This is a genomic window from Streptomyces sp. NPDC079020 (assembly GCF_044542225.1).
Taxonomy (GTDB): domain Bacteria; phylum Actinomycetota; class Actinomycetes; order Streptomycetales; family Streptomycetaceae; genus Streptomyces.
Genome location: NZ_JBITUB010000001.1, coordinates 512248 through 567755, shown reverse-complemented (window position 1 = coordinate 567755; position 55508 = coordinate 512248). Strand labels below are relative to the sequence as shown.

54 protein-coding genes, 1 other RNA gene and 1 pseudogene (2 of these 56 only partly in view) are annotated in these 55508 nt (G+C 71.5%); 26 read left to right on the top strand and 30 right to left on the bottom strand.

Annotation, left to right across the window (positions count from 1 at the left end; genetic code table 11):
* Positions 1-14 carry the end of a lipid-transfer protein gene (locus ACIGJO_RS02575; RefSeq protein ID WP_399951716.1) on the top strand. Its footprint begins 1183 nt before the window's first position, so only the last 14 of its 1197 coding nucleotides appear in the window; the start codon falls outside the window, past its left edge; the stop codon is at positions 12-14.
* Between the two features lie 35 nt (positions 15-49).
* Positions 50-1495 carry an MFS transporter gene (locus tag ACIGJO_RS02570; RefSeq protein WP_399950918.1) on the top strand — a complete coding sequence of 482 codons (1446 nt, stop codon included), beginning with the start codon at positions 50-52 and terminating at the stop codon, positions 1493-1495.
* A 28-nt stretch (positions 1496-1523) separates the two neighbouring features.
* Here ACIGJO_RS02570 and ACIGJO_RS02565 read toward each other — a convergent pair whose 3' ends face one another.
* Both ACIGJO_RS02565 and ACIGJO_RS02560 read right to left on the bottom strand, forming a co-directional pair.
* Positions 1524-2246 (bottom strand): ABC transporter permease, encoded by a 723-nt coding sequence (locus ACIGJO_RS02565; RefSeq protein WP_399950915.1) that lies wholly within the window; start codon positions 2244-2246, stop codon positions 1524-1526.
* Positions 2246-3202: an ABC transporter ATP-binding protein gene (locus ACIGJO_RS02560; RefSeq protein WP_399951713.1), complete on the bottom strand. Its 957-nt coding sequence runs from the start codon at positions 3200-3202 to the stop codon at positions 2246-2248. The genes ACIGJO_RS02565 and ACIGJO_RS02560 overlap by 1 nt, the downstream gene beginning before the upstream one ends.
* A gap of 380 nt (positions 3203-3582) precedes the next feature.
* On the opposite strand from ACIGJO_RS02560, the gene ACIGJO_RS02555 reads away from it, so the two are divergent.
* The 3 genes from ACIGJO_RS02555 (at position 3583) to ACIGJO_RS02545 (ending at position 6596) form a co-directional block, all read left to right on the top strand.
* On the top strand, positions 3583-4437 hold the full coding sequence (locus ACIGJO_RS02555; RefSeq protein WP_399950912.1) for a MaoC/PaaZ C-terminal domain-containing protein: 855 nt from the start codon (positions 3583-3585) through the stop codon (positions 4435-4437).
* 27 nt (positions 4438-4464) lie between these two features.
* Positions 4465-5541, top strand: coding sequence for a Zn-dependent alcohol dehydrogenase (locus tag ACIGJO_RS02550; RefSeq protein ID WP_399950909.1), 1077 nt, complete (start codon positions 4465-4467; stop codon positions 5539-5541).
* Between the two features lie 113 nt (positions 5542-5654).
* Positions 5655-6596 (top strand): 3-oxoacyl-ACP reductase, encoded by a 942-nt coding sequence (locus ACIGJO_RS02545; RefSeq protein WP_399950906.1) that lies wholly within the window; start codon positions 5655-5657, stop codon positions 6594-6596.
* Between the two features lie 305 nt (positions 6597-6901).
* On the opposite strand, the gene ACIGJO_RS02540 is transcribed toward ACIGJO_RS02545, so the two are convergent.
* Positions 6902-8362: a hypothetical protein gene (locus ACIGJO_RS02540; RefSeq protein WP_399950903.1), complete on the bottom strand. Its 1461-nt coding sequence runs from the start codon at positions 8360-8362 to the stop codon at positions 6902-6904.
* 196 nt (positions 8363-8558) lie between these two features.
* Here ACIGJO_RS02540 and ACIGJO_RS02535 point away from each other — a divergent pair, with 196 nt between their 5' ends.
* The 4 genes from ACIGJO_RS02535 (at position 8559) to ACIGJO_RS02520 (ending at position 12593) form a co-directional block, all read left to right on the top strand.
* Positions 8559-9602 (top strand): ABC transporter substrate-binding protein, encoded by a 1044-nt coding sequence (locus tag ACIGJO_RS02535; RefSeq protein WP_399950900.1) that lies wholly within the window; start codon positions 8559-8561, stop codon positions 9600-9602.
* 104 nt (positions 9603-9706) lie between these two features.
* A complete protein-coding gene (locus ACIGJO_RS02530; RefSeq protein ID WP_399950897.1) occupies positions 9707-10543 on the top strand; it encodes a Nif3-like dinuclear metal center hexameric protein in 837 nt (278 codons plus the stop codon).
* Entirely contained in the window at positions 10540-11283 is a 744-nt protein-coding gene (locus ACIGJO_RS02525; RefSeq protein ID WP_399951710.1) for a zinc ribbon domain-containing protein, read from the top strand. Before ACIGJO_RS02530 ends, ACIGJO_RS02525 begins: the two co-directional genes overlap by 4 nt.
* On the top strand, positions 11283-12593 hold the full coding sequence (locus ACIGJO_RS02520) for a bifunctional RNase H/acid phosphatase (protein WP_399950894.1): 1311 nt from the start codon (positions 11283-11285) through the stop codon (positions 12591-12593). Before ACIGJO_RS02525 ends, ACIGJO_RS02520 begins: the two co-directional genes overlap by 1 nt.
* 21 nt (positions 12594-12614) lie before the next feature.
* Here the strand turns inward: ACIGJO_RS02520 and eda are convergent, their stop codons facing one another.
* Together eda and yaaA are read right to left on the bottom strand one after the other, a co-directional pair.
* Positions 12615-13271 (bottom strand): bifunctional 4-hydroxy-2-oxoglutarate aldolase/2-dehydro-3-deoxy-phosphogluconate aldolase, encoded by a 657-nt coding sequence (gene eda / locus ACIGJO_RS02515; RefSeq protein WP_399950891.1) that lies wholly within the window; start codon positions 13269-13271, stop codon positions 12615-12617.
* A gap of 75 nt (positions 13272-13346) precedes the next feature.
* Positions 13347-14147 carry a peroxide stress protein YaaA gene (gene yaaA / locus ACIGJO_RS02510; RefSeq protein ID WP_399950888.1) on the bottom strand — a complete coding sequence of 267 codons (801 nt, stop codon included), beginning with the start codon at positions 14145-14147 and terminating at the stop codon, positions 13347-13349.
* A 220-nt stretch (positions 14148-14367) separates the two neighbouring features.
* Between yaaA and ACIGJO_RS02505 the strand changes: the two genes are divergently transcribed.
* The 5 genes from ACIGJO_RS02505 (at position 14368) to ACIGJO_RS02485 (ending at position 19260) form a co-directional block, all read left to right on the top strand.
* Positions 14368-15810 (top strand): RNB domain-containing ribonuclease, encoded by a 1443-nt coding sequence (locus ACIGJO_RS02505; RefSeq protein WP_399950885.1) that lies wholly within the window; start codon positions 14368-14370, stop codon positions 15808-15810.
* A 343-nt stretch (positions 15811-16153) separates the two neighbouring features.
* Positions 16154-16615 carry a DUF4260 family protein gene (locus ACIGJO_RS02500; protein ID WP_399950882.1) on the top strand — a complete coding sequence of 154 codons (462 nt, stop codon included), beginning with the start codon at positions 16154-16156 and terminating at the stop codon, positions 16613-16615.
* On the top strand, positions 16608-17138 hold the full coding sequence (locus ACIGJO_RS02495; RefSeq protein WP_399950879.1) for a TetR/AcrR family transcriptional regulator: 531 nt from the start codon (positions 16608-16610) through the stop codon (positions 17136-17138). The genes ACIGJO_RS02500 and ACIGJO_RS02495 overlap by 8 nt, the downstream gene beginning before the upstream one ends.
* 66 nt (positions 17139-17204) lie before the next feature.
* Positions 17205-17606, top strand: an RNA gene (gene rnpB / locus ACIGJO_RS02490) — RNase P RNA component class A.
* A gap of 319 nt (positions 17607-17925) precedes the next feature.
* Positions 17926-19260 carry a hypothetical protein gene (locus ACIGJO_RS02485; protein WP_399950876.1) on the top strand — a complete coding sequence of 445 codons (1335 nt, stop codon included), beginning with the start codon at positions 17926-17928 and terminating at the stop codon, positions 19258-19260.
* A gap of 31 nt (positions 19261-19291) precedes the next feature.
* On the opposite strand, the gene ACIGJO_RS02480 is transcribed toward ACIGJO_RS02485, so the two are convergent.
* From ACIGJO_RS02480 to ACIGJO_RS02445, 8 genes and pseudogenes are all read right to left on the bottom strand, one after another.
* Positions 19292-20056: an aldo/keto reductase gene (locus ACIGJO_RS02480; protein ID WP_399950873.1), complete on the bottom strand. Its 765-nt coding sequence runs from the start codon at positions 20054-20056 to the stop codon at positions 19292-19294.
* The gene (locus tag ACIGJO_RS02475; RefSeq protein WP_399950870.1) at positions 20053-20634 is read right to left on the bottom strand and encodes an AAA family ATPase; all 582 of its coding nucleotides are present in this window, start codon (positions 20632-20634) and stop codon (positions 20053-20055) included. Before ACIGJO_RS02475 ends, ACIGJO_RS02480 begins: the two co-directional genes overlap by 4 nt.
* Positions 20628-21236, bottom strand: coding sequence for an exonuclease domain-containing protein (locus tag ACIGJO_RS02470; protein WP_399950867.1), 609 nt, complete (start codon positions 21234-21236; stop codon positions 20628-20630). Before ACIGJO_RS02470 ends, ACIGJO_RS02475 begins: the two co-directional genes overlap by 7 nt.
* A complete protein-coding gene (locus tag ACIGJO_RS02465; protein WP_399951707.1) occupies positions 21214-22446 on the bottom strand; it encodes a radical SAM protein in 1233 nt (410 codons plus the stop codon). The genes ACIGJO_RS02470 and ACIGJO_RS02465 overlap by 23 nt, the downstream gene beginning before the upstream one ends.
* A 143-nt stretch (positions 22447-22589) precedes the next feature.
* Positions 22590-22799 carry a hypothetical protein gene (locus tag ACIGJO_RS02460; protein WP_399950864.1) on the bottom strand — a complete coding sequence of 70 codons (210 nt, stop codon included), beginning with the start codon at positions 22797-22799 and terminating at the stop codon, positions 22590-22592.
* Positions 22796-23322 (bottom strand): annotated as a pseudogene (locus tag ACIGJO_RS02455) (DUF6302 family protein). The gene ACIGJO_RS02460 and the pseudogene ACIGJO_RS02455 overlap by 4 nt, the downstream one beginning before the upstream one ends.
* On the bottom strand, positions 23294-23713 hold the full coding sequence (locus ACIGJO_RS02450) for a DUF6415 family natural product biosynthesis protein (protein ID WP_399950862.1): 420 nt from the start codon (positions 23711-23713) through the stop codon (positions 23294-23296). Before ACIGJO_RS02450 ends, ACIGJO_RS02455 begins: the two are co-directional and overlap by 29 nt.
* Positions 23710-24087, bottom strand: a complete 378-nt coding sequence (locus ACIGJO_RS02445) for an ATP-binding protein (RefSeq protein WP_399951704.1) — start codon at positions 24085-24087, stop codon at positions 23710-23712. The genes ACIGJO_RS02450 and ACIGJO_RS02445 overlap by 4 nt, the downstream gene beginning before the upstream one ends.
* 352 nt (positions 24088-24439) lie before the next feature.
* On the opposite strand from ACIGJO_RS02445, the gene ACIGJO_RS02440 reads away from it, so the two are divergent.
* The gene (locus tag ACIGJO_RS02440; RefSeq protein WP_399950859.1) at positions 24440-25795 is read left to right on the top strand and encodes a hypothetical protein; all 1356 of its coding nucleotides are present in this window, start codon (positions 24440-24442) and stop codon (positions 25793-25795) included.
* Between the two features lie 3 nt (positions 25796-25798).
* Here ACIGJO_RS02440 and ACIGJO_RS02435 read toward each other — a convergent pair whose 3' ends face one another.
* Positions 25799-26830 carry an NAD-dependent epimerase/dehydratase family protein gene (locus tag ACIGJO_RS02435; protein ID WP_399950856.1) on the bottom strand — a complete coding sequence of 344 codons (1032 nt, stop codon included), beginning with the start codon at positions 26828-26830 and terminating at the stop codon, positions 25799-25801.
* A 398-nt stretch (positions 26831-27228) separates the two neighbouring features.
* Between ACIGJO_RS02435 and ACIGJO_RS02430 the strand changes: the two genes are divergently transcribed.
* Entirely contained in the window at positions 27229-28038 is an 810-nt protein-coding gene (locus ACIGJO_RS02430) for a hypothetical protein (protein ID WP_399950853.1), read from the top strand.
* Between the two features lie 191 nt (positions 28039-28229).
* Positions 28230-28580, top strand: coding sequence for a hypothetical protein (locus ACIGJO_RS02425; RefSeq protein WP_399950850.1), 351 nt, complete (start codon positions 28230-28232; stop codon positions 28578-28580).
* A gap of 143 nt (positions 28581-28723) precedes the next feature.
* Here the strand turns inward: ACIGJO_RS02425 and ACIGJO_RS02420 are convergent, their stop codons facing one another.
* Positions 28724-29686 (bottom strand): LysR family transcriptional regulator, encoded by a 963-nt coding sequence (locus ACIGJO_RS02420; protein WP_399950847.1) that lies wholly within the window; start codon positions 29684-29686, stop codon positions 28724-28726.
* A gap of 123 nt (positions 29687-29809) precedes the next feature.
* On the opposite strand from ACIGJO_RS02420, the gene ACIGJO_RS02415 reads away from it, so the two are divergent.
* On the top strand, positions 29810-31072 hold the full coding sequence (locus ACIGJO_RS02415; protein ID WP_399950844.1) for an MFS transporter: 1263 nt from the start codon (positions 29810-29812) through the stop codon (positions 31070-31072).
* Between the two features lie 75 nt (positions 31073-31147).
* On the top strand, positions 31148-31645 hold the full coding sequence (locus ACIGJO_RS02410; RefSeq protein WP_399950841.1) for a GNAT family N-acetyltransferase: 498 nt from the start codon (positions 31148-31150) through the stop codon (positions 31643-31645).
* A gap of 12 nt (positions 31646-31657) precedes the next feature.
* Here the strand turns inward: ACIGJO_RS02410 and ACIGJO_RS02405 are convergent, their stop codons facing one another.
* Positions 31658-32560 (bottom strand): glycosyltransferase family 2 protein, encoded by a 903-nt coding sequence (locus tag ACIGJO_RS02405; RefSeq protein ID WP_399950838.1) that lies wholly within the window; start codon positions 32558-32560, stop codon positions 31658-31660.
* Between the two features lie 129 nt (positions 32561-32689).
* A complete protein-coding gene (locus tag ACIGJO_RS02400; RefSeq protein WP_399950835.1) occupies positions 32690-34195 on the bottom strand; it encodes an MFS transporter in 1506 nt (501 codons plus the stop codon).
* A gap of 103 nt (positions 34196-34298) precedes the next feature.
* Between ACIGJO_RS02400 and ACIGJO_RS02395 the strand changes: the two genes are divergently transcribed.
* Both ACIGJO_RS02395 and ACIGJO_RS02390 read left to right on the top strand, forming a co-directional pair.
* Positions 34299-34925: a TetR/AcrR family transcriptional regulator gene (locus tag ACIGJO_RS02395; RefSeq protein ID WP_399950832.1), complete on the top strand. Its 627-nt coding sequence runs from the start codon at positions 34299-34301 to the stop codon at positions 34923-34925.
* Between the two features lie 58 nt (positions 34926-34983).
* The gene (locus ACIGJO_RS02390) at positions 34984-36030 is read left to right on the top strand and encodes a hypothetical protein (RefSeq protein ID WP_399950829.1); all 1047 of its coding nucleotides are present in this window, start codon (positions 34984-34986) and stop codon (positions 36028-36030) included.
* A 3-nt stretch (positions 36031-36033) separates the two neighbouring features.
* Here the strand turns inward: ACIGJO_RS02390 and ACIGJO_RS02385 are convergent, their stop codons facing one another.
* The 3 genes from ACIGJO_RS02385 to ACIGJO_RS02375 form a co-directional block, all read right to left on the bottom strand.
* Complete coding sequence (locus ACIGJO_RS02385) at positions 36034-36996, bottom strand: PhzF family phenazine biosynthesis protein (RefSeq protein ID WP_399950826.1); 963 nt, start codon at positions 36994-36996, stop codon at positions 36034-36036.
* Positions 36997-37103: 107 nt separating this feature from the next.
* Positions 37104-37571: a lamin tail domain-containing protein gene (locus ACIGJO_RS02380; protein WP_399950823.1), complete on the bottom strand. Its 468-nt coding sequence runs from the start codon at positions 37569-37571 to the stop codon at positions 37104-37106.
* Positions 37572-37714: 143 nt separating this feature from the next.
* Positions 37715-38470: an SDR family oxidoreductase gene (locus tag ACIGJO_RS02375; protein ID WP_399950821.1), complete on the bottom strand. Its 756-nt coding sequence runs from the start codon at positions 38468-38470 to the stop codon at positions 37715-37717.
* A gap of 189 nt (positions 38471-38659) precedes the next feature.
* Here ACIGJO_RS02375 and ACIGJO_RS02370 point away from each other — a divergent pair, with 189 nt between their 5' ends.
* Positions 38660-40327 carry an alkaline phosphatase D family protein gene (locus ACIGJO_RS02370; RefSeq protein ID WP_399950819.1) on the top strand — a complete coding sequence of 556 codons (1668 nt, stop codon included), beginning with the start codon at positions 38660-38662 and terminating at the stop codon, positions 40325-40327.
* Between the two features lie 63 nt (positions 40328-40390).
* On the opposite strand, the gene ACIGJO_RS02365 is transcribed toward ACIGJO_RS02370, so the two are convergent.
* Entirely contained in the window at positions 40391-41392 is a 1002-nt protein-coding gene (locus tag ACIGJO_RS02365) for a Gfo/Idh/MocA family protein (RefSeq protein ID WP_399950817.1), read from the bottom strand.
* Between the two features lie 80 nt (positions 41393-41472).
* Between ACIGJO_RS02365 and ACIGJO_RS02360 the strand changes: the two genes are divergently transcribed.
* Positions 41473-42804: a multidrug effflux MFS transporter gene (locus ACIGJO_RS02360; RefSeq protein ID WP_399950814.1), complete on the top strand. Its 1332-nt coding sequence runs from the start codon at positions 41473-41475 to the stop codon at positions 42802-42804.
* A gap of 147 nt (positions 42805-42951) precedes the next feature.
* Here ACIGJO_RS02360 and ACIGJO_RS02355 read toward each other — a convergent pair whose 3' ends face one another.
* Positions 42952-44271 carry a hypothetical protein gene (locus ACIGJO_RS02355; RefSeq protein WP_399950811.1) on the bottom strand — a complete coding sequence of 440 codons (1320 nt, stop codon included), beginning with the start codon at positions 44269-44271 and terminating at the stop codon, positions 42952-42954.
* Between the two features lie 152 nt (positions 44272-44423).
* Between ACIGJO_RS02355 and ACIGJO_RS02350 the strand changes: the two genes are divergently transcribed.
* On the top strand, positions 44424-45413 hold the full coding sequence (locus ACIGJO_RS02350) for a small ribosomal subunit Rsm22 family protein (protein ID WP_399950808.1): 990 nt from the start codon (positions 44424-44426) through the stop codon (positions 45411-45413).
* Positions 45414-45570: 157 nt separating this feature from the next.
* Here ACIGJO_RS02350 and ddaH read toward each other — a convergent pair whose 3' ends face one another.
* Entirely contained in the window at positions 45571-46431 is an 861-nt protein-coding gene (gene ddaH / locus ACIGJO_RS02345; RefSeq protein WP_399951701.1) for a dimethylargininase, read from the bottom strand.
* A gap of 160 nt (positions 46432-46591) precedes the next feature.
* On the opposite strand from ddaH, the gene ACIGJO_RS02340 reads away from it, so the two are divergent.
* Together ACIGJO_RS02340 and ACIGJO_RS02335 are read left to right on the top strand one after the other, a co-directional pair.
* Positions 46592-47224: a TetR/AcrR family transcriptional regulator gene (locus tag ACIGJO_RS02340; RefSeq protein ID WP_399950805.1), complete on the top strand. Its 633-nt coding sequence runs from the start codon at positions 46592-46594 to the stop codon at positions 47222-47224.
* A 139-nt stretch (positions 47225-47363) separates the two neighbouring features.
* Positions 47364-48110, top strand: coding sequence for a bifunctional DNA primase/polymerase (locus ACIGJO_RS02335; protein WP_399950802.1), 747 nt, complete (start codon positions 47364-47366; stop codon positions 48108-48110).
* Positions 48111-48245: 135 nt separating this feature from the next.
* Here the strand turns inward: ACIGJO_RS02335 and ACIGJO_RS02330 are convergent, their stop codons facing one another.
* From ACIGJO_RS02330 to ACIGJO_RS02300, 7 genes are all read right to left on the bottom strand, one after another.
* Positions 48246-49229 carry a hypothetical protein gene (locus ACIGJO_RS02330; protein WP_399951698.1) on the bottom strand — a complete coding sequence of 328 codons (984 nt, stop codon included), beginning with the start codon at positions 49227-49229 and terminating at the stop codon, positions 48246-48248.
* Positions 49117-50085 (bottom strand): iron uptake transporter permease EfeU, encoded by a 969-nt coding sequence (efeU, locus tag ACIGJO_RS02325; RefSeq protein ID WP_399950799.1) that lies wholly within the window; start codon positions 50083-50085, stop codon positions 49117-49119. Before efeU ends, ACIGJO_RS02330 begins: the two co-directional genes overlap by 113 nt.
* 33 nt (positions 50086-50118) lie before the next feature.
* Positions 50119-51384, bottom strand: coding sequence for an iron uptake transporter deferrochelatase/peroxidase subunit (gene efeB / locus ACIGJO_RS02320; RefSeq protein ID WP_399950796.1), 1266 nt, complete (start codon positions 51382-51384; stop codon positions 50119-50121).
* Positions 51385-51409: 25 nt separating this feature from the next.
* Positions 51410-52546 (bottom strand): iron uptake system protein EfeO, encoded by a 1137-nt coding sequence (gene efeO / locus ACIGJO_RS02315; protein WP_399950793.1) that lies wholly within the window; start codon positions 52544-52546, stop codon positions 51410-51412.
* A 190-nt stretch (positions 52547-52736) separates the two neighbouring features.
* Entirely contained in the window at positions 52737-53576 is an 840-nt protein-coding gene (locus ACIGJO_RS02310) for a heme ABC transporter ATP-binding protein (RefSeq protein WP_399950790.1), read from the bottom strand.
* Complete coding sequence (locus tag ACIGJO_RS02305) at positions 53573-54721, bottom strand: FecCD family ABC transporter permease (protein WP_399950787.1); 1149 nt, start codon at positions 54719-54721, stop codon at positions 53573-53575. Before ACIGJO_RS02305 ends, ACIGJO_RS02310 begins: the two co-directional genes overlap by 4 nt.
* Positions 54718-55508, bottom strand: the 3' portion of a protein-coding gene (locus ACIGJO_RS02300; RefSeq protein WP_399950784.1) for a hemin ABC transporter substrate-binding protein. Its footprint extends 301 nt past the window's final position; 791 of the gene's 1092 nt are visible here — the last part of the coding sequence; the start codon falls outside the window, past its right edge — the gene reads right to left on this strand; the stop codon is at positions 54718-54720. The genes ACIGJO_RS02305 and ACIGJO_RS02300 overlap by 4 nt, the downstream gene beginning before the upstream one ends.

The following is a 55508-nucleotide window of genomic DNA, read 5'->3' as shown; positions in this document are numbered from 1 at the left end:
TGCTGCGCCGCTGACACACCCGTGTACGGAGCACCGGGCGCCTGCGAGCATGACCTCCATGCCTGACGTCTCCACACCCGTACCCGCCCGCACCCCCACCCGGACAAGAACCCGCACCTGGGCCGTCGTGCTCGCGGCCTGCACCGGTCAGTTCCTCGTCGTCCTCGACGTGGCCGTCGTCAATGTGGCCCTGCCGTCGATGCGGACCGACCTGGGGCTGAGCGCCGCGGCACTCCAGTGGGTCGTCAACGCCTACTCGATCGCGTTCGCCGGATTCATGCTGCTCGGCGGCCGGGCGGCGGACATATACGGCCGCAAGAGGATGTTCCTGATAGGGCTCGGTGTGTTCACCGCGGCCTCCCTCGCGGGCGGACTGGCCCAGGAGGGCTGGCAACTCCTGGCCGCCCGCGCCGCCCAGGGGCTCGGTGCGGCCGTCCTCGCGCCCGCCACCCTCACCATCCTCACCGCCGCCGTTCCCGAGGGCCCCGCCCGTACCAAGGCGATCGGGACCTGGATGGCGGTCGGCGCGGGCGGCGGCGCGGCCGGGGGACTGATCGGCGGGGTGCTCACCGACGCCTTCTCCTGGCGCTGGGTCCTGCTGGTCAATGTGCCCATCGGCGCCGTCGTGCTGGCCGGCGCGGCGCTCTGGCTGGCCGAGGGCCGGGCGGGCGACCGGCGCCGCGTCGACCTGCCGGGCGCCGTCCTCGTCACGGCGGGACTCGCCTGCGTCGCGTACGGGATCGTGCAGACCGAGGCCGAGGGATGGGCCGCCGCGGCCACCCTCGTCCCCCTGCTCGGCGGGCTGCTGCTGCTCGCCGCCTTCGTCCTGGTGGAGGTCCTGACGGCTGCCCCGCTGGTTCCGCTGCGGGTCCTCGGCGTCCGGGCGGTGTCCTCGGCGAACGTGGCGATGTTCCTGATCGGGTCCGCCACCTTCTCCATGTGGTACTTCATGACGGTGTACGCGCAGAACGTGCTGGGCTACACGCCCTGGCTGGCCGGGGTCGCGCTGCTGCCGACCTCGGTCGCCGTCGTCATCGGCTCGAAGGCCGCTCCGCGTCTGATGGCGAGCATCGGGGCGAAGGGGCTGGCGGTGACCGGTGTCCTGGTCACCGCGGCGGGCTTCGGCTGGCAGTCGGCCATGACCGCCGACAGCCCCTACGTCACCGGGATCCTTCTCCCCGGCATCCTGATGATGGGGGGTTCGGGACTCGCCTCCACGCCGCTGGCGGCCCTCGCCACCTCGGGCGCGGCGTCCGGCGACGCGGGCCTGGTCTCCGGGCTCGTCAACACCTCCCGCACCATGGGCGGCGCGCTCGGCCTCGCCGTGCTCTCCACGGTCGCCGCCGCCCGCACCGAAGGCTCCACGGCCGCGGCCGAGGTCACCGCCGGGTACGCGACGGCCTTCCGCACGGCGGCCGCGGTGCTGCTGGCCGGGGTGGTGCTGATGCTGCTGTGGCTGCCGGGGCGGCGGGCCCGGTCCACGACGAGGCCCTGACGGGGCGCGCCGGCCGGTGCGGGGCCCGTCACACCGTTCTCGCGGACCGGCGGTACGAGACCACCGCGTATCCGCCGAAGAGCAGCAGCCATCCGGCGAGCACGGCGACGGACCCGGCGCCCGGCGCGTGTCCCGCGATGGCCGACCAGCCGAGGTCGGCGAAGCCGTGGGCGGGGGTGTACTCGCCGACGGAACGCAGCCACGCGGGGAACGCCCCGAGCGGGAACCACAGCCCGCCGATGACCGCGAAACCCATCAGGCACGCCACATTGACCACTCCGGTGCCCTGCGGAGTGAGCCGGTAGCCGTTGCCGATGCCGAGCAGGGTGAACGGCAGTGCGCCGATCCACAGCAGCAGCACCAGCGCGATCCACTGCCAGGCCGCCAGCCGCACCCCGTTGACCAGGGCGCCGGCCAGCAGGACCGCCACGATGGTCGGCAGTACGGTCACCGAACCGCTGACCGCCCGGCCCACGACGGCCCGGGTCGGGTCGAGCGGGGTGATCCGCAACTGCTGGAGCCAGCCGAGGGACTTGTCGGAGGCGATCCCGGTACCGATGGCCATGGCGGAGCCGAGTGCTCCGTACGCCGCCATGCCGACCATCGACGCGGCCTTCCAGTCGGCGTAGTCCCCGCCGTCGCCCAGGTTGGTGAAGAGCAGGTACATCATCACGGGCATTCCCGTTCCGAAGATCAGGAAGACGCTGTCGCGCAGGGTCCGGCGGATTTCGAGCACGATGTAGGGCAGCATCACACGGTCTCCTCGGAGGCGTCGGCGGGGCGGGAAGTGCCGGGAAGACGGGATCCGGCGGGCGAGGTCAGGGCCAGGAAGGCGTCCTCCAGCGTGGCCCGGGACACGCTCAGGCCGCGGACGGCACCGATCCTGGCGAGCTCCACGACGGTCGCGTCGGAGTCGTCCGTCCGCAGCAGCGCCCGCCCGCCGCGGACCTCGGCACCCACGACACCGGGCAGCAGCCCGAGGCCGTCCGCCGGGTCTCCGGCCAGGCCGAACGGGGTTCCCGCCAGGTCGAAGGAGACGAGGTTCCCGCCCGCCGAGCGGCGGATCCGGTCACCGCTGCCGTCCGCGACGATCCGGCCCCGGTCGATGACGACGATCCGGTCGGCGTTCTCGTCGGCCTCCTCCAGATAGTGCGTGGAGAACAGGACGGTGTTGCCGCGTCCGGCGAAGGACCGCATCGACTGCCAGAACGCGCGCCGCGCCTCCACGTCCAGGGCGGCGGTCGGCTCGTCCAGCACGACGAGTTCCGGATTGCCGGCCAGCGCGACGGCGAAGCGGACCCGCTGGATCTGGCCGCCGGAGAGCTTGTCGACGCGCCGGTCCGCGTACGACGTGACGCCCGCGAGAGCGAGCGCTTCCTCGGCCGGCATCGGGCGGGGGTAGGTGGAGGCGACGAAGCGGACCAGTTCGCGGACCGTCACCCGGGGGATGGGCCGCCCGTCCTGGAGCATCGCGCCCACCAGACCGGCGCGCACCGCCTCGTCGGGGGAGCGGCCCAGGAGCCGTACGGTGCCGGAGTCCGGGTCGTTCAGACCGAGCAACAGGCTGATCGTGGTCGACTTGCCCGCCCCGTTGCGGCCGAGCAGGGCCACCGTCTCACCGCGCCCGATCTCCAGGTCGATGCCGTCGACGGCCCGTACCGCCCGGTCCGCCCTGCCGAACGTCTTGACCGTCCCGGTGAAGACCACCGCGGGCCCCGTCGCCGCTGTTCCTGCCGACGGCCCCGGTGCTGTTCCCGGTGCCGTCCCTGCCGCCGTTCCGGCCGCTGTCCCCGTTGTCTTCCTCATGGCCATGACGCTACGCAGCGCACGGATTCCGCGGCAGAGCCGCGTGTACGGGCTCCGGGATGACAAATGTCATGGCCGGAAGGTGCGTCCGGGCCTGCGACGCAACTCATCTGACATGTCGTCAGCAGTCTTCACAACTCCCGGGGGCTGCGTTATACATGGGCCATCGGCTAGAACGCGTTCTAGAACGGGCGTGCCGGCCGGTCCCGCACGACCTCGGTGCGGCCGACGGTGCGGACGGTCGTGCCGAGGTCTTCCCACCATCAAGGAGCGGCTTCTCCATGCCCATTGACGCCGTAGCGGCGGTCGCCGCCGAACCCCGCCGAGCCGAGATCGGCTGGGACCACAAGGACATCCAGCTCTACCATCTGGGCCTCGGCGCGGGCAGCCCCGCCACCGACCCCGACGAGCTGCGCTACACCCTGGAGTCCCGGCTCCAGGTGCTGCCGAGCTTCGCCACCGTCGCGGGAGCGGGCACCGGCACGGCGGGCGGCCTTTCCTCGCCCGGTGTCGAGGTGGACCTGGCCGCGGTCCTGCACGGCGGCCAGACCGTACGGGTGCACCGGCCCATCCCGGTACGCGGCCGCGCCGTGCAGACGTCGAGGGTCGCCGCGGTCTACGACAAGGGCAAGGCGGCCGTCCTCGTCCTGCGCACCGAAGCGTCCGACGACGACGGTCCGCTGTGGACCAACGACTCCCAGATCTTCGTCCGCGGCGAGGGCGGCTTCGGCGGCGAACGCGGCCCCTCCGCCCGTCCCGTCCCGCCGGACCGGGCCCCGGACCACACGGTCGAGCGGGCGATCCGGGAGGACCAGGCGCTGCTCTACCGGCTCTCCGGCGACTGGAACCCGCTGCACGCCGACCCGGAGTTCGCCAAGCTGGCCGGGTTCGACCGGCCGATCCTGCACGGGCTGTGCACCTACGGCATGACTCTGAAGGCCGTCACCGACACGCTGCTCGACGGCGACCCCACCCGCGTCACCGCCTACAGCACCCGCTTCGCCGGAGTGGTCTTCCCCGGCGAGACCCTCCGGATCCGGATGTGGTCCGGGGACGGCCGTATCCAGGTCGCGGTGGGCGCCGTCGAGCGCGACGACGCGCCGGTACTGGTGGACACGCTCGTCGAACACTCCTGAAAGAGCCGATCCGAGGGGAGCCGCACCATGCGCGCAGCCGTACTGCACGAGATAGGCCAGGACAAACTGGAAGTCCTCGACGATGTCGAGGCGGTGGGCTTCGGCCCCGGCAAGGTCAAGCTCCGTATCCGGGCCACCGGACTGTGCCACTCCGACATCTCCGCGATGAGCGGCGTGCTTCCGCAGCCCGCCCCCTTCATCCCCGGCCACGAGGGCGCGGGCGAGGTCCTCGACATCGGCGACGGTGTCACCGGGCTCAGCCAGGGGGACCGGGTGCTGGTCTGCTGGCTGCCCGCCTGCGGCACCTGCCCCTCGTGCAGGCGCGGTCAGACACAGCTCTGTCTGGCCGGTTTCATGAACGCGGGCACCCCCAACTTCAGGCGTCCCGGCGGTGAGGTCTTCGGGTTCGCGGGCACCGGCACCTTCACCGAGGAGGTCGTGGTCGGCGCGGGCTGCGCCGTCCCGATCCCCGACGACGTGCCCTACGAGATCGCCGCGCTGATCGGCTGCGGGGTCACCACCGGACTCGGCGCCGCCATCAACACCGCGCAGGTGGAGGCCGGTTCGTCGGTCGCCGTGATCGGCTGCGGCGGGGTCGGCATCTCCACGGTCCAGGGCGCGCGGGTCCAGGGCGCCGCCCAGATCGTGGCCGTCGACCCGGTCGCCTCCCGGCGCGAGGCCGCGCTGAAGTTCGGTGCGACCGAGGCGGTGTCCCCGGACGAGTTCGCCGACGCCAAGCAGCGGATCACCGGCGGCGAGGGCTTCGACTACGTCTTCGAGGTCGTGGGCAAGTCCGCCACCGCCCGCACGGCGTACGAGAACACCCGGCGCGGTGGCACCCTCTGCATCGTCGGCGCCGGGGCGATGGACGACAACTTCCAGGTCAACATGTTCGAGCTGTTCTTCGACGAGAAGCGGATCCTGCCCTCGATGTACGGCGGCGGGGACGTCCTGCGCTCCTACGAACGGGCCATCGCGCTCTGGCGGGCCGGCCGGATCGACCTCGCTTCGATGATCACTCACCGGGTGCGGCTGGACGGCATCAACGACGCCCTGGAGCAGATGAGGACCGGCGTGTCGCTGCGTACCTGCGTCGAACTCTGACGCCGCCCCGGGACGGGGCAGCGCCGCACCCCCCGATGGGCGGATCCCCGCCCCCGACGGGGTCGGCCCCCGTCCCCACCGACCGAGTCATTCACCGACATTGAGGACTTGCGATGTCACTACCCCTGGACGGCCTCTCCGCGATCGTCACCGGCGCGGGCCGGGGCCTCGGGCGCGCCGAAGCACTGGAGCTGGCCCGGCTCGGCGCGGCCGTCGTCATCAACGACTACGGGCAGCCGGGCCGCGACGGCTCCGGCGAGGCGTCGGCGGCCCCCGCCGAGGAGGTCGCCGCCGAGATCCGGGCGGCGGGCGGCCGGGCGGTCGCCCACCTCGGCGACGTCTCCGACCACGAACAGGCCCGCGCCCTGGTGGACCTGGCCGTGTCCACGTACGGAAAGCTCGACATCCTGGTCAACAACGCGGGCATCCTGCGGGACCGGATGATCTTCTCGATGACCGAGGACGAATGGGACTCGGTCGTCCGGGTCCACCTCAAGGGCCACTTCAACACCACGCACTTCGCCGCCGCCCACTGGCGCACCCGTTCCAAGGAGTCCGGCGGCCCCGTCTACGGGCGGATCGTCAACACCTCGTCGGAGGCGTTCCTGGCAGGTTCGGCCGGCCAGCCGAACTACGCGGCGGCCAAGGGCGGCATCGTCGGCCTCACCACCTCGACGGCCCTGGCCCTGGCCAAGTACGGCGTCACCGCCAACGTCATCTGCCCGCGCGCCCGTACGCGTATGACCGAGGATGTCTTCGCGGGCTTCCAGGAACCGGCCGACGGCACGCTCGACGCCCTGGCCCCCGAGCATGTCTCGCCGCTCGTCGGCTATCTGGCCTCCCCGGCGGCCGGAAGGGTCAACGGGCAGCTGCTCGTGGTCCACGGCGGCATGGTCGCGATCGTCGAACGGCCCAAGGTGGCGGCGAAGTTCGACGCGGCCAAGGAGACGTTCACCTTCGACGAGCTGGACGGGCTGATCACCCCGTACTACGAGGACCGTCCCCCGAACGAGACGTTCGCGGCGGCGGAAGTCCTGGGCCTCAAACGGGCGTAGCCGCGCCCGGGAGAAGACGCGAAGGGGCCCGCCCCGGCCGGACGGCCGGAGCGGGCCCCTTCTTTCTCGTGCCGCGCGGTTTCCCTGTGCGGTCGCAGCGCGGGCTCAGGCCGCTCTGCTTCCCCCTTCGGAGGGGCGGCGGTGGCGGCCGTGCGGCTGCGCGGCCGTGTTCTCCATCGACGCACCCCCTCGGTGCTTTCCGGAACCGCCGGTCTCGGCCCGGTCCGCGTCCGCCCCCGGCGGACGCGTCTGGGTCGTGTCTGTTCGGGCTTCAGACATGTGGGAAGTCACCCCGTTGTGATCGCTTACTTGTTGTCGCAAGCCCCGCCACCGTCACCGACGCGGTCACCGTCGGCATCCGCCCGGAACGGCTGCGTAGCCCAGGCACCCGAGTTTAAGGGCTGTCCCGTGCGTCTGCCGAGAGGCGCCTGCCCCAGCGGAACGGGCTTGCACACAGCAGGACCGGCGGGAGCCGCGGACGGTTGCGTTCCGGTCCCGTCCCAGGTCGCGCCCCCCGCCCCGTCCCCGGCGGCCGGATCCGCCCCGGCGCGGGGCTCGTCGTCCACCGGGGCCTCCAGCCGTGCGACGGCGCAGCCTGTTCCCGGCTCCGCGCAGGGGAGGTGGAGCACGCCGTCCCGGTTCCAGAAACCGGCCCCGGCCAGCCAGCCCCGCGGCGCGGCGAGCTGGTGCAGCCGGCGGCCCGCCGGGCGCCACACCCCCAGCCAGCTGCCCGCCGCCCCGTCGATCCGCAGCCCCACGGCGCAGCTCTCCGGCATCAGCATCTGTCCCGGCTGTACGGCGAACGGGGTCACCGCGACATCCGCCGGACGCAGGCACTCCGGGAAGCGCACCGGCAGACAGCTGCCGAGCACCCCCCACCCGAGCCGGTCGTGGCCCGGCGCGTCTGACCGGAGCAGCAGCAGCCCGCTGTCCGCGTCGGCGAGCAGCAGCCGGTCGTTGCTCTCCGGCGTGATCTCCAGCAGCGGCGTCAGCTCACCGCCCCGCCCCAGGTCCAGGGCGACCGCCTTCACCGGGCCGTCGTCGGCCGTCCGCCGGTCCAGGGCGAGTATCCGGCCCTCCCGGTCCAGCCACACCCCGCCGGAGCAGCGGCCCGGTACGTCCGTGACCTTCTCCGGTCCGAAGGCTCCGCCCGCCACCAGCCAGAGCGCGGTGGAGCGCTCACCGGCCGACAGGGCGTACACGCTCCGGCCGTCCGGCGAGGGCGGCAGCAGCGTCAGCTCCGCGCATTCGACCGCGCCCAGCGGGAGTTCGCCGGTTCCGGGCCCGGTGGGGTAGAGCAGCGAGAACGCGTGGTGCTCCGCGACCCGCCGCCGGATGAGCACCCGGCCGTCGGCGAGCGGCACCACCTGGGAGTCCGGCTCCTCGGGCTGGTCGAGGGGGAGGGGCACCGCGTACGGCTCGGGCCCGTCGAGGGTCCAGCGTTCCGGGTACCAGGCCCGCCCCCCGGGGTTTCCGGGAGCGAAGGTGAGCCGGGCCGCGTACGCGGCGTCGGCGGTGAGCGCGAAGGTCCCGTACGCGCCGGGCGCACAGGTCCCACCGAGCGCGTGGCTCCCACCGAGCGCATGGCTCCCACCGGGCGCATGGCTCTCACCGGGCGCACCGGCGGCCCCGTGGGCGCCGTGTGCCCCCGGGGCGTCGGGTACGTCCGGCGTCCCGGGTTCCTCCGGCTCGACGGGCTCTTCGGGCAGGGGTTCCGCCGTCGTGGCGGCCCCGGTGGTCCCGCCCTCGATGGCACAGACAGTCATGGACTCGTCACCTCCGGCAACCGAAGCTAGTTTTCGCACTTCCTGCCGAACAACGCCACACCCTGCACTTCACACATAAGGGTGGTGATGTCCCGATTCGCCTGAGAAGGAGGGGTGGGTGTGCTGCCGAGGGTGACCGTGGCTAAGGTTAGGCAGCCCTAAGCAATGCCTGTGTGACCCACAACTGGAGCAAGAGATGTCCCTTCGACGCCGCGGCACCGCCGCAGTCGGCCTGGCGGTGGCCGCCGCCCTCACCCTCTCGTCCTGCGGAAGCGACGGCGGCAAGAACGGTGACTCGGCCAAGGCCGACGCCGGCGGCGACAAGAAGGCGGCCGTCGCCACGGGCGGCAAGGACTTCGGTGACGCGGCGGAGAAGACGGCGGCGTACGGCACGGACGCCGCGCCCGGCGAGTTCCCCCGCACCCTCACCCACGCCATGGGCAAGACCGAACTGAAGGCCGCCCCCAAGCGCGTCGTCGTCCTGGACGTCGGCGAGTTCGACAACGTGGTCTCGCTGGGTGTGAAGCCGGTCGGCTACGCCCCCTCCGAGGGCGACGCGGCCATCCCCTCGTACCTGGAGAAGGACGCGGGCAGCCCGAAGAGCGTCGGCACCATCAACAACCTCAACCTTGAGGCGATCGCGGGGCTCGAGCCGGACCTGATCCTCGGCAGCCAGCTGCGCGCCGCCGACAAGTACGACGAGCTGTCCAAGATCGCGCCGACCGTGTTCTCCATCCGTCCGGGCTTCACCTGGAAGGAGAACTACCTCCTGAACGCCGAGGCGCTGGACCGCACCGCCAAGGCGGAGACCGAGCTGGCCGCGTACGAGGCGAAGGCCAAGAAGCTCGGCACGGACATCGGCCCGAACAAGCCGACGATCTCCATGGTCCGCTACCTGCCGGACAAGATCCGCCTGTACGCCAGGGCGTCCTTCATCGGCACGATCCTTGAGGACGCCGGCCTGCCCCGTCCCAAGAACCAGCAGATCAACGACCTCGCCGCGGAGATCAGCCCCGAGAAGATCGACGAGGCGGACGCCGACTGGATCTTCACCGGCGTGTACGGGGACGTGAAGGCCACCAAGCGCGACACCGCCCAGGCCAACCCGCTGTGGAAGAACCTCGACGCGGTCAAGGCGGGACAGGCCAAGGACGTCTCCGACGAGACCTGGTACCTCGGCCTCGGCGTCACCGCGGCGGACCTGGTCCTGGACGACCTGCGCGCCGACCTCGTGAAGTAGCGGGCCGGGCCCGCGACGTAACGATTCATGTCCGGCCGCCGGTCCTGGAGCACAGGTCCGGCGGCCATGGCCGCCGGGGCACGGGGGCAGGTAGCCTTTCCCCCGTGCCCCGTCTGTCTGAAGTCATCGCCGAGCTCGACGCCCTCTGGCCCCCCGAGCGGGCCGAGGGATGGGACGCGGTCGGTACGGTGTGCGGCGAGCCCGGGGCGGAGGTCGACCGGGTGCTGTTCGCCGTCGACCCGGTCCAGGAGATCGCCGACGAGGCCCTCGCCCTCGGCGCCCAGCTGATCGTCACCCACCACCCGCTCTATCTGCGGGGTACGACGACGGTCGCCGCCGACACCTTCAAGGGCCGGGTCGTGCACACCCTCATCAGGCACGGCATCGCGCTGCACGTCGCGCACACCAACGCCGACACCGCGGACCCGGGCGTCTCCGACGCACTGGCCGGAGCCCTGGACCTGCGCGTCACGGGCCCCCTCGCACCGGACCCGGCCGATCCCCGGGGCCGTCGCGGCCTCGGCCGGATCTGCGAACTCGACCACCCCGAAACCCTCGGCGCCTTCGCCGCCCGCGCCGCCGCCCGGCTGCCCGCCACCGCGCAGGGCATCCGGCTGGCCGGCGACCCGGAGGCGCTCGTGCGTACCGTCGCCGTCAGCGGCGGCTCCGGCGACAGCCTCTTCGACGCGGTCCGCGCCGCGGGCGTCGACGCCTACTTGACCGCCGACCTGCGCCACCACCCGGCCTCCGAGGCCGTCCAGCACTCGCCGCTCGGTCTGGTCGACGCCGCGCACTGGGCCACCGAGTGGCCCTGGTGCGAGCAGGCCGCCGCGCAGCTCGACGCGATTTCCGACCGCCACGGATGGGACCTGCGGGTCCATGTCTCGAAGCGGGTCACCGACCCCTGGACCACCCACCATTCCTCTGGAGCCCCCAACTGAACGCCGCGCCCGCCGACCAGATCCGACTCCTCGACGTCCAGGCCCTCGACGTACGTCTCTCCCAGCTCGCCCACAAGCGCCGGTCGCTGCCCGAGCACGCCGAGATCGAGTCGCTCAGCAGCGACCTCGCCCAGCTGCGTGACCTGCTGGTCGCCTCCCAGACCGAGGAGAGCGACACCACCCGCGAGCAGACCAAGGCGGAGCAGGACGTGGACCAGGTGCGCCAGCGCGCCGTCCGCGACCAGCAGCGGCTGGACTCCGGCGCGGTGTCCTCCCCCAAGGACCTGGAGAGCCTCCAGCGCGAGATCACCTCGCTGGCCAAGCGCCAGGGCGACCTGGAGGACGTCGTCCTCGAAATCATGGAGCGCCGCGAGTCCGCGCAGGAGCGGGTCACCGAGCTGACCGAGCGGGTCTCGGCCGTCCAGGCCAAGGCCGACGACGCGACCGCCCGCCGCGACGCCGCGACGAAGGAGCTGGACGACGAGGCGGCCGGTATCGCCAAGGACCGCGAGGTCGTCGCCGAGATCATCCCCGCGGACCTGATGAAGCTCTACGACAAGCTCCGCGCCCAGCAGGGCGGGGTCGGCGCCGCCCGGCTCTACCAGCGCCGCTGCGAGGGCTGCCGGCTGGAGCTGAACATCACCGAGGTCAACGATGTGAAGGCCGCGTCACCCGACACGGTGCTGCGCTGCGAGAACTGCCACCGCATCCTGGTGCGCACCTCGGAGTCGGGCCTGTAATGCCCCCGGTCCGTCAGCTTGTCGTCGAGGCCGACGGCGGTTCCCGGGGCAACCCGGGGCCCGCCGGATACGGTGCCGTCGTCATCGACCCGGCCACCGGCGAGACGCTCGCCGAGGCCGCCGAGTACATCGGCGTCGCGACGAACAACGTCGCCGAGTACCGGGGCCTGATCGCCGGTCTGGAAGCCGCGAAGGCGCTGTTCCCGGACGCGTCGGACGGCTCCGTCCAGGTGCGTGTGCGGATGGACTCCAAGCTGGTGGTCGAGCAGATGTCGGGGCGCTGGAAGATCAAGCACCCCGACATGAAGCCGCTCGCGGCGCGGGCGGCCGCCGTCCTCCCGCCCGCCGGCGTCACGTACGAGTGGATCCCCCGGGCGCAGAACAAGCACGCGGACCGGCTGGCCAACGAGGCGATGGACGCGGGCCGGCGGGGCGGGCAGTGGGAGCCGTCGTCCTCGACGGCGGACCTCGACACGCCCCGCGGCGGGCTTCCCCCGGTCCAGGGGCCGCCCGGTGACGCGGCGGCGGGCGCGGCGAAGGCCCGCGCGGCCCTGGCCGGGGCCCGTGCCGCAGGCGCGGCACACCCGCAGGCGGCCACGCGGGCCCCGGCCGCCCCGGCGGACACCCGGACCGCCCCGGCTTCCGCCCCCGCCCCGCAGGTGGGCTGGGGTACCGCCCCGGATCTGGGCGCGCCCGCCACACTCGTCCTGCTCCGGCACGGCGAGACGGCCCTCACCCCCGAGAAGCGGTTCTCCGGCAGTGGCGGCACCGACCCCGAACTCTCGGCGGCGGGCCGCGACCAGGCGGCCCGCGCCGCCGAGCACTTCGCCGCGCGGGGCTCGCTCCAGGCGATCGTCAGCTCACCCCTGCGCCGCTGCCGCGAGACCGCCGCGGCCGTCGCCGCCCGCCTCGGCCTCGACGTCACGGTCGAGGACGGCCTGCGCGAGACGGACTTCGGAGCCTGGGAGGGGCTGACCTTCGCCGAGGTGCGCGAGCGCCACGGCGAGGACCTGACCGCCTGGCTGGCCTCCCCGGACGCGGCCCCGACCTGCGGCGGCGAGAGCTTCGCCGAGGTCGCCGAGCGCGTCTCGGCCGCCCGTGACCGCCTGGTCTCCCGCTACGCGGGCCGCACGGTGCTCCTGGTCACCCATGTCACCCCGATCAAGACGCTGATCAGGCTCGCCCTGGAGGCCCCGCCGCAGTCCATGTTCCGCATGGAGCTCTCGGCGGCCTCGATCTCGACGGTGGCGTACTACGCGGACGGCAACGCGTCCGTGCGCGTACTCAACGACACCTCGCACCTGAGCTGAGCCCCGGGGGCCCCTCCGGCCTCAGACGCGCAGCGCCGCCGCCTCGGCGGCCAGACGCTCGACGCGTGCCCAGTCCTTCGCCGCCACCGCGTCCCCCGGCACCATCCAGCTGCCGCCGACACAGCCGACGTTCGGCAGGGCCAGGTAGGCGGGGGCGGAGGCGAGCGAGATGCCGCCGGTCGGGCAGAAACGGGCCTGGGGGAGCGGTGCGGACAGGGCCTTGAGATAGGCCGTGCCGCCCGCCGCCTCGGCCGGGAAGAACTTCATCTCCGTGACCCCGCGCTCCAGCAGCGCCACCACCTCGGAGGTGGTGGAGACACCGGGCAGGAAGGGCAGGCCCGATGCCTTCATCGCGTCCAGGAGCGTGTCCGTCCAGCCGGGGCTGACCAGGAAGCGCGCTCCCGCGGTGACCGTGTCGGTCACGTTCCGCGCGGAGATCACCGTGCCCGCGCCCACGACGGCGCCAGGGACCTCCGCGGCGATGGCCGCGATCGCTTCGAGCGCGGCGGCCGTCCGCAGCGTCACCTCGATGGCCGGGAGGCCGCCGGCGACCAGGGCCCGTGCCAGCGGTACCGCGTCGGCGGCGTCATCGAGGACGACGACGGGGACGACGGGTGCGAGGTCCAGCACGGAGGCGGACGGGGCGGCGGGCGCGGCGGAGGGCGCGGAGGAGGTCATGGGGTCATCCTGCCGCGCACACAGCGTTCCATGCAACGAGCGTTGCGCATGATGCAACGCGATGGTCCGGGGTGGTCAGTGAATCTCCGTCACCACCACGTCGAGCGCCCAGGGCTGCCCGGCCCGCGCGGGGGCCGCCGCCTCGACCGTGTACCCGAGATCCCGCAGCGTCTCCACCAACTGGGCGGGCTTCCCCGGCCGTGCGCCCGCCACGAGCAGATCGCGGACGATGCGGCCCTTGGTGGCCTTGTTGAAGTGGCTCACCACGGACCGCTTCTCGACCCCGTCGACCAGCTGGGAGTGGAGCACCCGCACGCTCGCCGTACGCGCCGCGGTCCCGCCCTTCGGCTTCCACGCCGCCATGTACGCGGACGAGCGCAGATCCAGTACGAGCCCGTCCCCGGCCACCTCCGGCATCACCGCGTCCATCGGGGCCCGCCAGAACGGCCCGAGGGCGCCGAGTCCCGGCAGGTTCACCCCCATCGAGCAGCGGTACGAGGGGATACGGTCGCCCACCCGCACCGCGCCCCACAGCCCGGAGAACACCAGCAGCGACTTCCCGGCCCGCCGCCGGGCCGCCGTGTCCAGCGAGGCCAGATCCAGCGCGTCGTACAGCACACCCGTGTAGACCTGCCCGGCCGGACGGGTCCCGGCCGTCCGCAGCTCCGCGTTCTTGGCGATCTCGCCCCGCAGCCCCTCGCTCAGCCCGAGCACCGCACGGGCCTTGTCCTCGTCGGCCAGGCACAGGCCGACCAGCTCGTCGAGGACCGCCGCCCGCGCCCCGGCCAGCCCGGGCAGGGACAGGGACTCCGGCTTCAGGGGTGCTCCGCGCCCCGAGGTGGCCTTTCCTTCGGAGGGCGGCAACAGCACGAGCACGGGCGGTTCTCCTTCGTACGCAAGCAGAGGGACCCGGCCTGCGCACAGGGCCCCCGGCAAGGGTACGGGGGTGCGCGGCGCCCCTCGGAGCACCGGTACGCGCGGCGAGGGGCCCGCCGCTCACGGGCTGCCCGTCGCCGGTCCCGCCCGGGAGCCGGGCCGCCCTGTCCGTCCCGGGCCCGGGATGCCGGTTGCCGCGCCCGGCCCTACGCTCGGTTCCATGCCCCGCCGCCATCTCCACCTGACCGGAGCGGCAGACACCGCGCTGGGGACCGCCCTGCGTGACCTGCGCACCGAACTCGGCCTCCCCGAGGGCTTCCCCGCCGATGTGCTCGCCGAGGCGGGGGAGGCGGCGGAGGCGCCGGATCTCTCGGCGCACGAGGACGCGACGGACCTGCCGTTCCTCACCATCGACCCGCCCGCCTCCACCGACCTCGACCAGGCGATGTACCTGGAACGCCGCCCCCACGGCTTCCGGGTGCACTACGCCGTCGCGGACATCGCCGCCTTCGTCCGGCCGGGAGGCGCGCTCGACGCCGAGGCCCACCGCCGGGCGACCACGCTCTACTTCCCCGACGGCAGGATCCCGCTCCACCCCGAGCGGCTGTCGGAGAGCGCCGCGAGCCTGCTCCCCGGGGAGACCCGCCCCGCCGCGCTCTGGCGGATCGACCTCGACGCGGAGGGCCGCGCCGTCACCGCGGACGTGCGCCGGGCCCTCGTACGCAGCCGCGCCAGACTCGACTACGCGGGCGTCCAGCGGCAGATCGACCGGGGCACGGCCGAGGAACCCCTCGCCCTGCTCAAGGAGATCGGACGGCTCCGCGAGGAGCAGGAGACCGCCCGCGGCGGCATCTCGCTCAATGCGCCCGAGCAGGAGATCACCGAACACGGCGGCAGCTACGGCCTCCAGTACCGCCTCCCGCTGCCCGCCGAAGGCTGGAACGCCCAGCTCTCCCTGCTCACCGGCATGGCCGCCGCCCGCCTCATGGCCGAGGCGGGCACCGGCATCCTCCGTACGCTGCCGGTCGCCCCGGACGGCGCCGTCGCCCGGCTGCGGCGCTCCGCCGGCGCTCTGCGCATCGACTGGCCGCACCATGTCCCGTACGCCGAGGTCGTCCGCTCCCTCGACCCGGGGAAGGGCAACCACGCCGCCTTTCTCCAGGAGTGCACCACGCTGCTGCGCGGCGCCGGGTACACGGTCTTCGAACACGGTGAACTGCCCACACCCGCCGTCCATGCCGCCGTCGCCGAGCTCTACACCCACTGCACCGCGCCGCTGCGCCGACTCGTCGACCGGTACGCGGCCGAGCTCTGCCTGGCGGCGGTCGCGGGCAAGGAGCCGCCGGAGTGGGTACGGGAGGCCCTCGCCGCCCTGCCGAAGGAGATGGCGGAGGGGACGCGCCGCGCCAACGCGGTCGAGCGCGGCTGCGTCGACCTGGTCGAGGCGGCCCTCCTCAAGGACCGGGTCGGCCAGGTCTTCGAGGCGTACGTCGTCGATGTGAAGGACCGGGAACCGGCCGTCGGCACCGTCCACCTCGCGGACCCGGCGATCGTCGCCCGGATCGAGGGCGGCGCCGCGCGGCTCCCGCTGGGGGAGCGGCTGGACGTCCGGCTCACCCAGGCGGACCCGGGTTCGGCGAAGGTGCTGTTCGCGCCCGCGTGAGCGCGGTGACCGGGGCGGAGTGACCGTCCGCACGGCAGCGGTGCGTACGGGCGGGGCCCCGGCGCTCCGGGCCACGCGATCTGCGGCGCCCAGGAGTTCGGCGCGTGCGGGGGAGGGCGCGTCCCCGGGAGGCGGGCGGCCCGTCCGGGAGTCCCGCCGGGCCGGCGCCGTCGCGGCTGGATCCCACGGCCCGAGGTGACCGATGGGCCCGGCGATCTCTCCCCTGCGCGGGAGCCGGCGGCAACCCTCACGGCGCGGCAGGGTCACGCATCCGGGTTGACGTGGCTAACGGCGTTAGCTCATAGTGGGGCTAACGCTGTTAGCTCCACCCGGGAGGTCCGTCATGAGTGCCACCACAACCGCCCCCGCCACAACTGCCACGGCCACCGCCGCTGCCGCCGGTAAGGCCACCGGTGCGGGCGGGCGCCTGGCCCTCGCACGCCGTGCCGCCTGGCTCGTGAGTGCCCTCTTCTGGTCCGCCCTCGCCGTCATGGAGGGCGTCGACCACGGCTGGAGCGCCGGACTCCTCGCACTGGCCTTCTTCATCGCGCCCGATCTGACGATGCTTGTCGGCGTCGGGGAGGCCCGTAGTAACGCCCGAGGCCAGCTCCAGTCCCGCGCCGTGCCGTACTACAACACCGCCCACCGGGCCCTGATCCCGCTCGCCCTGCTGGCGGCGTACGCGGTCATGCCCCTGACCTGGGCACCGGCCCTGGCAGCCCTGTACGGCTGGGTCGCGCACATCTCGTACGATCGCGCCTTCGGCTACGGACTCCGCACCAAGGAAGGCTTCCAGCGTGACTGACCCCGCCACCGGCCCCGCGATCGGCCGGCCCCGGCAGATCATCGCCGCCGCCCGCGCCCTTCTGGAGGACGAGGGCCCCGAGGCCCTCACCATGCGGCGCCTGGCCGACCGGGTGGGCATCAAGGCCCCCTCCCTGTACAAGCACTTCCCCGACAAGTCCTGTGTGGTGACCGCGCTGGCCGAGGAGATGCTCCAGGAGAGTGCCGAGGCCCTGGAAGCCGCGGAACGTGCCGCGCCCGGCTCCTTCCCGGCGCTGGCCGCCGCGTACCGCGCCTACGCCCTGGCCCACCCCCATCTCTACCTCCTCACCACCGGCCGCCCCCTGGACCGCGCGGCCCTCGCCCCGGGGGTGGAGGCCGCCGCGGCGGCCCCGATCCTGCGCGTCGTCGGCGGTGACGAACACCGGGCCCGCGCGGCCTGGGCCTTCGCGCACGGAATGGTCGTCCTGGAACTCCACGGCCGCTTCCCGCCGGGGGCCGACCTCAAGGCGGCCTGGGACACCGGCGTCGAGGCCTTCACCTGAGCGGCGCCCTCCCGCACCGCCGTCCGAGCCGCCCGCCGGGCCCGGTAGCATGGTCGGCACGGCAGACGAGCCGGGCGGACGGCCGCGTGGGGATCCCCGGATCCCCCCGAGGAACGTCCGGGCTCCACAGGGCAGGGTGGTGGCCAACGGCCACCCGGGGTGATCCGCGGGACAGTGCCACAGAAAACAGACCGCCCGGGACCTCGGTCCCGGGTAAGGGTGAAACGGTGGTGTAAGAGACCACCAGCGCCTGAGGTGACTCAGGCGGCTAGGTAAACCCCACCCGGAGCAAGGTCAAGAGGGGCCGTCGCAGGACGGCCCTGCGCGAACGTCCGAGGGCTGCTCGCCCGAGTTCGCGGGTAGACCGCACGAGGCCGGCAGTAATGCCGGTCCTAGATGGATGGCCGTCTCCCCGGCCGCCGCGAGGCGACCGGGTGACAGAACCCGGCGTACAGCCCGACTCGTCTGTCCACCCCCTTCTGAGGGGGTGGGACCCGCTCTGACCTGCATGTTTGTGGGTTAGGGGGGTCTCATTTCACGATCGAGCCGCCCGAGATTTTTCCCTGTTTGTCCGTTTCTTCGGGCTGTTTTTCAGTGTGCTGTGGCGATCGTGTGGCGATGAAGTGGCGGCGAAAGTGCTGCTTGAGGCCCCTCGAGGGGGTGCTCGAACCCCATTCCGAGAGGTGACCGGAAGCACTCTCGATCGAGCGTCCTCGAGCACCTGTTCCCATGGTCTAAATCGCCCTTGGCGTTTAGACCATGGGGGCCGGAATCAGGTGATCCCCCCATGGCTCAGCGAGCACACCGAAAGCCGGGCAGGAGAGTTGCCAGAGTCCTGGCTGTCCCTGCCAAGGGTGAGAAGGGCCGCAGGGCGGCGCTCCTCGGCTATGGGGGCCTGGCGTTCTCCCTGGCCACAGGCACCACGTTTCACGCCGTGGCGACCGAGCGCAGCCCAGAGACCGTCGCGGTCCTGACGGGAGACATCTACACCGACGACCCCGCCAAGGCTGAGCGAACGACCCTCTGCGACGGGGCCGGTGGTGTCACAGGTGTCCCCTTCACCGACGAACAGCGCAAGGCGATCGTCAAGGAGAGCATGCGACGGGGCCTGAGCGAGGCCGACGCCTACGCCCTGGCCTACGGCGACGATGCCAAGGTCCAGATTCACGAAGACGGAACCGTCACTGTCGACACCCGCGAGCTTGTGCTCGCGAACGGCCCGGTCTACCGCAAGGCCAAAAAGGCGACGTCAGCCGATGAGAAGGGGATAGAGACCCAGTCCGCAGGCACCAAGACGGAACCTGTGGCCAAGCCCGACGCTGAGCGGAAGGCCAGCCAGGGGAACAGGGGGCAGAAGGAGGCGGGGAAGGCCAAGGGCACCGCCACGACACCCAAGAGCCCCACTCAGGAATCCCCGGTCGCGGAGGGCGGCTCTCGGTCCCGTGAGGGACAGGCGGGTGCAGCGGTCGCCTCGGAGGGGCCCTACTACCCGGACAGCGGGGAGAACCCTTACGACAAGGGTCTAGGCGAGGCGATGAAGGACGCCCTCAACCCGTTCAGCCGGTTCATGGACAGCATCGCCGTGGGGGAAGGAGCTGCCCAAAGGGTTGAACAGTCACCGGACGGCAAACTGATACTGACCTCCACATCTCGGATCACGCCCACGCTCGAAGTCGTCGTGGAAGTCGTGTGCTCGGTGGTGACCTCCCCGGAGGAACCGGCGAAGGTTTCCGCGACGGTCCGCAACCCCCTTACCGGACAAGTACTTTCGAAGACCTCGCCGACTGACGTAAACGAACCCGACGAGGTTTCGAACGCGGCGATCGGTGTAGCGGTTGAAGCCGTTGTTACTGCCTCGGCCGGCGGGGAGAGCATGGGGGAGGACGAAATCGTCGCCCCTGTGTCACCCGAGCAGGCGAAAAGCGATCCGGTCGTCCCGGACACCGGCCCGACGACGGATGAGGTGCTCGCCGAGTCGGAGTCCGAGGTCGCGGAAAGCGCCGAGGACGTTCCCCGCGCGGCTATCGGGGAGGTCGTAGACGCGGTGATCGAGGCGCGATCGCCGGGCGAGGATCCTGGGCGGCCCCTCCCGGCGGCGAGCGTCGGGTCCACGAGCGCCTAGCAAGGTGTGCTGCCACGGCTGGGACGGTCGTTTACGAGAGGCTGCCGACGATTTCGCGCAGATGGGCCGGGTCGCTGGTGCCGGGAATCGGAGCGACGTTCTTCCCGAGGTCGAGCAGCCACCGCAGGGCCTTGGGTGCGCCACCGTTCTGCGCCAGCGCTCCGGTGCCTAGTGGTGCATACGGGATGTAGGGAATCCCCTTGGTCCGGCAGTAGGTGGCGGTGCGGGCGTCGCTCGGCTGGGCCTCGTTCAGCTTGTTCTGCACTGCCGCGACCGTGATGATCGTTGCAGCGAGACCGATCTGTGTCGGGCTGACCTTGGACAGTCCGACGTGGGCGATCTTCCCCTCCTTCTGGAGGGTTGCGAGGGCGCCGACTTGATCCAGGAACGGAACCTGGGGGTCATTGCGGTGCAGGTAACAGAGGTCGAGGCAGTCCACCCCCAGTCGCCGAAGGCTGCCTTCGACGCTCGCCCGTAGGTAGGCGGGGTGGCCGTGGGGCGTCCACTCGTTCGGGCCGGTGCGGAGCATGCCGACCTTGGTGGCGATCAACAGCCGCTCCGGGTAGGGGTGCAGGACGTCCCGAACGAGATGCTCCACCGTGTGGGGACCGTAGGCGTCAGCGGTGTCGATGTGGGTGATGCCGTGCTCGTGGACCGCTTCGCGCAGGAGTGCGGCGGCTGCGTCCAGGTCGATCGGGTCTCCCCAAGTGCCGGGGCCCGTCAGGCGCATGGTGCCGAGACCGAGCCGGGAGACCTGCTTTCCGGCGAGGGCGATGGTGCCCGCGGGCGGCTTCACGAGGCGGCCTGTGCGCCGATGTGCTGGGCAAGGGTGTCGGCGATGTTGCCCGCGAAGTCGGCGCTGGTGACCTGCTCGTGGCGCAAGTTGAGAGTGTTGAGCAGCGAGTGAACGCTGCGGTCGACGGCCTCCCGGTAGTCCAGGTCGCGGTCACGGTGGTCGCCGAGGGGGATTGCCGGGTCCAGGACAGTGGCGATCAGAAGGTTGTACGTGGCGGCGTGGGCCTGCACGAGGCGTGTGAGCCGGTCCACGGTGGCCTGGTCGGGGTCCTGGCCGGTGCGTTCCAGGGCGGCCAGATAGTAGGCGAGGGGGTCGACGGCGGAGCGGTCGATGAGAACCACTTCGGCGTTCAGCGTGGCCTCGGCGACCGCTGCGGCGGAGGCGGAGATGATCCACTCGGTGCACTCGGGGGTCTGCCTCTGGAGCTTGGGGAAGCCGAGCTCGGCGGCCTTCGCGGCGAAGGAGGCGGGGGTGCGGGTCACCTTCAGTCCGGTGGCCCGCAGCTCCATTTCTATGCGGCGGATCAGGGTCGTCTTGCCGGTGGAGTGTGTGCCGGTGAAGGCAATGCGGGTTACCACAGGGTGTCTCCTTCTTCGGGGCTGGCGGAGGGCCGGCCCGGCATGCCGGGCGGGACGGCCTTGGCGGCGAGGGCGTCCCAGGATGCGCACTGGGAGGCGAGGTGGTTCAGGAGCAGGGCGGTTGCGTGGGCGTCGTATGCGGCGCGGTGCCGGGTGCCTGCTACATTCGAAAGGTCGATTTTGGTGCGCTCGATCAGCGCGTCCAGGCCGAAGCCCTTGCCGCCGATGGTGGCTTTGGCCAGGCGGAGGGTGTCAATGACGCCGGTGGGCTGCCATCCGGGCAGGTGCCTGGTCAGGACGCCGTACTCGACGCTGGCGGAGTGGGCGGCGATCCATGCCCCCTCCAGCAGGCTCCGCACCCTGGGCGCAATGTCCTGCCAGGTGGGGGCGTCTTCGACCATGGCGTTGGTGATGCCGTGGATGCGGGTGATGCGGTGCGGGATCGGGACGGGCGGCTGGATCAGCCACGACAGGGCGTCCGCGGGCTGAGGCTGTCCGCCGACCATGGGGATCAGGGCGATCTCGACCAGGTCGGGGGGAGCAGCGCCGTTCCCCTCGACATCCACCACGTACAGGGGTTCAGGCCAGGTGATTGGGCTCATGCTCGGGATTTCCCTCCGGGTTGCCCTTCCACCCGATCTCGGCGCGGCCGTGCCGACGCTCGCGGTGGGGATGGGCACGGTCGTGGACCTGGAAACCGTAGCCGTGCTGCATGTAGTAGCGGGGCTGCTCGTCCAAGCCTTCAGTGATGATCGCCCGTTCGGTGATCTCCACCGGCCCTGTTGCCCCCAGCTCAGCGGCGAGCCGAACTACGTCGGGCTCGGCCGGAGCTTGCCACGCTGCCGCGCACAGCCCGAGTTGACGCTTGGGGCAGATGTCGCACAGCTCGGTGATTCCGAAGTGGCCGTTGTAGTCGGCCAGACCGTGGGCGTACGCCACAGCGCAGGAGGTCTTGCGGAACAGGGGGCCCCACGGCTCGTCGGTGTCGGCGGGGCGGCGGAACAGGTCGAGGATGCGGCTCTCGGTCTGTTCGGGCATGATCTTGCGCCGGGCGGTGTCCTCGTAGGGAGAGGGCAGGCCGTTCTCCTCGTAGTACGCGGCGATCTCGTCACGGAAGAACAGGCCGGTGAAGACCGTGGCGTGGGCGTGCTCGGACAGGGCCTTGGCGGTGGCGAGGTGCTCGTCCCTGTCGTTGAGGCCGGGCACGATGGGCCGCCAGTAGAAGATTGTCCGGTAGGACTCGGCTGCCGCGTAGAGGGTCTTGAGGCTGGCGGCGGCGATGTTCGAGTCCACCGGCTCGATCCCGGTGTGAGCGATGCCGGAGTACGTGACCAGGACGGTCAGCTTGATGTTCTTGAAGCTGTTGAGGATCTCGCAGTCCTCGGGGGTGACCCTCCACCGGGTGATCACGAGGACGTGGTTGGTCAGGCCGTGCTCGTCCAGCAGGCGAAGCGTGTTGAACGTGTGCGGCTTGACGACCGGCAGCATCGGGTCCGTCGCCTTGTTGAACAGTTGGAGCGGGGTGACGTGGGGCCGGAAGTAGCGGTGGCTGGTCAGGGTCCGCACCGCCTCTTCGTCCGGCATCAGGGCCTTGGGCACCTTCATGTCGAAGTTCGAGTACAGGTGGCGGATGCAGTACCCGCACTCCAGCGGGCAGCCGATCACGTGGTTGAGCGAGAGGCCGGATTTCCGGTACTCGATCACGTCGGCGAGCTTCGGCTTGAGGGCCATGGACTGCGGGGCCGACAGGAGCGGTAGGAACTTGCGCCCGTATTCCGGCGGCGGGGTTGCGGCGACCTGGGCTTGGGCCATCTTCTTCACGGCTTGCTCCTTCGAACGGTCGAACGCTTATGGACCCGACCCCGGCCTGCACCCCGGACTTCAGGGAGACCGGGCAGAGCGCGGAGAACATGCAGGCCGGGATCGGGAGTTTGTGTGCCGCTACGCGGCGGGGGTCAGGCGGAAACGCGCTCGCCGAGCAGGAGCATGGGCAGCCGGTTCCCGGCGCGCAGCGCGTTCACGGCCTCCGTGATCCGGCGGGCCTGGTAGTCGAGCGCGTGCTCGGGGACGACCTTCAGGGGAACCCACTCCACGGCGCGCAGCTCGTCGGTGACGTTGTCGGGCAGCGTCACATAGGCGAGACGCACGGCGCCGAAGGCGTTCACACTGAGCGTGAGTTCCGACTCCAGCCCGCCGTACTCGCCCTCTCGCTGGGTGATGTACGGGACGAGCCGGGGCGCTGCGCTCGTCCGAACTGGATCGCTGCTTCGCCGTAGCCGTAGCCGTAGGAGCGGCCGAGGGCGACGTCGTCGCGGACTCCCCAGAGAGCCGGCGGCCTCTCTCCCCACTCGACAGCGGGACAGGCGTCCGGGTAGGCGGCCCACCGTAGGCGCGGGGTGGGGAAACCAGGCTGCTCCAGGAGGAGCTCACGCACCTTGATCCAGAAGCAGAGGCACGACACGGGGAAGTACCCGCCCCGACGCGTGCCCCGACGAGGACGGCGAGAAACGGCAGGCGGAGGGTGCGCACGGCGATGCTCCTCTCCAGGAGCCGTCGGTCCGCGATCCGCCGCTGGTAGTAGTCGAAGCCGTATGCGTCCCGTGGGTCGGCTGCCACCGTGGCAGTGACGGGAGGGTGCGTGGAGGCGTTGGGGCGTGCATCATTCGGCCGCCTTGATGTAGCGGGCATTGATCAGCTCTTCGTTCAGATCAGCAGTCGTGAAGGCGAGGCGACGAGCGAAGCCGACAGCATGCTGGTACTCCAACGGCATGAACTCGTCACGCAGGGAGAGCCCTCGCGCAACGAGCCGGACCATGTCCGGGGTGGGTGGGTACCCCTCGTCCGCGAGGATGATGTCGCTGAGCTGCTTCAGGTGGCCGCGGAGCTGGTCGACCAGAGCGGGGATCGTCGCAACGGGCGGGGGCTGGTTGCCGATTGCCGTGTCCAGGTCGTCGAAGACAGCCTCGACATCGAGCGGGTTCCAGTTCCTGACCCGTTCCAGGACGAGCTTCAAGCCGTCCGCGTCGAGCGGTGGGATCCACTTCTCGGCCGGGCGCTCAGGGGCCATCGTGATACTCACCGGCCTTGCACCACCACGGGGAGATGGCACGAGACGGTAGTGCCGTCGTCCTCGATGCCCCACATGCCTCCGAGTTCGCTGACCATGAAGGCCACAAGCTGAAGACCGCGGCCGTGCTCGTCATCGACGGCGGGAGCGTGATCAGGGGCGCGAATGCCGGGACCGTCGCTCCGTGCGGCGATGTACAGATGGTCGGCCCGGAAGGCCATGGTGAAGCCGACTTCCGTCCCCTGGCCGTGCACGATCGCGTTGGTGACCAGCTCGGACACGATGAGTGTCACCGGGAACTCCATGCCGGCCATGCCGTGGTGGGCGAGGTAGGCACGAGCGATGCGCCGCATGGCCCCCACACGACGGGCCTCCGGGCAAGGCACGTCTCTTCGCACGCCGTGCGGAGCGACGTCGAACTTCGCTTCCACGGTCGTCGAGATCCGGCGGTCACTGCCGCGAAGCCGGATCCCTGCGCGACCGGCTAAGCCGTTCCCGGCCGCATGAGTGGCGCTCGGCGCCGTAGCCGTCCCCATTGACTCCTCCTCGTCGCCATCCGAGCACATAGCGTTGTGCCGAGAGGGAGGGTGTGACTATGCCGCCGTTGTGACTTCTGGCTGACCTTTCGAGTGACACGATGACGCGGTTATGACATCTCCCCGCCTTCTGGCGAAGGGCAGTTCACAAGGAGGGTCGTCGCGGTATCCCATGAGGAGCAACCGATTCCGCGGAGGGGACATGGACGAGGAGCGGCGCACGGTGTTGTTCTCGCTGGCGACGAGACGGGGCATTCGCTCCCACCAGGCATTCAGCGACGAATACACCCGCGTCGCTGAGCAGTTACGGAGCGAGGGCTACGACGTCGCCCCTGCTCCCGTGGCGCGTCACTACGAGCGCTTCCTGAAGTTCGGGGAAGTCAAGACGACACCCCACGCTCCCACTGCTCGGGTACTGGAGCGCATGTTCCAGATGCCCGCGCGAGACCTGCTTCGCTCAGCCTCCGACGTCCGGGAACTTGAACCGGAGCGCTCCACCCGGGCCTCATCCCCGCCCGTGCTCGACGAAAGTGAACTGCTGATGACCGCTCGGGACGCCGCCTCACACGCGGGTGAAGCCGCCTCGCTCCACCTGGACGAGATGACCCTCGATCAACTCCATGACGAACTGGTCCAGCTGACGCGAAGGTACGGCCGCACCGCCCCCGACGAGGTCTACCGGGACGCGACCAGCTTGCTGAACCGGGCGCAGGTGCTGCTCGAACGGACCCGGTCCCCTGAGCAGCACACCCGCCTCTACTATGCGGCGGCGCAGGCCAGCGCGATGCTCGCAGCCGTGTCCTTCGACCTGGGAGCCCTGGAGCCTGCCGTCACCTTCGCCCGGTCCTCCGCCCAGTACGGCAAGACCATCGGCAGCGGACCCGTGCAGGCGTACGCCTACGGCATGATGGCCTTCATGGCGTTCTGGGACGGCCGTCCCAGCGAGGCCGTACGACTCGCGAAGAACGCTCAGCACTTCGGCGACCTGGGGGACACCGCACGCCGCCGCCTGTACTCCATCGAGGCCCGCGCGCACGGACATCTGGGCAACGCCGACCAGGCTGAGCGGGCCATCCGCGAAGCACTGGACCAGAGCAGCGGCCGTCGAGACGAGCTGCACGACGACATCGGCGGCGAGTTCGGGTTCGATGCCGCCCGTACTGCCATGAGCAACGCGACGACATGCCTCCTGCTGCGTAATGCCGAGGGCGCGGAGGAGTTCGCCGCGAGGGCGCTCACCCTGCTCCGCGCCCGGCCTGCCGACGACCAGCCGATCGTGGTGTCAGGGCCGGCGGCCGTTGACCTGGCCCGCGCGCGGCTGCTCCGTAACCAGGTGGAGGGCGCCCAGGAGGCCCTGACGCCCGTCTTCCAGGTGCCGCCGAGCTGGAGGGGATCCGGCATGATGGAGCGACTGACGGCTGCCCGGATGGAACTGACGCGCCCCGAGTTCCGCAACGCCCCCGCGGCACTGGAGCTGGCCGAGCAGATCGAGGAGTTCAGCGCGCTCTCCCCGATCCGCCGACTCGGCGCCGTGAACCCGCTCGCGATCGAAGCCTGACCGCTACCGGCCGAGCGCCTCCAGGATCACAGCCTCCTTGTCCGGTGTGATCCCATGCTCGGCCCAGCGAGGATGCTCCACCGGCATGCCGCCGCCACGGAGCCACGCCCAGGTGTCCGCAACGGTCTCCGCCAGTGGCCGGCACAATAGACCGGCCGCCTGCGCTCGCGTGGACTCGATCTTCCACACACCGGCGTGCGTGCGCCACAGTGGTAGCTCCGTCCATTGCTTCACTCCGTGGTCCAGGAGCAGCTTGTCCGGGGCCCAAGCGAGTTGCGCGTCCCCTCCGGTGGCGAGCGCGCAGGCGGTGAGCAGATCCACCATGGTGTCCCGGCCGAGAGGCGCGACACAGTTGTACGCGCCGCCCTGGTCGGTGGCGGCCCGGTCCAGAGCGAAGGTGGCCACGTCGCGTACGTCGATGGGCTGGATGGTCTTGTCCGGGCTCCCTGGGGCGAGCATCCGGCCGCCGCGCGCTGCCCGGCTGAGCCACCACGGAAGCCGGCCGACGTATTCGCCCGGACCGAGGATGACGCCTGGCCGCAGGATCACCGTCCGGTCATCCCCGAACGCGGCAGTCGTGGCCCGCTCCGCGCCGGCCTTCTGGCGCCCGTAGTACCAGTCCGGCCCGTCCCAACCCTTCGGGAGGCGGCCGTAGTCGGCGTCGGCGTCCGGCGGTCCGTCCAGGACCTCGGAGTCTTCGGCGAGCGCGTCGTTCGGCCACCCGCGGTAGGCGTTCACGGTGGAGATGTAGACGTACCGCTCGGCCACGGACTCCAGAGCCCGGGTTCCCGCGAGGACGGTGCGCGGCGCCATCTCGGACGCGGAGGTGTCCACCACGGCGTCCCACGGGCCTTCACCGGCCAACCGAACCAGGTCTGCGTCGTCGGTGCGATCCCCATGGACCGGCCGGGCTCCCTCTGGTGTGGTGCCGGAACGGCCGCGGTTGAAGACCGTCACCTCCCACCCGCGATCGAGCGCGGTCTGGGCGACGGCCCGCCCCAGGAACCAGGTTCCGCCGAGTACGAGAATCTTCATGGCTGCGATCCTGCCGTGTCGAGCTGCTTTCGCGGAAGGCAGGTCAGGTGTCGCTCACTTGCTACCGGTTCGACGGCGGAGAACTCCTCGACGGAGCGATCCCCGCTTGTGCGGAGGTGAACCGATCACGGCCAGCACGCGCCCGACACCGGCGCGTGCTCGCCGCGCCCTCGGGGATGGCCCCGAGGGGCACTGAGGTTCGCTGGCCTGACGCCTATCGTGCAGGCCGAGCTTGTGCACGCACGTGAGTAGGTCGGGTGCGCCAGCGGCGCTCGGCCTACTTCCAAGAGCTGGGTCGACACCGGCTTCAAGAGAACCGTCATCGAACACGAGAACAGCCGGCCGAAATCGGCGTGCTTCCTGACACCTCTCCCCTCCTCCACGGTGATGATGACGATATGAAGCGCCGCGATGTCATGGGCCTGCTCGCCGTCGCGGGCGCGCTGGTCACCCTGCCCGGTCCGGCCGAGGCCCCCCGAGGGCACACAGTGGGGGCGCTCCTGGAGACAGGGGAGGAACTGCACCGCAGCCTCTGGCAGGTCTTCACGCTCTCGGACTCCAAGCCGGCTGTCTACCCGGCGGTCCGCGAGCAGCTTGATGTCCTGACGCAGGGCCTGGCCGAGGCGCGTACCGCAGCGGACCGGGCCCGGCTGTGCACCATGACGGCCGACCTCTACCAGCTCGCCGGCGAGCTCTTCTTCGACGCCAACCGGTACACCGACGCCGCCCAGTACTACACGCTGGCTGCCCATGCGGCCCACGCCGGTGGTGATCACGACCTCTGGGCCTGTGCCATGACCCGCCACGCCTACGTCGAGCTGTACGCGCGCCGTGCGCCCACTGCCCGGTCCCTGCTGGCGGTGGCCTCCCGGATCGCCCGGCAGGGCGACAGCGCGCTGTCCACCCGCCACTGGGTCGCCGCCGTCCAGGCTCAGGTGTGTGCGGCCATGGGCGACATCGACGGCTGCGCCCGGGCCCTCGACGAAGCCGAGCAGGTGCACTCCCTCGACGGCCACTCCCCACAACGGCGGCTGGCTCCGCTTCGACGGTTCGCGCCTCCCCGAGGAACGAGGGGCCTGCTACCTCCAGCTCGGTCGTCCCGGTCTCGCGGAGGATGCCCTCACCGTGGCCCTCGCCCAACCGCTGTCCCTGCGCCGTCGCGCCGCCGTACTGAGCGACCTTGCCGTCCTCGGGGCCCACCGGGGTGACGTCGACCAGGTCGTGCAGTACGCGCAGGCGGTGCTCGGCCTGGCCGGCCGGTCGAACTCGGGATTCATCGGCAAGAAGCTGGACGGACTTCGAGGGCGTCTTGCCCCGCTCATGTCCGATGACCGAGTCTCGGATCTGGATCACCGAATCGCGGCGCTTCCGCGCACCGCATGACGAGAGGGACACGTGCATGAGTGACGGTCGGATCTTCCGCGAGGCGTGGATCGCCGGTGTGAACAAGCATTACCCCGGTGAGCCGAAGCCCGGCTACGTCACTCCGTGGGACGAGACGCCCGAGTGGGAGCGCGAGGCCGCCGCCGTGTACGGACAGGTGCGCGACTTCGTCAGGATCAGCGAAGGGCACGCCACGCGGCCCACGCGTGAGCAGAAGGGCCGCTTCGTCGCGATCTGCTGGACCGCCCAGGTGTTCAAGCATTTTGAGGACCCGAAGCCCGGATACGTCGCCGACTGGGCCGGCCTGCCGGCCTGGCAGCAGGAGACGGACGCGGACATCTTCGAGCGCATCGAGCAGCCGGTCTGAACCCTGGGAACGACGAAGCCCCCGTCCGGGCCATTCCGGGCCGGGGCGTCTCCTCAGGCATCCATCGAGGTGGCTACAGAAGCGCCCTACCCGTACGGCCGCCCTCCTCCCCGGGAGGATCCCTCGCGCCGCGCCGGACCCGGTCAGGGGTGTCCGGGGTGTCCGCCGTCGCGGTGGGGGGCCGTTGCCCAGGACGGGCGCCAGACTGCTCCGGGGAGCGGTGCCAGGCTTTCGAAGTGGTTGATGACCGCCCGGAGTCCGGGGTGCGGGTTCGCCCGAGGGAAGAGGAGCGAGATCGGGTACGCGAGCGTCGGATCCACGATCGGGACGCGGCGCAGGTCGTGGGCGGCCGGCCAGAGGTACCGGTCGCGCGAGCCCACGAGGGTTGCCACGTCCGCGGAGTCCGCGAGGATGTCGAGGAGCACCTCGTTGCCGAAGTTCGGGCCCGCGGCGTCGATGCGGAGGTCGAAGCCGGTGGCGAGCTGATCGTAGAACTCCGCCCATTCGCTCCGCGGTGCGATGCCCGGCACCCAGATCCGGTGCCGGCGCAGTTGCGCCGGGGTCAGGGTTCGCGCGGAGGCGAGCGGGTGCCGCGGGCCGACGAGGAGTTCCAGCGGGGAGTCGAACGCGGGGATCATCCGTACGTCCTGCGGCAGAGCGGCCCGGTCGGTGACCGAGCGGAACGAGGCGTCGATCTCGCCCGCCCGGACGGCGGCGACCGCCACGCGCGGGTCGTCGACCCTGAGGGTCACCACGTCGAGGTCGGTCCCGGGGCGCGACCGCCAGTAGTCGTGCAGAAGGACGGCCTGCGCGGACCGCAGGCCCAGTACGTCGATCCGAAGGGCCCGCGAACCCGGCCTGATCGCGGTGACGGCGCGGTCGACGTCCGTGATGATGTTCCGGGCGTGCGGGAGGAACGCCTGGCCGTCGAGTGTCAGCTCGACGCCCCGGGCGGTGCGGGTGAACAGCCGGACGTCGAGTTCGCGCTCAAGGGCCGCGATCCGCTTCGACACGGCCTGTTGTGTGACGCCGAGCTCGTCGGCGGCCTGTTGCAGCTGTCCGAGCTCGGCCGCGCGGACGAACGATCGCACGACCTCGGTATCCATCTCTTCAGCGTAGTCATGCCCAACCGATGGTTGTGGCTCGCCCGGGAGCCGGTTGTTTGATCCGCTGACGGCAGGGCCTGTGTGATGCGGGGGCCCACTTTTTGGTTGTCCCGGGGGAGTCGCATGCGTGTGCAGCTGGGGCGTGATTTCGGCCGGCTGTGGTCGGCCTACGCCGTCAGTACGTACGGTTCTTGGATCGCCTTCGGCGCGTTCCCGCTGATCGCGGTGCGCGTGCTCCACTCATCGGCGTTCGCCGTGTCGGTCCTGGAGGCGGCCGGACTCGCCGTCGCGGCTGTCGTCGCGTTCCCGCTCGGGCCGTGGGTCGAGCACCGGGCCAAGCGTCCGGTGATGATCGCGATGGACCTGATCCGGTTCGTCGCGCTGGCGAGTGTCCCCGCCGCGGCCGTCCTGGGCGTGCTCTCGTACGGGCAACTGCTGGTCGTCTCGGTCGTCTCCGGGACGGCGGGCATCGCGTTCACGGCCGCGTCCGGCGCGTATCTGAAGCATCTCGTCCGTGGCGATCACCTGCTTGTGGCGAACGGGAGATTCGAGGGCACGAGCTGGGTGGCGACCGCGGCGGGCCCGCCCCTGGGCGGTGCGCTCACCGGGCTGCTCGGCCCGGTCGTGACCGTCATGGCCGACGCCCTCAGCTACCTGCTGTCCGCGTTCGGAGTGCTCCGCATCCGCGGGGGCGACACCGCGGCACCCCGGGACCGGACCCCCGGGCCGCGCGGAGCCGGTCTGCTCTCGGGCCTGCGGTTGATCCTCCGTGACCGGGTGCTCGGGCGCCTGTTCCTCAACTCGGTCCTGGTCGGCGGTCTGATCATGGCCACCGTCCCGCTCCTGTCCGTGCTCCTGCTGGGCCAGTACCGCTTCCCGGCCTGGCAGTACGGTCTGGCCTTCGGCGTTCCGGCTCTCGGCGGCTTCGTGGGCGCCCGGCTCTCGGCGCGCCTCGTGGCCCGCTACGGCCGGTACCGGGTCATGACCGTCTCCGGCCGGCTGAGGTCGTTCTTCCCGCTCGGCCTCGCGTTCATCGGTCCGGGCATCCCCGGACTCCTCACTGTGATCATCGTCGAGGGCCTGCTGATCACCTGCATGGGTGTCTTCAACCCGATCTACGCGACGGAACGTCTCCGACGGACCCCCGCGGATCACACCGCCCGCATCCTCAGTACCTGGAGTGCCGTCACCAAACTCCTGCACGCCGCCCTGATGGTGATCTGGGGACTGCTCGCCACGCTCACCGGCCCGCTCGCCGCGATCACCGTGTCCGGCGTTCTCCTGCTCGCCACCCCGCTTCTGCTGCCCGCGCGGAAGCACCTCTCCGCTCCCGGGGGCACGGGCCTCCGGGAGGGTATTTCACTGCCGCGGAAGCCCTTTCCATGATCTCCTGACCCCTGATCACCGTCCCGCACCCGCACGGGTGGGCGGGACGTCCGGCAAAGAGACGGGGTTGGGCGAATGGCACGGTACGGGTCGGGGCAGCGGGACCACAGCGGGATACGGGTACGCCGGGCCACCGCCGAGGACGCGGAGACCATCACCCGCCTCTTCCTCGCCTCGCGCGCCGCGGCCATGCCGTATCTGCCCCGTATCCACAGCGACGAGGACACGCTCGCGTGGATCACCCACGTCGTGCTGCCCGACAGCACGGTCTGGGTCGCCGAGAGCGGGGGCGGCGACTCCGGTTCCGTGGAACCGCTCGGGTTCGCCGCGCTCGCGGGGGAGGAGCTGGACCACCTCTATCTGCGCCCCGACGCCCTGCGCCGGGGCATCGGTACCCGGTTGCTGGCAGAGGTCAGGCAGGCCGCCCCGGAGCGGCTCAGCCTGTACGTGTTCCAGCGCAACACCGGCGCCCGCGCCTTCTACGAGCGGCACGGGTTCGCGGCGGCAGCGTTCGACGACGGCGGGCGCAACGAGGAGAACGAGCCGGACGTGCTCTACCGGTGGGCGGCCTGAGGCCCCGCGCCGTCAGATGACCGGCGGCCTTCCCAGCCGTGTCATCCGCCACACCGTGGACCAGCGCATCGGGCGGCGGTCGCCGCACGGGGTGCGCACGCCTTCGGCGAAGCCGCCCGCCCAGGCGCGCAGGCCCTTCATCGAGCGGGTGCGGGCCACGGTCAGCAGGGTCCAGGTGCCCAGGTAGGCGGGGACCAACGGGAGGGGGAGGTTGCGGCGGGCGAGCCAGACGCGGTTGCGGGCCGTCATCCGGTAGTAGACCGCGTGCCGGGCCGGGGAGGTCTTGGGGTGCTGGAGCAGCAGGTCGGGCTCGTAAAGGATCTTCCAGCCCGCTTCGAGCGCCCGCCAGGACAGGTCGGTCTCCTCATGGGTGAAGAAGAACTCCGCGGGCCAGTGACCGGTCCGGGCCAGCATCTCCATGGAGAAGGCGTGGCCGCCGCCGAGGAACGCGGTGACCGGGCCGCGCCGCATCGGGTCGGTGGCACGCAGCCGCGGGATGTGGCGGCGCTGGGTCTCGCCGTGCTCGTCGGCGATACGGAAGCCGATGATGCCCAGGCCGGGATCCGCCGCGAACAGCTCCTGGACCTTGCGGAACACGTCCTTGTCGACCAGCAGCCCGTCGTCGTCCAGCTCGATGACGACATCCACGTCGCCCAGTTCGGCGAGCCTGCGCAGGCCGACGTTGCGACCGCCGGGGCAGCCGAGATTCTCGTCCAGCTCGATCGTGGTCACCCCGCCCGGCAGGTCGGACAGGCCGGGGAAGGCGCTGAAGTCCGGGAGCTTCGTACCATTGCCGATGATCATGAGCCGGGTGGGGCGGACGTCCTGCATGGCCACCGACGCCAGCAGCGCCTCGACCGCCTGCGAACGGTCTCCCATGGTCACGATGGATACGCCGATACGTGGTGCGGACAAGATCGGTACTCCTGGGCTCGGCTGCGGCTCGACCGCGGCCCGGTTGCGGCCCGACCGGGCTCGGCAGCCTTCGGGCAGCGATGTCCGCGATCGTAACGTCTCTCCGTTCAGTCCATGGACGGTGCCATGTCACCTGTGGGCCGGTCCGTGTTCAGCGGACCGCCCGCCGCGCCGGGTGAGCAGGGTTCCGGCGAGCAGCGAGCCGGCCAGGACCAGTACGGAGTTGACCAGGATCGCGGTCGAGACCCCGGACAGCACGGCGTCCGGCCCTGTCGCCGCCCCCGTCCGGGCGGTGACGACGGCGCTCATGACCGGGATGCCCAGGGTGATGCCGACCTGCTGGGTCATCGTCGCCAGACCGGTGGCGAGCCCCTGCTCCTCGTCGGGCAGGCCCGAGGTGGCGGTGACCATGAAGCCCACGATCATCAGCATGTTGCCGACACCGCCGATGAACGTGGCCACCAGCAGCAGCCAGATCCAGGACCCGGAGGTGCCCAGCGCCACCAGCGCGATCGTGGCCACGGCCTGCACGGCACCGCCGGTCATGATGGTGCGCCGGTTGCCGAACCGGCCGACCGCGCGTCCGCCGAGGGTGCCTCCGAGCACGGTGCCGAGGCCGAGGACGCCGAAGGCGAGACCGGTGGCGAGCGGGGAGTAGCCGAGGACCTCCTGGAGGTACAGGGTGAGCAGGAAGACCAGCGAGGTCTCGGTGGCGAAGGCGATCAGCCCGGCGGTGTTGCCCCAGATGACACTGCGCCGCTTCAGGATGCGCACGGGGACGAGGGGAGCTGTGGCCCTTCGCTCGACGCGGACGAACGCGACGAGCAGTACGGCTCCGGCGATCAGCGCGGCGAGCGTGGTGGGGGTGGTCCAGCCGGTCTCGCCCGCCCGGGTGAGGCCGAACACCAGGAGGAGCAGTCCGCCGGTGACGGTCATGGCACCCGGCACGTCGAGCTTCGGCCGTCCGGTGGGCCGGGAGTCGGTGATCATGGACGGGGCGAGGGCGACGACGAGCGCGGCGACCGGCACATTGATGAAGAAGGCCCAGCGCCAGGAGAGCAGGTCGGTGAGGAGACCTCCCAGGATGGCCCCGGCGGTGAATCCGGCGGACATCAGGGCGCCGTTGAGTCCGAGCGCGCGTTCGCGCAGCGGGCCCTCCTTGAACGCGGTGGTGAGCAGGGCGAGACCGGCCGGAGTGACAGCGGCGGTGGCCAGACCTTGCAGCACCCGCGCGGTGAGCAGGACTTCGGGCGAGGTGGCGAGGCCGCCGAGAGCGGAGGAGAGGCCGAGGACGACCATGCCGCCGATGAACAGGCGCTTGCGGCCGACGAGATCGGCCACGCGGCCGAACAGCAGGGTGAACCCGGCCGCGGCGAGTGCGAACGAGGTGGCGATCCACTGGAGGTGCGAGAGCGAGAAGCCGAGCCCTTCGCCGACGACGGGCAGGGCGACGTTCAGGATCGAGAAGTCCACGGCGACCATGAACTGGGCGCCGAGGAGAAGGGTGAGCACGAGCTTCTGGCGGCCCGTCATGCGGCTGTCCGACGGTGGTGCGGTGGGCGGGGCGGGTACGCCGGCGAGGCCGGGGGCGGGTTCGGGGGCCGGGGTGAGCGGGGTCGTACCGGACGCGGACATGAGGTGCCCTTTCCTGAGGCTGCCGCTTTAATGGTTCTGCGGTTCCGTTAAGGTGGCGTCACCGTAGCAGGAGAAGGATTACTAATGGAACTGGAGACCCGTTATGGATGATGAGGGTGTGGGTGCCGGAGGAGTGGAGCCGGGGACCGTGCGGCCCGGCGGCCGTACCGCCCGGGTGCGGGAGTCGGTCCTGCGGGCGGCGGGCGACGCGCTGGCCGAGCACGGCTTCGACCGGCTCGACCTGGCCGAGGTCGCCCGCCGGGCGGAGGTGGGCAAGACGACCGTCTACCGCCGTTGGGCCACGCCCGCCGGACTGGTCGCCGACCTCCTCGCGGACATGGCGGAACAGTCCGTGCCGCGCACCGACACCGGCTCGCTGGACGAGGATCTGAAGGCCAACGCCCGGCTGGTGGTCCGGACGCTGACCGACCCGCGCCAGGGGGCGCTCTTCGCCTCGGTGATCGCCGCGGCCACCTGTGACGCGCGCACGGCCGACGCGCTGCACCGCTTCTACGCCGTCCGGATCCAGGAGTGGGCCGGCTGTGTGGAGGCGGCGGTCACGCGCGGTGAGCTGCCCTCGGGAACGGACCCGGGCGAGGTGATCGCCGCCGTCTCGGCGCCCCTGTACTACCGGCTGCTGGCCAGTGGCGGGCCCCTGGACGAGGCCGCCGCCGACCGGGCGGCCGAAGCGGCGGCGGCCGCCGCGCGTGCGGGGGTGTTCGTACGGTGAGCCCGGTACGGGCCGACCGGGCGGCGGCACCGCGACGGCATGTCGATAAAGTGCCGGAATGATATTCGGGAAAGCCCGGTTCGAGAGCGCCGTCGCGGACTTCGAGGCCGCGCTCGCGGCCCAGGACGCCAAGCGGTCCGGCAAGGCCTTCGTCCGCCTCCAGGAAACCTTCGGCCAGGCGCGGGAGGCGGAGCTCCTGGACGGCGGGCCGCGGCTCGCCGCCGTGCTGGCCGACGTGCCGCCCGGCCCGAGGGCCGTCGTCGCGGTGCTCGCGGGGGCCTGTGTCGAGCGCGGCGCGGACGCCGGGCGCTGCGCCCCGGGGGTGCTCGCCGGGCTGCGTACGGCGCTGACGGAAGCCGGACGGTTCGCCGAGGCGTGGGCCGCGACCGGCGGCGGGGACTTCCCCGCCCCGGACGGCGACGAGCCCGGCGAGGAGATCGTCGAGCGGGCGGGCTTCGAGGCGGCCGTCGGCTGGTGGACGCTGCCGCAGTGGGAGATGGCCGCCGCGGCGATGCTGAACCACGCCGACGTGCGGCGGGGACCGGTCGAGCGGGACGAACTGCTGCGGCTGCTCGATGTGGTGGAGCGGGCGTCCGGCCGGCGGTTCACCTCCCTCTCGTACGCGCTGCTGGTCAAGGACGACGAACCGCTGATCGTCCTGCACCGGGAATCCGGCACCGGCTACGCCCTGCGGATCTCCGGCATCGGTGACAACTTCCAGCTGCACACCCTGCTCGCCGACGCGCTGATCGGCGGCGGGCATGTCCCCGGCCGCGCGCCGTCGGCCCAGGAGGCCGCCGTCTGCCGCGACACCCCGGGTCAGGCCGGCACCGTGGGCTCGTTCGACCTGATGGCACCGGACGGCGGCCCGATCCGGAACGAGGGGACCCCGGCCGACATCCCGGTCGTCGACGGCGTCCGGCTGCTGGTGCTCGACAGCCCGTCCCGCGAGCGCTCCTGGCCCGCCGGGCGGTTCTTCCCCGGCATGCGCGGCGATGCCGTACTGGAGCGCGCCCTCGACCCGGAGGAGACGGCGCGGTGGTTCACGTACGTCTCAGGGGCCGAGGCAGGGGCCGGGTCAGCGGCCGGGGCTGTCATCGGCTGACGTTCAGCCGATCCGGGTGCCCGTCCCGGTGACCCTGATCCGGGCGTCGCCCTCGCGCAGTTCGACGGTGAGCGTGCCGGGCCGGCCCATGTCCGTGCCCTGGTGCAGGGTCAGGACGGCGGTGCCCGGGACGAGGCCCCGGTCACGTACGTACGCGCCGAAGGCGGCCGCCGCCGCGCCGGTCGCCGGGTCCTCGACGACGCCGCCGACGGGGAACGGGTCGCGGACGTGGAAGACGCTCCCGGACTCGCGCCACACCAGCTGGAGCGTCGTCAGGTCGAGCCGGCGCATCAGCGCTTCGAGCCGGGCGAAGTCGTAATGGAGGTCCGCCAGCCGTTCGCGGCTCGCGGCGGCCACCACCAGGTGCCGGGCGCCCGCGTAGGCGATCCGGGGCGGCAGGGCGGGGTCGAGGTCGGCGGCGGGCCAGTCCAGCGCGGCCAGCGCCTCCGCCAGGTCGGCCGGACCGATGTCCGTGATGTGCGGGTCGACGCTGGTCAGGGTGGCCCGCAGCTCGTCGCCCTCCCGGACGACGGTGACCGGAACCGGGCCGGCTGCGGTGGTGAACACCAGGTCGCCGGGGCCGTCGCGGTCCGCGAGGGCGATGGCGGTCGCGACCGTGGCATGGCCGCAGAAGGGCACTTCGGCCTTCGGGCTGAAATAGCGGATCGTGTAGGCCGCGTCGCCGGTCCGCTCCGTCAGGAACGCCGACTCGCTGTACCCGAGCTCCGCGGCGACGGCCAGCATCCCCGCGTCGTCCAGGCCGGACGCGTCCAGGACGACGCCTGCCGGATTGCCGCCGTCCGGGTCGGCGGAGAAGGCGGTGTAGTGAAGGACTTCGGGGAGAGGGAAGGGAACGGGGTCCCGGTCCTGGCTGTGGCTCCGGCTCTGGTCCCGGTCCTGGCCCAGGCCCTGGTCCAGGTCCCGGCTGTGGCTCCGGCTCTCGTTCCGCTCGCGGCTGTCGCTCATGTGGCAGCTCAACCGCCCCGCCCGGTGACGCATTCCCGCCCTGGCCGCATGGCCGCCGCGGTCTCCACGGACCGCGGCGGCCGGGGCGGGGGTCGCCCGCCGACGGGTCAGTGGCAGTTGATGGCGCCCTTGCCGGCCTTCTTCCAGGAGCAGGAGTCCTGGAGCTTGCCGTTCGGCTTGACCAGCCGGGCCTTGTCGCCGGTGTTGTTCCAGACGTACGAGCCGCGGTTCCAGTACACGCTGCCCGAGGCGTTCTTGCCCTTGCCGGTGCGGACCTTGACGGTCTTGCCCGCGCCGACGGTGTAGCTGCCGAAGGTGTAGGTGTAGCCGGTGTTGTCCTTCAGCTTGTAGCCCTTGAGCTGAAGCTTCTTCTTGCCGTTGTTGTGGATGTCCACCCACTCGGCGTTGAGGGACTTGTTCGACCGGGTGTCCTTGCCGGGGCTGTCGTACTGGATCTTGCCGAGGTGCAGCCCGCCCTGATGGGCGGCCGCCGAGGCCGGTGCCGTGGCGAGGAGCGAGCCGGCCAGAGCGGTGGCGGCGGCCAGGGCGATCGGCGCAGCGGTGCGTATGCGCATGCTGTGGTCCTTATGTGTAGTTCCGGTGAAGCTCAAGGGTTGGAGCATACGGCCATCGCACCCCCGTGCGGCGGTCGGATGGTCAAATCCGCAAAACCTTTCATATGACGGTGAGTTCCGGCAGGAACGGTCGACGTCGGGCGTCAGCCCCGCCCGACGTACGGCATCGTCGTCGCCAGCACCGTGGCGAACTGCACGTTCGCCTCCAGCGGCAGCTCCGCCATGTGCAGTACGGTCCGGGCCACGTCCGCCGCCGCCATCACCGGCTCCACCGCCAGTTCACCGTTGGCCTGGAGGGTGCCGGCCGTCATCCGCCCGGTCATCTCCGTCGCCGCGTTGCCGATGTCGATCTGCCCGCAGGCGATCCGGTACGGACGCCCGTCCAGCGACAGCGACTTCGTCAGGCCCGTCATCGCGTGCTTGGTCGCGGTGTACGCGATGGAGTGCGGGCGCGGCGCGTGTGCGGAGACCGAGCCGTTGTTGATGATCCGTCCGCCCCGCGGGTCCTGCTCCCTCATCTGCCGGTACGCCGCCTGCGCGCACAGGAACGCCCCCGTCAGATTCACGTCCACCACCCTGCGCCAGTCCTCGTACGCGAGGTCCTCGACCGGGACCGACGCGGGGCCGAACGTGCCCGCGTTGTTGAAGAGCAGGTCCAGACGGCCGAATCGCTCCCGGACGGAGGTGAACAGCGCGCCGACGTCGTCCGGGTCGGTCACATCCGTGCGTACGCTCAGCACGTCCGGCGAAGCGGCGGCCTCCGCCGTCCGTTCCAGGGCCTCCGCCCGCCTCCCCGCAAGCGCGACCGACCAGCCCGCGCCCACGAGGGCGAGCGCGACGGCCCGTCCGATTCCCGAACCCGCACCGGTGACGACGGCAACCCTCTGCACAGTGTTCATGGCCCGGCAGCGTACGGGAGGTGGCGGGCATGCCGTACGGCCCGTGCGGGGCCGCCCGAACGAAAGGCCCTGGCCACAGGTGGCACATGGTGCTCATCGAGCCGCCATGAGAATGTTGTGCACCCGACAACAGCAGGACGTCGCCCGGCGTTCCAATGACGTGGACAACAGCCGTCAGGGGAGGGGCACATGACACTCGCACCGTTCAGCACCGCGCCCGGTCAGCAGGACCATGCGGCGGAACTCCGCACCGCCGCCCGGAGCCTCCGGGACGGGGTGGGCCGCCGTCGCTTCCTCACCGCGACCGGCGCCGCCGCCGCGCTCGCCTTCGCGGTCAACCTGCCGACCGCGGGCGCCGCGAGCGCCGCGGAGCTCGACGCCCGGAAGATCACCGAGGACCCGTTCACGCTGGGCGTCGGCTCCGGCGACCCGCTCCCCGACTCCGTACTGCTCTGGACGAGACTGGCGCCGCGCCCCTACGAGGCCGGCGGCGGGCTGCCCGCCGTCCGCGTCCAGGTCCGCTGGGAGCTGGCCCGCGACGAGCGCTTCCGCCGCATCGTGCGTCGCGGATCGGTCACCGCCCACCCGGAGTTCGCCCACAGCGTCCGCGCGGACATCAAGGGTCTCGACCCCGACCGCACCCTCTACTACCGTTTCCGCACCGGAAGCTGGATCAGCCCGGTCGGCCGGACCCGCACCGCCCCCTCGGCCGGCGCCCGCACCAGCTCGCTGACCCTGGCCGCGGTCTCCTGCCAGGCGTACCACGACGGCTACTTCACCGCCTACAAGCACCTCGCCGAGGAGGACGTCGACGTGGTCTTCCACCTAGGCGACTACCTCTACGAGTACGCGGTGACCGCGACGGGCGGCGCCCGCAACTACACCGACCGCAGGCTCCCCGCCCACTACAACCGGGAGACGATCACCCTGGAGGACTACCGGCTGCGGTACGCCCTCTACAAGTCCGACCCCGACCTGCGGGCCGCCCACGCCGCACACCCCTTCGTCGTCACCTGGGACGACCACGAGACCGAGAACAACTACGCGGGCGGGACCCCCGAGAACGACGTCCCCCCGGAGGAGTTCCTGCTGCGCCGGGCCGCCGCCTACCGCGCCTACTGGGAGAACCAGCCGCTGCGCACCCCGCAGCGGCCCACCGGACCCGACATGCGGCTCTACCGCCGTCTGCGGTTCGGCCGGCTCGCCCAGTTCGACATCCTCGACACCCGCCAGTACCGCAGCAACCAGGCCTACGGGGACGGCTGGAAGGTCCCCGGACCGGAGTCCGAGGACCCCTCGCGCACCATGACGGGCGCCGCCCAGGAGCGCTGGCTGATCGACGGCTGGCACGCCTCGCGCGCCACCTGGAACGTCGTGCCCCAGCAGGTCACCTTCGCCCAGCGGCGCGATGTGCCCACCGACGCCTTCAAGCTGTCCATGGACTCCTGGGACGGCTACCCGGCCTCCCGGCAGCGGCTGCTGAACGGCGCGGAGGCCGCCGGGGCCGGCAACCTGATGGTGCTGACCGGCGATGTGCACGTCGGCTACGGCTTCGACCTCAAGCGGGACTTCGACGACCCGGACTCCCGCACCATCGGTACGGAGATCGTCGCCACGTCCATCACCAGCGGCAAGGACGGCGCGGACAAGCCCGCCAACTGGAACAACCAGACGCAGGCCAACCCGCACATGAAGTTCTACAACGGGCGCCGCGGCTACGCCCGCATCACCCTCGGCACGAAGGAGGCGCGCGCCGACTTCCGTACGGTCTCGGCCGTCACCACCCCCGGCGCGCCCCTCACCACGGCCGCCTCCTTCGTCACCGAGGCCGGGAACCCGGGGCTCACGCCCGCGTAGCGCCGGCTCCCGCGGGGCCCGGCTCCCGGCTCCCCGGTGCTCAGCGGCCGGTACGGGGCCGGGTCAGCCCCGCCCGTCCACCGCGTAGCGGACGCCGACGCGTTCACGTACCGCGTCGAGCGTCCGCATCACCGCGAGCGAACCGTCCAGCGGCACCAGCGGGGACTCGCGCTCGCCCGCCCGCACCGCGCGCATCACCTCGGCCGCCTCGTACTGGAGCCCGGTCAGGCCCCGCGGCCCCGGTCCCGTGGTGATCTCCTCCGGTTCCGCGCCCGCCCGGTGCAGCACGAAGCGCTCCGGGTAGAAGAAGCTGTGCGGGAAGTCGATCCGCCCGGCCGTGCCGATCACGGTGGCCGCCGTCGGGTGATGCCCGACGATCGAGCAGGAGAGCAGGGCGGTGGCCCCCGAGTCCCAGCCCAGCAGCATGCCGGTGTTCAGGTCGACGCCCTCGGGCGACAGCAGCGCGTCGGCCTGCACCCGGTCCGGCTCGCCCAGCAGCAGCTGCGCGAACGACACCGGGTAGACCCCCAGGTCCAGCAGCGCACCGCCGCCCAGCGCCGGATCGCGCAGCCGGTGCCCGGGGCCGAAGTCGCCCGCGAACCCGAAGTCGGCCTGCACGGTACGGATCTCGCCGATGGCACCGTCCCGCACCAGCTCGGTCATCCGCCGGATGACCGGGTTGCAGTACATCCACATGGCCTCCATCAGGAACAGCCCGCGCTCCCGGGCCAGCGCGACGAGTTCCGCGGCCTGCCGGGCGTCGAGCGTGAACGCCTTCTCGCACAGCACATGCTTCCCCGCCTCCAGGGCGAGCCCGGCCGCCTCCCGGTGCGCCGAGTGGGGGGTGGCCACGTACACGATGTCCACGGTGTCGTCGGCGACCAGCTCCGCCCAGCTCCCGTACGCCCGCCCGATCCCGAAGCGATCGGCGAACGCCTTCGCCGAGGCGTCCGTACGGGAGGCCACCGCCACCACCTCCGCGTCCGGCATCGCCCGCACGTCCGCGGTGAAGCTCGCGGCTATGCCGCCCGTCGCCAGCACGCCCCAGCGCACAGTTCCGCTCATGTCCGCCCCCACAGAAAAGGTATCGACCACTCCGGCTGAGCTGAGAGCATAGATGCGGATTCAACGATGCGGAGAAGAGAATGCCGGACAGCGGCGGAAGCCGGGCCCAGCAAGAGCACATACCCACGACCGGAACGGGAACCGCGAGCGGCGGCGCACCCCTTCCCCACCCACCGGCCCCAGGGACCGCGGCAGCCCGGCGCACCGGGCTGCTGGTCACCATGGTCCTCGGCGGGCTCACCGCGCTGCCGCCCCTGTCCATGGACATGTACCTCCCGGCCCTGCCCGAGGTCACCGACTCCCTGCACGCCCCCGCCGCGACCGTCCAGCTCACGCTGACCGCGTGTCTGGCCGGCATGGCGCTCGGCCAGCTCGTCGTCGGACCGATGAGCGACCGCTGGGGGCGCCGCAGGCCGCTGCTCCTCGGCATGGCCGTCTACGTGCTCGCCACCGCGATCTGCGCCCTGGCCCCCACCGCGGAGCTCCTCATCGGCTTCCGTCTCCTCCAGGGCCTGGCGGGCGCGGCCGGCATCGTGATCGCCAGGGCCGTGGTGCGTGATCTCTACGACGGTGTGGAGATGGCCCGGTTCTTCTCCACCCTGATGCTGATCTCCGGAGTCGCCCCGATCATCGCCCCGCTGATCGGCGGGCAGGTCCTGCGGATCACCGACTGGCGCGGCATCTTCGTCGTCCTCACCGCCGTCGGCATCCTGCTCACCCTCGTCGTCTGGAAGTGGCTGCACGAGACGCTGCCGCCCGCGCAGCGCCACACCGGCGGGGTCAAGGACGCCCTGCGCACCATGCGGGGGCTGCTCGCCGACCGGGTCTTCACGGGCTACATGGTCGCGGGCGGTCTCGCCTTCGCGGTTCTGTTCGCCTACATCTCGGCGTCCCCCTTCGTCGTGCAGGAGATCTACGGGGCCTCCCCGCAGACGTTCAGCCTGCTCTTCGGGCTCAACTCGATCGGTCTGATCGCCGTCGGCCAGATCAACGGCAAGGTGCTGGTCGGCCGGATCAGCCTGGACAAGGTCCTCGGCTTCGGTCTCTCCGTCATCGTGCTGTCCGCCGTCGCGCTGCTCCTCATGACGACCGGGGTCTTCGGCGAGGTGGGCCTCGTGCCGATCGCGGCCGGGCTCTTCGTGCTGATGTCCGCGATGGGTCTCGCCATGCCCAACACCAACGCCCAGGCCCTGATGCGCACCAAGCACGCGGCGGGTTCCGCCTCCGCGCTGCTGGGCACGTCCTCGTTCCTGATCGGCGCCATCGCCTCGCCGCTGGTCGGCATCGCGGGGGAGAAGACGGCCGTGCCGATGGCGGTCGTCCAGGTGGTGTGTGCCCTGGCGGCCGTGGCCTGCTTCCTCGGCCTGTGCAGGCCGTGGCAGCGGCAGGGACGCGAGGCGGGCGGCCTCTGAGGGACGCGGGAAGCCCGAAAGGCCGGAACCCGGCCGGGGAACGCGTCCCCGGCCGGGTTCCGGCCTTTCCCGCTGCTTCGGGCCTCTCCACGGCGGCCGCCCGGGTGCCTGTCCGCGCCGGCGTCCCGCGCCGGCCGGCCTCCCGCGTCAGTCGCCGCGCGGGTAGCCGATCAGATGGATGCGCTCCTGCCGGTCGGTCCAGCGGAACACCCCGACCCCGGTCGTCTCGGCCACCGGCAGCCGCGCGTTGCGCGACAGCTGGTCGGTCGTCCAGCTCGCGAAGTCCATGGAGACCGGAAGACCGCCCCCGGCCAGCGCGTCGGACGCGTCGCGTGCGTTGGCCGCCCCGTAGGCGATGCCGTCGTCCGTCACCGTGGCGAGGGTCAGGTGGCTCGAACCGTCCTCGTCCTCGAAGCAGAACCCCTTCTTCGCCTCCAGGTCGAACGCGAGGTTCCCGGCGATCAGATAGCTGCCGGAGGGGGACAGGACCGCCTGCGGATAACGTCCGGGCTTTATGGCGGGCTTGTGGCACTCCACCGAGACCAGCGGCTTCCCGGTCAGCGAGTCGTGCACCGTCCACAGCTCGTGCGTGGCCGCCTGCTTCGCCTTCTTGTCGAGCGTCCACTTCGCCAGCACCTGCCCCGGCGTCACGGACGTCGGGACCCCGCTGAGCTTGTCGACGCCCTTGGGCGCGACGTTCCTGCTGAACCAGCCGCCGCGTACCCAGAACTCCCGTACGCCGCTGACCAGCAGCCCCTGCGCGGTCTGGCCCCGCACCTCCGTGAGCTGCTTGCAGGTCTTGCAGCCCTTGGGATACTGCAGCTCGTCGGCCTTGACCTTCGTCACCGTGGCGGTGATCGGGTCGACCACCGCGCTGTTGGCCTTGCCGTCGCTGATCACGATGTCCGGGCCGGTGGCGGTCACGTCCGGGGCGCCGGACCACGGCACCTCGATACGCTGCCGCCTGCCGTCCGTCACGTCGTAGACATCGAGCGAGACGAAGGTCTCGGAGGGCGAGAGCCCGTCGCCCACCTTCCCGTAGGACCACGTGACGAAGAACTGGCGGTCGTTCTTGGTGACGGTCAGCAGATTCGGGTAGTGCAGGGGGTCCGGCGGCCGCCAGGCCTGGCCGCTCCACCCCAGCTCACCGGTGGCCGTGTCGACGGTGCGCAACCGGTAGCGGTTCTCGGCGGACTTCTCCAGGTAGGCGAGCCGTCCTGTCGCGTAGGAGACCGTGACATCGGGCGAGGAACCGATGATCTCCCAGCCGCGGGCGGTCGTGTAGTCGGGCGGAGCGGTGAGCCGGGTCACGGGCCCCGCGCTCGGCAGGACCGATCTCTTGGGCTTGGCACCGTCCTTGTCCGTGTCCTGGTCGCTCTTGCCGCCGCCGCAGGTCGCCAGCAGGAGCAGCAGGGCGAAAAAGAACACCCCACCGACCAGGGCCAGCCGCACAATCCGTTGTCTCATGGCTCTCCCGATGGACAATCCTGATCTCGCGCGGGTCAGCGTAGCAACAGGCTCAGGAGGATGAGGAGTTCGGCCGGGTCGCTGTTGTGTACCGGTTACGTGCAGGCGAAGCGGAATACGGCCGGGCCGCCACAACCGCCTACAATTCGGCGGTGAACGTCACCCTTCCCACCGCGGAATCCCTGCGCGCGGCCCTGGCCGGCCTGCTCGACGGACTGCCCCCCAAGCAGGCCGCGCTGGCCGTCGACCGGCTGATCGCCAGCTACCGCGGCACCACGCCCACAGACGCCCCGGTCCTGCGCGACCGTTCGGACGTCGCCGCGTACGCCGCGTACCGGATGCCCGCCACGTACGAAGCGGTACGTTCCGCCCTCGCCGCCCTCCGTGCCGCGGCGCCGCAGTGGTCGCCCGCCACCCACACCGACGTCGGCGGCGGCACGGGCGCGGCGAGCTGGGCGGTCGCCGGGGCCTGGGAGGGGCCCCGGACCACCGTCCTGGACTGGGCCGAGCCCGCCCTGGCGCTCGGCCGCGAACTCGCCGAGGCCTCGGGCATCCCGGCGCTGCGCGACGCCCGCTGGGAGAAGGCCAGGATCGGCGCGGCGCCGGAGCTGGCCCCCACGGACCTGGTGACCGTCTCCTATGTACTCAAGGAGCTCACCGAGCGGGCCAGGACCGGGCTCGTCGACGCGGCGGCCGCCGCCGCGCAGGCCGTGGTGATCGTGGAACCCGGCACACCCGACGGCTACGCCCGGATCATCGAGGCGCGTGACCGGCTGACCGCCGCCGGGCTGACCGTCGCGGCACCCTGCCCGCACAGCGCCGCCTGCCCCATCGAACCGGGCACGGACTGGTGCCACTTCTCGGCCCGGGTCAGCCGGTCCTCGCTGCACCGGCAGGTGAAGGGCGGCTCGCTGAGCCACGAGGACGAGAAGTTCAGCTACGTCGTCGCCACCCGCTTCCCCGTAGGGCCGGTCGGCGCACGGGTCACCCGCAGGCCGCAGATCCGCAAGGGGCAGGTGCTGCTGGAGCTGTGCACCCGTGACGAGGGGCTGACCCGCTCCACGGTCACCAAGCGGCACGGCGAGCTGTACCGGGCGGCCAGGGACATCGCCTGGGGCGACGCCTGGCCGCCGGCTCCCTGAGCGGCAGCCCGCCCGAAGGGACGCAGGGCGGGTATCGGACGTCCCGCCCGGATCGCGGCGCTCCCCGGGCGGACGACGCCACTGCCGGGACACCCTTGAGGGGGTGGCCCGCAATCCCTGGCGGGGCGCGCGACGGCCACGGACTACGGGCCACGCCTCAGTGCCGCAGCTCCTGTGTGCAGCACTTCACGCTGCCGCCGCCCTTGAGCAGCTCGCCCAGGTCCATCGGGACCGGTTCGAAGCCCCGGTCCCGCAGCGGGTCGAACAGCCCCGTGGCGGCCTGCGGCAGCAGTACATGGCGTCCGTCGCTGACCGCGTTCAGCCCGAGCGCCGCCGCGTCCGCCTCGCGGGCGATCAGGGCGTCGGGGAAGAGCCGGGCCAGCACGGACCGGCTGCCGGGGGAGAAGGCGTCCGGGTAGTACATGATCTCGTCGCCCGCCTCGTCCAGCACGCACAGGGCTGTGTCCAGGTGGTAGTAGCGCGGGTCCACCAGATCGAGGCCGATGACGGGCCGCCCGAAGAACTCCTGGGCCTCGTCGTGCGAGAGCGGGCTGGACCGGAAGCCGCGGCCGGCCAGGAGGTAGGAGCCGGTGACCGCGAAGTCCCCCTCGCCCTCGTTGACGTGGTCCGGTTCATGGATCTCGGTGAAGCCGTGGTCCCGGAACCAGTCGCGGTGGGCCTCGGCCTCCGCGAACCGCTCCCGGTAGGCGAAGAGGGCGCCGAGCACCCGCCCGTCGATCACGGTGGCACCGTTGGCGGCGAAGACCATGTCGGGCAGGTCGGGGCGCGGGGTGAGCAGCTCGACGGTGTGGCCGAGGGCGCGGTAGCGGTCGCGCAGGTCCTCCCACTGGGTCTGTGCCAGCGGCAGGTCGACCGGTTTCGAGGGGTCCATCCACGGGTTGATGGAGTAGGTGACCCTGAAGTGGGAAGGCGCGCACATCAGGTAGCGACGAGGGGTGGCGTCACGGTTCAACTGGGGCTCCTCACGAACGGCGGCCGGGCCGCGGAACGGTGGGATACGCACGGTCTGCGCGTGAGCCCATGGTGCGCCGTGAACCGCCTGATCCGCAGTGAACCGATCGGGTGGTTCACGCGGGGTGCGCGAACTGATCGACGCGTGGTGTTTCCGTGACCGACAAGACGAAACGTATCGACTCGGTGGGCGCTAGATTGGAGGGATGTCACCCAACAGGACTCCCGACTCCAGCCGCCGCAGCGACCGCTCCCGCCGGGCCATCTACGACGCCGCTCTCGCGCTCGTCGGGGAGGCCGGCTACGCGAGGACGACCATCGAGGGTATCGCCGCCCGTGCCGGAGTGGGCAAGCAGACCATCTACCGATGGTGGCCCTCGAAGGCGGCCGTCCTCCTGGAGGCCTTCCTCGACCTCCAGGAGCGGGCCTCGGAGCAGGCGGCCGGACAGTCGGGGGGCGCGGCGGAGTACGGGATTCCGGACACCGGTGACCTGGCCGCCGACCTCAAGGCCGTCCTGCGGGCCACCGTCGACGAGCTGAACGACCCGGCGACCGGGGCGCCCACCCGGGCGCTCGCCGCCGAGAGCATCGTCGACCCGGTGCTGGGCGCCGCATTCGTCGAGAAGCTGCTCGAACCGCAGCTCGGGTTGTATGTCACACGGCTGCGGGCCGCGCAGGAAGCGGGCCGGGTGCGCGCGGACATCGATCCCCGGGTCGCTCTGGAGCTCCTGATCGCCCCGCTGACCCACCGCTGGCTGCTCAGGACGCTTCCGCTCACCCATGCCTACGCCGACGCGATCGTCGACCACGCGCTGCGGGGCCTGTCCACCGACGCATGATCCATATCCGGTATGTAGTGACATCGGGCGTGATGGTGCTCACTCGGTGCAGTGGTCCCGGCCCCCGCTGGCGAACTCTGGCCACCTGAGGCGCAGGATGGTGGGAGCATGGAGGAGCAACGCTGAGGTGAGGGGATAGATGGGCGCCGATTCCGGCCGCTATCGCGGCACAGAGAGCAGGATCTCCCAGTGGCTGCGACGACGACCCAAACCGCAGCAGGCCGAGGACGACGAAGCGGCCCGGCTGGCACTGCTCCTCGCCGTCGCCGAGGCGGGCATGCCGATCTCGCCCGCCGCCCATCCGGCCGGATACCGATGTTCGTGCGATCGCATCGGCTGTCCCACCCCCGCCCGGCACCCCATCTCCTTCGCCTGGCAGACGCAGTCGACCACCGACCGCGCGCAGATCGAGCGCTGGGCCCGCAGTCAGCCGCTGGCCAACTTCATCACCGCGACCGGCATGATCCACGACGTCCTGGACGTCCCGCTGACCGCCGGCCGGCAAGCTCTGGAGCGTCTCCTCGCCGCGGGCATCGACGTCGGCCCCGTCGCCCAGTCCGGTGCGGACCGGATGCTCTTCTTCACCGCCACCCGCGGTACGCCGGAGGACGAGGACGAGTGGTGGCCCTGCGAGCTGGACTGCCACCCCGAGACGATGGACGAGCACCCCGGACTGCGCTGGCACTGCCGGGGCAGCTACGTACTCCTGCCGCCCGCCCGGCTCCCCGGTGAGCTGGACGTGCACTGGGTACGGGGCCCGGAGAACGAGCTGCCCGATCCGCTGACCCTGCTGGAGACGCTGACCGACGCCTGCGCGAGCTACGCCGACAGCGCCGAGCAGAGCGACCTCGATCACGATGCGGTGGCCTGGCCGTTGAGCCGTTGAGCCGTTGAGCCGTTGAGCCGTTGAGTCCGTGAGCGGCTGAGCCGTGGCAGGGCTGCCCGATCGTCGGGCGGCCCGCCGGGCCGGCGATCGGGACCGGTGCTCCTGACCGGCCACGAGCCCGGTGCTCCTGACCGGCTACGAGCCCTGTGCCGACGTCAGCCCCGGCAGCCTGTTCAGCACCCGCACCTTGCCGCCGGACTCACCGCCGCCGCGCTTGGGGATGTACACCAGCTGGCTGGAGACCCGCTCCTTGGTGAGGCTGCTCCTGACCTCACCGGTCAGCAGCGCCTCCACGTCCGAGTTGACCTCCGGCCGCAGCCCCTTCGCCGCGGTCTGCCGCTCGAAGTGCTTGCTGCTGAAGAAGACCAGCGCCCCGCCGTCCTTCGTCGACAGGCCGAGCGGTGCGAACGTTCCGCTGTCCAGGGCCCGGTCGACGTACTGGTACGAGAAGCCCGCCCGCCGGGTGGTCCTGCGCGACTCCCGCCAGCCCGAGGTGGTCGGCCCGGGGGCGAAGGCATCCGGCTTCCCGTCCTGCAGATAGCCGGTGTACGTCGTGCTCAAGTCCTTCGGGGCGACGGCCAGTTCGCTGCCCCCGGAGTCGGCCGGCAGTGCCAGGCCGTCCGCGTCCAGCCGGAACTCCGGGACCTGGGAGGGGGCGACGACCGCCAGATAGGACGCCTTCCACAGCGCGTCGGGGGCCGTCTTCACGAACACCACCAGCCAGCGGGTGTCCAGCTTCCCGCCGTCCCGGTCACGGTTGGAGTCGGTGTCCGCGAGGAACCAGCGCGGCCAGCCGGCCTTCTTCGGGATCGTGTACGCGGCATCCGTCAGCTCCAGCGGCGAGTGCTCCGCGTTGCCGTCCGGGTTGTTCTTCTGCCGCGCCTTCAGACCCGCCTGATTGATCGCGCCGAGCGAACCGGTCACCCGGTCCGCGTCCAGCGCCGGATCGTACGCCTTGTCCGCCTTGTTGTAGGCGTCCGTGAAGTCCTTGAGCGCCTGCGCGGCCTCAGACTTCGTCGCCCCCGGCAGCACTTCCAGCTCGCCGTGCACCGTCACGCAGCCGCTCGCGCCCACGCTCAGCACCGTCGCTGTCGCGAGCCCCGTCGCCAGTCGACCCAGCCTTCTCATCCGTTGCCTTCTGCGCCTTCTGATCCGTCGCCCGCACTGACCGTCCGAACCCTACCGGGGCGAGGAACAGCGCGAGGGTGGGGACCAGATACAGCGCCCACACCGTGACCTGAAGCACGGTCGGATCGGGCTGGAAGTTGAACACGCCCTTCAGCAGCGTTCCGTACCAGCTGTCCGGCGGGATCGTGGCGCTGATGTCGAACGCCTTGTTCTGCAGCCCGCCCAGGAACTCGGCCTCCTGGAGGTCGTGCACCCCGTACGCGAGCACGCCCGCCGCCACCACGACCAGCATGCCGCCGGTCCAGGTGAAGAACTTCGACAGGTTGATCCTCAGCGCCCCGCGGTAGAAGAGCCAGCCCAGCACGACGGCCGTGGCGATCCCCAGCAGAACCCCGATCAGCGGCTCGGAGGACCCCTCGCCGCTGGCCCGCACCGACGCCCACACGAACAGGGCGGTCTCCAGGCCCTCGCGGCCCACCGCGAGGAACGCGGTGGCGACCAGGGCGCCGGTGCCCATGGCGAGAGCGGCGTCCAGCTTGCCGTGCAGCTCCTTCTTCAGATGCCGCGCGGTGCGCCGCATCCAGAACACCATCCAGGTCACCAGACCCACGGCGATGATCGACAGGGAACCGCCGAGCAGTTCCTGCGCCTCGAACGTCATCTCCTGGGAGCCGAACTCCAGCGCGGCACCGAAGGCCAGCGAGATCGCCACGGCGATCGCGATGCCTCCCCACACCGGACGCAGGGCGTCCCTGCGCTCCGTCTTCACCAGATAGGCGACGAGGATGCACACGACGAGGCTGGCTTCGAGACCCTCGCGCAGGCCGATCAGATAGTTGCCGAACATGCCGGTCCTTCCACTGTGTCAGTCACGTGCCGGTCAGGCGAAGAGCGCCCGGCCCCACCAGTCGTCCTTGTCACGGACACCCGGCGGGACGGCGAAGACCGCCGAACCCACGTGCTGGATGTACTCGTTGAGCGCGTCGTGCGCCGCGAGGCTGCGCTGCACCGGTACGAAGCCCGTGCGGACATCGCGCTGGTAGGCGAGGAAGAACAGCCCCGCGTCCAGCCGGCCCAGACCGTCCGTACCGTCGGTGAAGGAGTAGCCGCGGCGCAGGATCGTCGCCCCGTCGTTCGTGTCCGGGTGGGCCAGGCGCACATGCGCGGTCGGCAGCATCGCCTTCAGGAACGGCTCGTCACGCTCGCTCGACCTGCCGACCGGGGCGCCCTCGCCCTTGTCCCGGCCGAAGATGTCCTCCTGCTCCTGGAGCGGAGCCCGGTCCCAGGTCTCGATGTGCATCCGGATGCGCCGGGCGACGAGATACGAACCGCCCGTCATCCACCCGGCGTTGTCCTTCCCGCCGACCCAGACGTGCCGGTCCAGCGCGGCGGAGTCGGTGCCCGAGATGTTCCGGGTGCCGTCCTTGAACCCCATCATGTTGCGCGGGGTCTGCGCGTCCGGCGTCGTCGAGGACGTCTTGCCGAAGCCCAGCTGGGACCAGCGGATCGCGGTACGGCCCATGCCGATCCTGGCCAGGTTGCGGATGGCGTGCACCGCGACCTGCGGGTCGTCCGCGCACGCCTGGACGCACAGGTCGCCGCCGCTGCGGGCGGCGTCCAGGTTGTCGCCCGGGAACTTCGGCAGATCGACGAGCGCCTCGGGCCGTCTGTCCTCCAGGCCGAACCGGTCCCTGGCGAACAGCGAGGGCCCGAAGCCGATGGTCAGCGTCAGCCGGGACGGCTTGAGACCCAGTGCCTCGCCCGTGTCGTCGGGCGGGGCCTCGGCGAGCCCGCCGTACGCCCCGTCGCCGACCGGCCGACCGGCCGTCATCCGCTCCGCGGCCCGGGTCCACTCCTTGAGCAGCGCGGCCAGTTCGGCAGGGTCCTTCGTCGTCACGTCGAACGCGGCGAAGTGCAGCCTGTCCTGGACGGCGGTGGCGATACCGGCCTGGTGCGCCCCGTGGAACGGCACCGCCGCACCGCTCTCCGCGGCGGGCTCGCTGCTCCCGTCGGAGCGCACCGCGGCGACCGCGCCGCCCGCCGCGACGGCGCCTACCGCCAGCCCCGCCCCGCCCCAGCCCAGCAGGGCCCGACGGGACGGACCCGCGCTCTGTGTCTCGGGAATGTCCCGGATGTCCTCGGCCATGACTGAAGCCTCCTCGGGCCCTCGGTTACTTCGTCACCGCGGCGGCCAGCCGGGACAGCGGCTCGGCGAGCGCGTTGACCGCGTCCGAGAGCTCCTTGCGGTCCGCCTTGCCGACCTTGTCGTACGAGGTGAACTCGTAGGACGCCTTGTCCTCGCGGTACTGGTCCAGCAGCGTGTTCAGCGCCGCGAACTGCTTGTCCAGGGAGGCGGTCAGCGCCGCGTCGTTCTTGACGGCGATCGGCTTCAGCAGCTCGTACGACTTCTGCGCGCCCTCGACGTTCGCCTTGAAGTCGACGAGGTCGGTGTGGCTGTAGCGCTCCTCCTCACCGGTGACCTTGCCGGTCGCGACCTCGTCGAGGAGCTCCTTGGCACCGTTGGCCATCGAAGTCGGAGTGATCTCGGCCTTGCCGACGCGGTTCTGCCAGTCGACCAGGTCCTTGTGGAGGACGGGGGCCAGCGCCTTCTCCTCGGCGCCCAGCTTCTTGTCCTGCCACAGTGCCTTCTCCAGGCGGTGCCAGCCGGTCCACTTCTGGCCGTCCTCCAGGCCGTCCTCGCGCACATCGACCTTGGGGTCGATGTCGCCGAACGACTCGGCGACCGGCTCGGTGCGCTCCCAGCCGATGCGGGAGTCGGCGTACGCCTTCTTCGCGGCCTCGATGTCACCCGCGGCCACCGCGTCCGTGAAGACCTTGACCTTGGGCAGCGTCTCGTCGGCCTGCGCCTGTACATAGGTGCGGTAACCGGCGACGGCCTTGTCCATCTCCGGGCTGCGCTTGGCCACCGTGCCGCCGGTGACCTCGATCTTCTGCCGGATGCCGTCGCCCTTCATACCGGGCTTGCAGGCGATCTCGTACGAACCGGCCTTCACCTCGGCGGTGATCTTCGCCTTGGTGCCGGGGCCGATGTTCTCCCGCTCGGTCACGATGCGGTCGTCCGGGAACAGTACGTAGACCTCGGTGACCTTGGACCCCTTGTTCTCCACGGCCAGTTCGACATGGCCGGCGGGGAGTTCCTTCTTCGAGACCTCGCAGGAGTCGTCCTTGGCGATGACCGCGACCGCGCCGTCCGCCTTGCCGTCGCTCTTGTCGGCGCAGCCCGTGACGGCGGTCAGTGCTGCCACCGTGGCGGCAGCGGTGACGACGGAGAAACGAACGGCTCGCATGCGGGCTCCACAGAGGATGGAAGGAAGGAGGGAATGGGTCGGACAAAGGCGGGTGAGGCGGACCTAACTTAACCGACCCTTACCGGGTCGATGCACCCCCGTGCAGTGATTCAGCTCTCACCCCTCCTCGGGGGAGAACGGGCTGGTCACGGCTGACCCATGAACGACCCACCCGGGAGTCAAGCGGAGGTCAAGAAGCCCGTTCCGGTACGACAAGAGGCGCCCCGGTCCGCGGGTGCGGGAACACCTCCACCGGCTGCCGGTAGACCTCGCCGAGCAGTTCGCCCGTGAAGACGGCGGCCGGTGGGCCCTCCACCGCGATCCGCCCCCCGTGCAGCACCGCGGCCCGGTCGGCGTACGCCGCGGCGAGCCCCAGGTCGTGCAGCACCACCACGACGGCGTCCCCGGCGGCGGCCCGCTCGCGGCAGATCCGCAGCACCAGTTCCTGATGGCGCAGATCGAGCGCGGCGGTCGGCTCGTCGAGCAGCAGCAGCGGGGCGCGCTGGGCCAGCACCCGGGCGAGCGCGACCCGGGCGCGCTCACCGCCGGACAGCGCGGAGAACGGGCGGGCGGCGAACTCCGTGACCTCGGTGGCCGCCATCGCCGCGGCCACGGCGGGATCGTCCTCGTCCTCCCGGCCGGTGCCCGCCCAGGGCGCCCGCCCCATCCGTACGACGTCCTCGACCGGGAACGGGAAGGACAGCGCGGCGGACTGCGGCAGCACCGAGCGGCGCAGGGCCAGTTCGGGCGCCGACCACTCGGTGGCCGGGCGGCCGTCGATACGGACCTCACCGCTCCCGGCGGGCAGATCGGCGGCCAGGGCCGCCAGCAGGGTCGACTTGCCCGCGCCGTTCGGCCCGACGAGAGCCACCACCTCGCCCGCGCGGGCGGTCAGATCGATGGAGTCGAGCACCTGCCGCTGCCCCAGCCGGACGGACAGCCCGACCACCTCGGCGACGGCCGCACCGGCGGGGAGGGGGGCGGGCAGCCGGCGGCCGCGCACCGTGAACGGATTCCTCGGCATCCTCATGCCCAACCACCTTGCTTACGACGGGTCCTGCGCAGCAGCCAGAAGAAGAACGGGCTGCCGAAGAGCGCGGTCAGCACACCGAGCGGCAGCTCGGCGGGGGCGGCCACGGTCCGGGCCGCGAGATCGCCCGCCACCAGCACCAGCGCACCGCCCAGCGCGCTGCCGGGAACGAGGAAGCGGTGCCCGGGGCCGTTCGCCATCCGCAGCAGATGCGGGACGAGCAGGCCGACGAAGGAGATGATCCCCGCGACGGCGACCGCGGCGGCGGTCAGCAGCGCCACCACGAGGACCAGGACGATCCGCAGCCGCTCCACATCGACGCCCAGGTGCCTGGCGGGGCGCTCGCCGAGCGCGAGCAGATCCAGCTTGCGGGCGTAGAACGGCGCGACGGCCAGGCCGATCACCGCACACGGCAGCACCGCGAGCACCTTGGGCCAGGTGGCCTGGGCCAGTGAACCGAGCTGCCAGAAGGTGATCTGACTGATCTGCGCGTTGTCCGCGAAGAAGATGAACAGTCCGATCAGCGCGCCCGCGAAGGCGTTCACCGCGATCCCGGTGAGGATCAGCGTCACGACCTCGGTCCGGCCGCCGGAGCGCGACAGCGCGTACACCAGCAGGACCGTTGCGAGTCCGGCGACGAACGCGCAGACGGTGATGGTCCAGTTGCCGAAGAAGCTGAGGCCCAGCGCGATCGAGGCGACCGCGCCGACCGCCGCGCCCGCGGAGATCCCGATGACCCCGGGCTCGGCGAGCGGGTTGCCGAACACGCCCTGCATCAGCGCGCCCGCGCAGCCGAGGGACGCGCCGACGAGCAGGGCGAGGACGACCCGGGGCAGCCGCACGTTCCACAGGACGCTCTCGCCGACCCGGTCCAGCGCGTGGCCGCCCAGTCCCAGCCGGTGCTGGACGGAGGCGAGGACGTCGTCGAGCGGGATGCTGTAGGCGCCGAGTCCGGCGGAGAGCAGACAGCCGGCGAGCAGGGCGAGCGAAAGGACAAGGGTGAGGGTGACCGCGTTGCCGCGCCCGGTCCTGGAGTTGCCCTTCGCCGGAGCCGGAGCCGGAGCCGGAGCCGGAGCCGGAGCCGGAGCCGGAGCGGTCGCGGGCTTCGGCGCTGCTCCGGCCCGTTCCTCGTACGAGGTGGTCACTTGCCCGTCCCGCCCTTCGGGTAGAGCTGCTCGACGAGATCGGCGAGCACCTGGTTGGTGCGGGGCCCGTAGTTCAGCAGGACGCCGTCGTCGATCGACACGACCCGGCGGTCCATCCCGGCAGGGGTCTCCGCGATGCCCGGGATCTTCACCAGGCCGTCGATGCCGTCGACCGACTCCAGCCCCTTGCTCATCACCAGAATCGCGTCGGGCGCGGCCTTGGCCAGTGCCTCGCTGGTGATGGCCGTGAAGTCCTTCTTCAGTCCGGAGGCCTTCCCGGCATCGACGGCGCCCGCCGCCTCCAGCAGCGAACTCGCCCCCGACCCACTGCCTCCGAGCAGATAGACGGAGGCCGATCCGCGCAGATAGAGGAAGGCGACCCGGGGCTTCCTGCCGTCCTCGTGGGCCGGTACGGACTTCCGCGCGGCGTCGATACGGGACTGGGTGCGCTCCTTCAGCTCGCTGCCGGAGTCCGGCACGCCGAGGGCGGCGGCCACCGTGTCGATGCGGCGGCCGACATCGGCGAGTTCCTTGGCCGGTTCGACGACCAGCAGTGGGATACCGGCGTCACGGATCTGCTCGATCGCCTCGCCGGGTCCCGTCGTGGTGTCCGCGAGGACGACGGTGGGTTTCAGCGAGAGCACGCTCTCCGCCGAGACGTCATGGGCGCGGGTCACCACGGGCAGCTTCTCGGCCTGTTCGAAGGTCGCGGTGATGTCGCGTGCCACCACCTGCTCGCCCAGCCCGAGCGTGAAGACGATCTCGCTCAGGGAACCGGTGAGCGGAA

Coding starts and splice junctions, on each gene's coding strand:
- ACIGJO_RS02505 (WP_399950885.1), top strand. CDS start 14,368: ATGCCCCGCCGCCATCTCCACCTGACCGGAGCGGCAGACACCGCGCTG.
- ACIGJO_RS02470 (WP_399950867.1), bottom strand. CDS start 21,236: ATGAGCCCAATCACCTGGCCTGAACCCCTGTACGTGGTGGATGTCGAG.
- ACIGJO_RS02420 (WP_399950847.1), bottom strand. CDS start 29,686: ATGGATACCGAGGTCGTGCGATCGTTCGTCCGCGCGGCCGAGCTCGGA.
- ACIGJO_RS02520 (WP_399950894.1), top strand. CDS start 11,283: ATGCCCCCGGTCCGTCAGCTTGTCGTCGAGGCCGACGGCGGTTCCCGG.
- ACIGJO_RS02365 (WP_399950817.1), bottom strand. CDS start 41,392: ATGAGCGGAACTGTGCGCTGGGGCGTGCTGGCGACGGGCGGCATAGCC.
- efeO (WP_399950793.1), bottom strand. CDS start 52,546: ATGCGAGCCGTTCGTTTCTCCGTCGTCACCGCTGCCGCCACGGTGGCA.
- ACIGJO_RS02415 (WP_399950844.1), top strand. CDS start 29,810: ATGCGTGTGCAGCTGGGGCGTGATTTCGGCCGGCTGTGGTCGGCCTAC.
- ACIGJO_RS02400 (WP_399950835.1), bottom strand. CDS start 34,195: ATGTCCGCGTCCGGTACGACCCCGCTCACCCCGGCCCCCGAACCCGCC.
- ACIGJO_RS02385 (WP_399950826.1), bottom strand. CDS start 36,996: ATGAGCGACAGCCGCGAGCGGAACGAGAGCCGGAGCCACAGCCGGGAC.
- ACIGJO_RS02370 (WP_399950819.1), top strand. CDS start 38,660: ATGACACTCGCACCGTTCAGCACCGCGCCCGGTCAGCAGGACCATGCG.
- ACIGJO_RS02430 (WP_399950853.1), top strand. CDS start 27,229: ATGAAGCGCCGCGATGTCATGGGCCTGCTCGCCGTCGCGGGCGCGCTG.
- ACIGJO_RS02550 (WP_399950909.1), top strand. CDS start 4,465: ATGCGCGCAGCCGTACTGCACGAGATAGGCCAGGACAAACTGGAAGTC.
- ACIGJO_RS02380 (WP_399950823.1), bottom strand. CDS start 37,571: ATGCGCATACGCACCGCTGCGCCGATCGCCCTGGCCGCCGCCACCGCT.
- ACIGJO_RS02570 (WP_399950918.1), top strand. CDS start 50: ATGACCTCCATGCCTGACGTCTCCACACCCGTACCCGCCCGCACCCCC.
- eda (WP_399950891.1), bottom strand. CDS start 13,271: ATGACCTCCTCCGCGCCCTCCGCCGCGCCCGCCGCCCCGTCCGCCTCC.
- ACIGJO_RS02355 (WP_399950811.1), bottom strand. CDS start 44,271: ATGAGACAACGGATTGTGCGGCTGGCCCTGGTCGGTGGGGTGTTCTTT.
- ACIGJO_RS02425 (WP_399950850.1), top strand. CDS start 28,230: ATGAGTGACGGTCGGATCTTCCGCGAGGCGTGGATCGCCGGTGTGAAC.
- ACIGJO_RS02440 (WP_399950859.1), top strand. CDS start 24,440: ATGGACGAGGAGCGGCGCACGGTGTTGTTCTCGCTGGCGACGAGACGG.
- ACIGJO_RS02565 (WP_399950915.1), bottom strand. CDS start 2,246: ATGCTGCCCTACATCGTGCTCGAAATCCGCCGGACCCTGCGCGACAGC.
- efeB (WP_399950796.1), bottom strand. CDS start 51,384: ATGGCCGAGGACATCCGGGACATTCCCGAGACACAGAGCGCGGGTCCG.
- ACIGJO_RS02375 (WP_399950821.1), bottom strand. CDS start 38,470: ATGAACACTGTGCAGAGGGTTGCCGTCGTCACCGGTGCGGGTTCGGGA.
- ACIGJO_RS02310 (WP_399950790.1), bottom strand. CDS start 53,576: ATGAGGATGCCGAGGAATCCGTTCACGGTGCGCGGCCGCCGGCTGCCC.
- ACIGJO_RS02535 (WP_399950900.1), top strand. CDS start 8,559: ATGTCCCTTCGACGCCGCGGCACCGCCGCAGTCGGCCTGGCGGTGGCC.
- ACIGJO_RS02540 (WP_399950903.1), bottom strand. CDS start 8,362: ATGACTGTCTGTGCCATCGAGGGCGGGACCACCGGGGCCGCCACGACG.
- ACIGJO_RS02500 (WP_399950882.1), top strand. CDS start 16,154: ATGAGTGCCACCACAACCGCCCCCGCCACAACTGCCACGGCCACCGCC.
- ACIGJO_RS02435 (WP_399950856.1), bottom strand. CDS start 26,830: ATGAAGATTCTCGTACTCGGCGGAACCTGGTTCCTGGGGCGGGCCGTC.
- ACIGJO_RS02335 (WP_399950802.1), top strand. CDS start 47,364: ATGGGCGCCGATTCCGGCCGCTATCGCGGCACAGAGAGCAGGATCTCC.
- efeU (WP_399950799.1), bottom strand. CDS start 50,085: ATGTTCGGCAACTATCTGATCGGCCTGCGCGAGGGTCTCGAAGCCAGC.
- ACIGJO_RS02485 (WP_399950876.1), top strand. CDS start 17,926: ATGGCTCAGCGAGCACACCGAAAGCCGGGCAGGAGAGTTGCCAGAGTC.
- ACIGJO_RS02340 (WP_399950805.1), top strand. CDS start 46,592: ATGTCACCCAACAGGACTCCCGACTCCAGCCGCCGCAGCGACCGCTCC.
- ACIGJO_RS02390 (WP_399950829.1), top strand. CDS start 34,984: ATGATATTCGGGAAAGCCCGGTTCGAGAGCGCCGTCGCGGACTTCGAG.
- ACIGJO_RS02410 (WP_399950841.1), top strand. CDS start 31,148: ATGGCACGGTACGGGTCGGGGCAGCGGGACCACAGCGGGATACGGGTA.
- ACIGJO_RS02465 (WP_399951707.1), bottom strand. CDS start 22,446: ATGGCCCAAGCCCAGGTCGCCGCAACCCCGCCGCCGGAATACGGGCGC.
- ACIGJO_RS02545 (WP_399950906.1), top strand. CDS start 5,655: ATGTCACTACCCCTGGACGGCCTCTCCGCGATCGTCACCGGCGCGGGC.
- ACIGJO_RS02555 (WP_399950912.1), top strand. CDS start 3,583: ATGCCCATTGACGCCGTAGCGGCGGTCGCCGCCGAACCCCGCCGAGCC.
- ACIGJO_RS02395 (WP_399950832.1), top strand. CDS start 34,299: ATGGATGATGAGGGTGTGGGTGCCGGAGGAGTGGAGCCGGGGACCGTG.
- ACIGJO_RS02360 (WP_399950814.1), top strand. CDS start 41,473: ATGCCGGACAGCGGCGGAAGCCGGGCCCAGCAAGAGCACATACCCACG.